This window comes from Amycolatopsis sp. NPDC051758, assembly GCF_044453095.1.
Lineage (GTDB): Bacteria > Actinomycetota > Actinomycetes > Mycobacteriales > Pseudonocardiaceae > Amycolatopsis.
In genome coordinates, this window is sequence record NZ_JBITCJ010000001.1 from 1,416,935 (window position 1) to 1,471,732 (window position 54,798).

A 54,798-nucleotide genomic window follows, 5' to 3' on the forward strand; every position below is an offset into this window, starting at 1 on the left:
CTTGTCGAGCTTCAGGGAGAAGAGCCCGGCGAAACCGCCGACGCCGCCCAGGACCTCGGGGCGCGTCGCCCGCGCGGCGTGCGGCTTGAGCAGCTCGACGGCTTGGTCACCGGCGTCGATGCTGACGCCGGCGGCGGCGTACGTGGCGCTCGTGGACTCGCTCACGGTGGAAGGACTCCCTACTGGAAGGACTGCTTAGGGACGCCGGACGGCGTCCTCGGCACCGTACCCGGCGGGGCTGACCGGGCTCGCCGCGCCATTGACGGCGTCGAGGCTTTCGAGCAGGTGCTTCCCGATCAGCGCGTCCTCCGGCAGCGCGATCGGGTACTCACCGGAGAAGCACGCCGTGCACAGCCGCGACTTCGGCTGCTCCGTGGCCGCGACCAGGCCGTCGAGGGAAATGTAGCCCAGGGAGTCGGCCCCGATCGAGCGCCGGATGCCGTCGAGGTCGACGCCGTTCGCGACCAGTTCGGCCCGCGACGCGAAGTCGATGCCGTAGAAGCACGGCCAGCGCACCGGCGGTGACGCGATCCGGACGTGCACCTCGAGCGCGCCGGCCTCCCGCAGCATCCGGACGAGCGCGCGCTGGGTGTTGCCGCGGACGATCGAGTCGTCCACCACCACCAGGCGCTTGCCGCGGATGACGTCGCGCAGCGGGTTCAGCTTCAGCCGGATGCCCAGCTGGCGGATGGTCTGCGACGGCTGGATGAAGGTGCGCCCGACGTAGGCGTTCTTCACCAGGCCGGTGCCGTAGGGGATGCCGGAGCCCTGCGCGTAGCCGATCGCGGCGGGGGTGCCCGACTCCGGCACCGGCATCACCAGGTCGGCCTCGACCGGCTGCTCACCGGCGAGCCGGCGGCCGATCTCGACGCGGGTGGCGTGCACCCCGCGGCCGGCGATCGTGGTGTCGGGGCGGGCGAGGTAGACGTACTCGAAGACGCAGCCCTTGGGGTCCGGGTTCGCGAACCGGGACGAACGCAGGCCCGCCGCGTCGATCGCGATGAGCTCACCCGGCTCGACCTCGCGGACGAAGGACGCGCCGACGATGTCGAGGCCCGCCGTCTCGCTCGAAACGACCCAGCCGCGCTCGAGCCGGCCGAGCACCAGCGGGTGCACCCCGTGCGGGTCACGCGCCGCATAAAGGGTGTTTTCGTCGGCGAAGACCAGGCAGAAGGCGCCCTTGAGGGTGGGCAGCAGCTCCATCGCGGCGGCTTCGATGCCCTTGTCGGCGGCGTTCGCGGCGAGCAGGCCGCAGACCAGGTCCGAGTCGCTGGACGAGCCGGTCAGGCCCGCGTGCGGCTTGAGCCCGGCGGCGATGGTGCGCTCGCGCAGCTCCGCCGTGTTGACGAGGTTGCCGTTGTGCGCGAAGGAAAGGCCGCTGCCGGTGTCGGTGGTGCGGAAGATCGGCTGGGCGTTTTCCCAGATGGTCGCGCCGGTGGTCGAGTACCGGCAGTGCCCGACGGCGATGTGCCCCTGCAGCGACTGCAGGATCTGCTCGTCGAACACCTGGCTGACCAGGCCGAGGTCCTTGAAGACCACGATCTGCGAGCCGTCGGAGACGGAGATGCCGGCGGCCTCCTGGCCCCGGTGCTGCAGGGCGTAGAGGCCGTAGTAGGTCAGCTTGGCGACTTCTTCCCCGGGAGCCCAGACGCCGAAGACGCCACACTCCTCACGGGGTTCCGGGTCGGGCTGGTCGGACACGAGCTGCGGGTCGGAAACCACCGAGGTGCTCCCAGGAAGACGTGATCAGGCCAAACTCAGTGTAAACGGTGCGGACACGAGTCAGGCCCCGCCCGACGTGGTTCTGACCACTTCGGACAGGGCCTGCAAGCTTTTGCACCTAACACGCATCCGGCAGCGAGAGGATCTCCGCGAGGACCTGCGTGCCATCACCGCGGCGGCGCCAGAGCCACCGCTCCGGCTCGAAGATGTTCTCTTCGGTGCCGGGCATCCGGGTCGCCACCACGTCGTCCTCGGCGTTGAGCCGGACCACGTCCACAACGTCGTCGTGCACCCGCACACCGACAACGGCGAGGACCTCACCGCGCTCGTCGGCGGGGTGGACGAACTGGTAACCGCGAGCCACCAGTTGCTGCAGTCCGGTTTCGATGTCGATGACGGGAGCGACGGCCTCAGCCGAGGACATCGTCGAACTCACCGTCCTTGGCGCCCGCCAGGAAGGCCGCCATCTCCGCGCGCGTGTACACGAGCGCCGGCCCGGTCGGGAAGCGCGAGTTGCGCATCGCGATCTCGCCGGAGGACAAGGGGGCGACCTCGACGCAGTTGCCGACCGAGCCGCTGTAGCTCGCCTTGCGCCACTGAGCACCCGCAAGCCGGTCAGCCGGGATGCCGTTCTCAAAACGCTCAGCCATGGTCCCACCTCTCCTTGCGGAAGTCTTTGGAGGCGATGCATCTGCATGTGCATTTGCCCGCGTAAAGGACGCTAGCACGTGTTCTTGCAGCGGTAAATGCACGTGCAGAATTTTGTGCATAGTTACTCTATAGAGTGACCATGACCGGTTCAAGCAGCAGTGAAAACTACGCCGCGTGACCGGCTTCCGGACCGCCTGACCTTCTAGATCTCCTGGCGACGCTTCGAGATCCACTCACGACTGCGCTCGGGAGTCGCCGCGTCGACGGCCAGCATGTCCAGCCGCCGGCTGTACTTTTCGATCTCTTCGCGCTTCTCGACGTAGTGCGCGCCGGTGAGGTACTCGATGTAAGCGATGTTGGGCAATTCCGGCTCGCCGAACCGCAGCAGCGAAAACGCGTGCTCCGCGGACAGCCCGCTGCGCTCGTACGGCAGGATCTGCACGGACACGTTCGGCAGCGCGCTCATCTCGAGCAGGTACTCGAGCTGCGCCTTGAGCACGCGCGTTCCGCCGATGGGCCGGTGCAGCACGGACTCGTCGAGCACCATCCAGATGCGCGGGGCGTCCGGCCTGGTGAACATCTTCTGGCGTCGCATCCGCAACGCGACCAGCTGGTCGACGCTCTCGTTCGCCATCTCCGAGCGGCCGTGGCTGAAGATCGCCCGCGCGTACGGCTCGATCTGCAGCAGTCCCGAGACGTACAGCGGCTCCCAGATCTGGATCCGGGCAGCTGCCTCTTCCAGGCCGACCAGATCGGTGAACCAGTTCGGCATCGTGTCGCCGAACCGCCGCCACCAGCCGGGCTCGTTCGACTGCTTCACCATGTCGAGGAAGCTCTGGCGCTCGCCTTCGTCCACGACGCCGTACATCGTCAGCAGGTCGGTGACGTCGCGTTCCTTGAACCCGACCCGGCCCAGCTCGAGGCGGCTGATCTTCGACTCGGACCCGCGGATGTTGTACCCGGCCTGCTGCCGGGTGATGCCGGCTTCTTCACGCAGCCGCCGCAGCTGGGAGCCCAAGATCATCCGGCGCGCCGTGGGGCCGATGTTCTGTTCGCCTGCGGACGCGTTCACCGCGTTCATTCCCGGACCTTCCGCGCGTCAGTCACCAGGGGGCTCTAGCCCGACTACCGAAAGTACACGTTGGGCCGTCCTGCGCAAAGAGGTGACCCGGTTTACCGCATGCGTGTGTAGTCCTACTCTACGTAGAGTACGAGACTTTCGACACAGAACTTGCGAGGTTCAAGATGCCCGACGCCGCGACCCGGACCGAACGAGTTCCTGTGGGGGTCGACCCGACCCGAGCCAGCATCGCGCGGGTGTACGACGCCTTCCTGCTGGGGAAGGACAACTACGAGATCGACCGGGAGGTCCTGCACAAGGTGCAGAAGGCCGCGCCGGAGGCTCAGGACCTCGCGTTCGAAAACCGCGGTTTCCTCATCCGCGCCTGCCGCTTCCTCGCCAGCCAGACCGGCATCACCCAGTTCCTCGACCTCGGCTCCGGCCTCCCGACGGCGGAGAACACCCACCAGGTCGTCCAGCGGATCAACCCGGAGACCAAGGTCGTCTACGTCGACAACGACCCGGTCGTGCTCGCACACGGCCGGGCGCTGCTCGAAGAGAACGAGCACACCCACTTCGTCGCCGAAGACATCTTCGAGCCGGAGCGGATCCTCGAGAACGAGATCGTCCGCGAGCACATCGACTTCACCCAGCCGCTGGTCATGCTGCAGATGGGCACGCTCCACCACTTCAAGGGCGACCACGCCCGGCCGGCCGAGATCATGCGGCAGTACGTCGACGCGCTGCCGTCCGGCTCCTTCGTCGGGCTCAGCCACTTCTTCGACCCCGAGAACGAGGACTCCGCGACCGCGCGCCGCATGGAGGACTTCTTCGTGCACAGCCCGATGGGCTCCGGCACGTTCCGGACGCAGAAGGAGATCGAGGAACTGTTCCCCGGCCTCGAAATGGTCGAACCCGGCGTGACCCTGTGCGCCGACTGGTGGCCGGACGGCCCGCGCCTCAAGGACCTCAACGTCGCGCAGCGGACCATCGCCGGCGGCGTCGGCCGCAAGCCGTAGCTAGACGCGGACCAGCGGGAGCCACTGCGAAAGGTCGGCCCGGGAGCCCGAAGCGGACACCCGGCCACCGGCCACCGCAGTGGTCCAGTCCAGCCGGCCGGTGGCCAGTTCGAGCCAGGTGCGCGGATCGGTCTCGATCACGTTCGGCGGGTTGCCGCGGGTGTGCCGCGGCCCTTCCACGCACTGCACCGCGGCGAACGGCGGCACGCGCACCTCGACCGTGCGCCCGGGCGCGTCCGCCGCGAGCGCGCGGAGGCTGAGCCGGACCGCGGCGGCCAGCTCGGCCCGCGCCGGGTCGGGCGCGTCGCCCTGCAGCCACGGGGAAATCGCCAGCACCGCCGCACGTAACTGTCCGGGGTCGACCGAACGCGAAGAGGCCATGGGCAAACAGTAGAGTGGCGCACCAAGAGTTTTCAGGCACACCCGAGAACGTGGGGATGAGATGGCGCAGCGGGACGAGGCAGAACGGATGGTTTCGCAGCAGCCCACCGGAAGCGGGGCCGAACGCCCCGGCAGGCACAGCAAGCCCAACCGCGCCGCACGGCGCGGCGGCCAGCAGGCCCGGCGCTCCGGCAAGCACGGCACACCCGAGATCACCGCGGAAATGCGCGCGAACGCCCGCGCCAACCCGAACAGCTGGCTGTACGTCATCGACGAGGCCTTCGACCCGAACGGCCCGGTCCCGTCGTGGGCCGTCGTCGGCGCCTACCCGGTGAACGGCGCGGGTGACGTCGTCGCCGACTTCCACCCCAACGACCGCTACCGGCCTTCGCCCAAGGCGCTCGGCTTCCCCGAGCCGACGAACGACCTCGAGCAGCTGCTGCAGCTCGTGCGCACCGAGCACCGGCCGCCGTCGGACCTGCCGAAGGTCGTCCTCGACTCGACGCTGTTCGTCTACGCGATGTCGCCGGTGCAGCGGACCGTCATCGGCTTCCACAACACCGACGGCCGGGTCATGGTGCCCGCGTACACGCGCAAGGCGCTCGTGCCGCGCGAGTGGCCGCACGCCCGCGCCGTCCTCGGCCGCGACATGGTCGGCCTGCTCGGCGGGCACCCGGTCGCGGTCAACCCGCACGACCTGATCACGGCCGTCGTGCCGGCGGAACACCTCGTGAAGGCGCTCGCCGACGAACAGCGCTGACCTGCGGGCTCCACTCCATCGGGTGACACCCGAGTCGCCGATCCGGCGGCTCGGGTGCATCGTGAGGCTGAGGAAGACTCACGAGACCGGTGGGGAGCATGAGGGTGAAACGTCGTTCGCTGCTTCCCGTCGCCGCCGCCGTGCTGCTCGTGGCCGGCCAGGCGCCGGCGAGCGCCGCCGACGTCTACGCGGGGGCTGAAGACCACTACGCCGGTTCGCAGATCGCCAAGGTCGAAGGTGTCGGTGCGGCGCCCGGCGTCCTGTACGCGACCGACGACCAGCAGCTCGGCCACGACGTCAGCGGGCACCAGGGACCGGTCGACTGGTCCGGCGCGACGCGGTCGGGCGCCAAGTTCGTCTACGTCAAGGCGACCGAAGGCACCGGGTTCGTCAATCCGCAGTTCGCCCAGCAGTACAACGGTTCCTACAGCGCCGGCCTGATCCGCGGGGCCTACCACTTCGCCCGGCCGGACGTCTCCGACGGCGCTTCGCAAGCGCGATACTTCCTGGCCCACGGCGGCGGCTGGTCCGCGGACGGCAAGACACTGCCGGGTGCGCTCGACGCGGAGTACAACCCGTACGGCGAAACCTGTTACGGCAAGGACGCCGGCGGAATGGTGCGCTGGATCAGCGACTTTTCGGAGACTTACCGCGCCGCCACCGGGCGGTACCCGACGATCTACACGTCGACGAGCTGGTGGAAGCGGTGCACCGCGAACAACGGCGGCTTCGGCGGCAATCCCCTCTGGATCGCCCGCTACAACACCGCCGTCGGCGAGCTCCCGGCCGGCTGGGGCGTGCACACGATCTGGCAGTTCGCCGACCGCGGCTCGCTGCCCGGCGACCAGAACTGGTTCAACGGCTCGGCCGACCGATTGCTCGCTCTCGCGCTGGGCTGAACGGACCAATGTTCCGGTAATAAGTGTTAACCGATCACGAATTGATGATCGACTTCCCGGGAAAATCACCCACGCGTATACCCAATTTCACGGAACTGAGTGACAAACCCCTGGTTCGTCCTCAACAATCGTGCGCGGGCGGCTACCTGCAGTAAGCCGCCCTCAGCGAGGGTATCTGTGAAGGGATTCAACGATGTCCACTTCCCGAAGAGGGCGGCTGTTCGCCGCCCTGGTCGTCCCGGCCACGCTGCTCCTGCTCGGCAGCACGGCCCAGGCGACCCCTTTCTCCCCCGAAGTCGACCCGGTGGCCGCGATCAACGCGGACATCGCCGAGCACAACCACGAGCTCGGGTCGCAGATCCGGCGTGTCGAAGGCGACAAGTCGACACCGGAGTCGCAGCAGGTCGCGCAGCAGCCGCAGCCCGGCCAGGCCATCCCCGGCCAGGTGCTGGCCACCGTGGCCGGCATGGACGTCGCCAGTTACCAGGGCAACGTCGACTGGGCGAACTGGTGGAACCAAGGCAAGCGGTTCGTCTGGACCAAGGCCACGGAGAGCACCAGCTACACGAACCCGTACTTCGCGCAGCAGTACAACGGCTCCTACAACCAGGGCTTCATCCGCGGCGCCTACCACTTCGCCACCCCGAACACCGCGAGCGGCGCGGCCCAGGCCACCTACTTCGTCGCCCACGGCGGCGGCTGGTCGAAGGACGGCAAGACGCTGCCCGGGGCCCTGGACATGGAGTACAACCCGTACGGCGCGACCTGCTACGGGCTGAGCAAGGCGGCGATGACGTCGTGGATCCTCGACTTCCACGACACCTACCACGCCAAGACCGGCCGGTACCCGGTGATCTACACCTCGACGAGCTGGTGGAGCCAGTGCGTCAGCGGTGACTTCTCCAGCACGGCCCCGCTGTGGGTCGCGCGGTACTCGTCCTCGGTCGGCACACTGCCCTACAACTGGGGCTTCTACACCGTGTGGCAGTACACCTCGAGCCCGCTCGACCAGGACACCTTCAACGGTGCCTACGACCGGCTCCAGGCACTCGCCAACGGCTGACCAGCACCACCCGGCTCCCGGATCGTGACGACTTCGCGTCGGCTCGGCCGGGAGCCGGTTTCATGCCGTACCGTCCGAGCTTGCAGAATGCTGCTCAGCACGTCCTGGGGGAACCACACGGGGCTACCGGACGTCGGAAGCGCACGAACACCCAGCGCCCGGAAGGCATGAAAGATGACGTACCCGCCTCAGCCGGGCCAGCCCGGCCAGCCCGATCCGTACGGCCAGCAGCCGCAGTCCGGCGGCTTCCAGCAGCAGCCGTACCCGCAGCAGGGTGGGTGGGACCCCAACCAGCAGCAGCAGCCGTATCCGACACAGCAGTACCCGCAGCAGGGTGGGTGGGACCCCAACCAGCAACAGCAGGGGTACCCGTCGGGCGGTTTCCCGGCGAGCCAGCAGCCGCAGTGGGGCGACCCGAACGCCCAGCAGCAGTCGGCGTGGGCGGACCCGAACGCGCAGCAGTACGGCCAGCAGGCCTGGGACCCGAACGCGGGCGGCCAGATGTCGGGCTGGGACCCGGCGACCGGGGGTTACTCGCAGGGCTTCGGCGGGCCGCCGGCGCCGCCGAAGAAGAGCAAGACCGGGATGTGGATCGCGGTCGGCGCCACCGTGGTGGTCGTGCTGGCGGTCCTGGGTGTCACCGGCTTCGTCGCGCCGGGGTTCTTCCTGTCGAAGGACGACAACAACGTCGCGGCGCCGCCGTCGTCGAGCACGTCGGCCAAGCCGTCGACGCCCAAGACGACCCCGAAGAAGACCACGCCGACCACAAAGCCGTCGTCGCCGAGCGGTTCGGGCGGCGCGGACGCCAAGGGCGTGCTGCAGGGCTTCATCGACAAGCTGAACGCGGGCGACACCCCCGGCGCGCTGGCGCTGGGCTGCTCCGACTCGAAGGACCTGCTCGACTCGTGGCTCAAGACGTTCCTCAAGCCGCCGCTGCAGCTGCAGCTCGGCGAGGTTCCGGACGACGAGTTCCTGGTCGAGGGCCAGGTCACCGGGACGTCCGCGGGCAAGAACGTCAAGGGCACGCTGAGCGCGACGAACTTCGACGACAAGGGTTTCTGCGTCAGCACCATGCTGGTGTCCTGAACTGGTGAAGCTGTGGCGATCACCGCTGGCGTGGACGTTCGCCGCGTCGCTGGTGCTGCTGCTCGGGGTCGGCGGCTGGTTGCTGACCGACCCCGCCACCAGCCGCAGTGACGCGCTGAAGACCGGCGGCCTGGCGGGCGGCGCGATCGTGGCGCTGTACGCACTGTGGCTGAACGACCGCCGGCGCCGGGTCGAGGAGCGGCGCCAAGACATCGAGCGGCAACGGCACGAGCTCGAGTCGCAGCGCGCGGAGCAGGATCGCGAACGGGTTGCCGACGAGCGGTTCGCGAAGGCCGTCGAGCTGCTCGGGCACGCGGCCGACCAGGTGCGGGTGGGGGCGCTGCACGCGTTGGCGGGCTTGGCGCGCAGCCGGCCGGAGTACACGCAGACGGTGCTGGACGTGCTGTGTTCCTACCTGCGGCGGCCGTTTCGGCGCCCGCCGAAGTCCGGATCGGACGCTTCCCCCGATCCGGAGCTGGAACGCGAGCTCACGGTCCGGCTCACGGCGCAGCGGCTGATCACCGACCTGCTGCCCGGCCGGGACGAAGAGGGTCCGGTGTACGACCTGGACCTCACGGGGGCGACGCTCGAATATTTCGACCTCTCGGGCAAGCTGATCGGCGGCCTGCTGCTGCGCTACACGTCATTGCACAGCACCACGAACTTCAGCGGCTGCCGCTTCAAGCGCCGGGTGTACCTCACCGCGGCGGGCACCGAAACGGCCCGGCTGGTGGGCCACTTCCGGTGCCGTGGCGCGGTTTTCGAGAGCCACGCGTGGTTCAGCGGGACGAGTTTCGCCGAGAAGGCGGACTTCACGGACACGACGTTCGCCGGGAAGACGACGTTCAAGGACGCGAACTTCGCGCAGGAGGCACTGTTCGGCGGAGCGGTTGCTTCTTTCGAGCTCGACCTGCGGCGGACCCGGTTCGAGGGGCAGACCGACCTGCGGTTCGCGTCGCTGACCGCGTCGATTTCGCTGTACAACACGAGGGTGCTGGCCGAGAAGGAGGTCCAGCTGCCGGAAGTTTGGGAGCTGGAGGAGCTGCGGGACGGGGACTCGCGGATCGTCGCCAAGGCTGGTTGAGCAGCCTCGCCCGTTAATGCAGTGAACGACTCTTTCATGGCGTCGGAGGACATGAAAGAGTCGTTCACCGCATTCAAGCGAGCCGTCGGATGTCGCGGTGGCCGGTCGCTCGAGGTCACCGGCGCGTAAGTCGCGGTTGACCGCGCGACTCCTGCCGTTGACCGAACTCCACGCCGGGCGCGCAGACCACGACTCGAGGCGTGATGCACCCAATGTGGGTGCATCACCCTGCTACCGCCAAGGACTGGCATCTCGGGTGCCGGAGCAGGCCCATCGCGGGCCGCCTGCCGCCCTTGCCGGAGCCCCCGCCCTTCCCTTGGGGGGCGTCCCCAAGTCCAGTTTACCGGCCCAGTAGGACAAACCCGCCGAGATCACCGGTCGTTCCCCGATCTGTCCACAACCAACGCAGGCTGTGGACAGATCGGAGAAGCAGTCAGTTGAACAGCGCCGGGAGCGTCTTCTCCCACGCCTCGCGCAGCTCGTCGAGCGTGAACTCCGTGATGCCCTGCAGCTCCAGCGTGCCCGACTCCGGGTCCACCACACCGGTCTTCCGCCACGGCAACCCACGCGCCGTGCACATCTCGGTGAACCGCAGCTCCTCCGTGCGCGGGACCGCCACCAGCACACGCCCCGACGACTCGGAAAACAGCTGCACGAACGGGTCCTGGCCGTCGTCGAGGAACACCCGGGCGCCGCACTGTCCGATGAGGACGGTCTCGACGAACGCCTGGATCAGGCCGCCGTCCGCGAGGTCGTGGGCCGCGGAGATCATGCCGTCGCGGGAACCCGCCACCAGGACGTCCGCCAGGAGCTTCTCGCGGGCGAGGTCCACGCGCGGGGGGACGCCGCCGAGGTGGCCGTGGAGCTCGCGGGCCCACGCCGAGCCGTCCAGCTCGTCGTGCGTTTCGCCCAGCAGCAGCAGGGTTTCGCCGGCCTCCGCGCCGATGCCGGTCGGGATGCGGCGGGTGACATCGTCGATCACGCCGAGGACGCCGATCACCGGCGTCGGCAGGATCGCCGTCGAACCGGTCTGGTTGAAGAAGCTCACGTTGCCGCCCGTCACCGGGATGCCGAGCTCGACGCAGCCGTCCGCGAGACCGTGCACGGCCTGCTCGAACTGCCACATCACCCCCGGGTCGGTCGGCGCGCCGAAGTTCAGGCAGTCCGACACCGCCACCGGCGTCGCGCCGCCCGTCGCCACGTTGCGGTACGCCTCCGCCAGCGCCAGCTGCGCGCCGCGGTACGGGTCGAGGTAGACGAACTTGCTGTTGCAGTCCGTCGCCACCGAAACACCGCGGCCGCTCGACTCGTCGATCCGGATCATGCCCGAGTCCGACGGCTGCGACAGCACAGAATTGCCGCGCACGTAACGGTCGTACTGCGACGTCACCCATTCCTTGGACGCCTGGTTGGGCGAGGAGATGAGACGCAACACGTCCGCGCGCAGTTCGTCCGGAGTGGACGGACGCGGCAGCGAAGCCGACGTGTCCGCGATCAGTGCGTCCTGAAAGGACGGACGTTCGATCGGCCGGTCGTACACCGGGCCCTGGTGCGCCACCGTGTGCGCCGGGACGTCGACGACCACCTCGTCGTTCCAGGTGATCACCAGGTGCTCGCCGTCGGTGACCTCGCCGATGTCGGTGGCGATGACGTCCCACTTGCGGCAGACCGCCATGAACGCCTCGACGTTCTCCGGCGAGACGACCGCGCACATGCGCTCCTGCGACTCGCTGGAGAGCACCTCCGCGGGCGTCATCCCGGTGGCGCGCAACGGAACCCGGTCGAGGTAGATGTGCATGCCGCCGTCGCCGGCCGCGGCCAGCTCCGACGTCGCGCAGGACAGCCCGGCGCCGCCGAGGTCCTGGATGCCGACCACGAGATCCGCCGCGAACAGCTCGAGGCAGCACTCGATGAGCACCTTCTCGGTGAACGGGTCGCCGACCTGGACGCTCGGCAGCTTCTTGCGGCCACCCGACGACTCGTCACCCGAAAAGGTGTCACTCGCCAGGACGGAAACGCCGCCGATGCCGTCGAGGCCGGTGCGCGCGCCGAACAGGATGATCTTGTTGCCGGTGCCGGACGCGAACGCCAGGTGCAGGTCCTCGACGCGCATCGCGCCGACGCACAGCGCGTTCACCAGCGGGTTGCCCGAGTAGGACGGGTCGAACACCAGCTCGCCGCCGATGTTCGGCAGGCCGAGGCAGTTGCCGTAACCGCCGACGCCGGCGACGACACCGGGCAGCACCCGCTTGGTGTCGGGGGCGTCGGCCGGGCCGAAGCGCAGCGCGTCGGCCACCGCGAGGGGACGCGCGCCCATCGCCATGATGTCGCGCACGATGCCGCCGACGCCGGTCGCGGCGCCCTGGTACGGCTCCACATAGGACGGGTGGTTGTGGCTCTCCACCTTGAAGGTGACCGCCCAGCCCTCGCCGATGTCGACGACGCCCGCGTTCTCCCCGATGCCGGCCAGCATCTTGGACTTCATCTCGTCGGTGGCGGTCTCCCCGAAGTACCGCAGGTGCTTCTTCGACGACTTGTAGGAGCAGTGCTCGCTCCACATCACCGAGTACATGGCCAGCTCGGCGTCGGTGGGCCGGCGGCCGAGGATTTCCCGGATGCGAGCGTACTCGTCGTCGGCGAGCCCGAGCTCGCGATAGGGCTGGGTGTGGTCCGGGGTCGCCCCGGCCCGCTCGGTGGTGTCAACGGTGCTGGTCACGGTGTCCGTGTCAGGGTTCGCCACGGCCGCCAGGATACGTGCCACCCGGCAGCGCCCCGGACGGTGGGCCACCAAAATCGGACGCGCCGCGACCGGTGTGAGCGAGGCGACAGCGCGGGGGCCGGCCAGGGCGCTCCGCCGAAAATCGGTCGCCTTCGGGTGGTCATCGGCTTACCGTCGGGAATCGTGCTTTCCGCCACATATCCCTTTCCGCCGCTGCGGCTGCCCGCACGGCCGACCGCGAGCCGCTTCCTGCTCGCCGTGTTCCGGGCCCGGCTGGGCTCGGTGCTCGGCGCGGCCGCGATCGGTGTCGTCTGGGCGCTCCCGGGCGCGCTGCTGCCGCTGGTCGTCGGCCAGGGCATCGGCGCGATCGTCGCGCACGACGGCCAGGCGATCTGGCGCTGGGCGCTGGCCGCCGCCGCGCTCGGCGTCGTCCAGACCCTGTCCGGGACCTGGCTGCACTTCCTCAACTACGGCCTGTGGCTGCACGGCGCGGGCTCGACGCAGCGGGCGGTGTCGGCGCACACCACGCGCGTCGGCGCCGGCCTGCGGGAGAACACGACCACCGGCAACCTCGTCGCGATCTCGACCACCGACATCAACCACATCGGCAACACCGTCGAGATGACCGGGCGGGCGTTCGGCTCGCTGCTGGCGTTCGTCGTGGTGGCGGTGTGGCTGATCTCGACGTCACCGCTGCTCGGCGTGGTCGCGCTGGTCGGCGTGCCGGTCGCGGTGCTGGGCATCGGCCCGCTGCTGGCGCCGCTGCAGAAGCGCAAGGCCAGCCAGCGCGAGAAGCGCGGCGACGTCAACGCGCTCGGCGCGGACATCGTGTCCGGCCTGCGGATCCTGCGCGGCATCGGCGGTGAGCGGCGGTTCTTCGCCCGCTTCCGCGAGACGAGCCAGCGAGTGCGGCTGGCCGGCATCGAGGTCGGCAAGGCCGAGGCCTGGCTGGCCGCGGCCGAGATCGCGCTGCCCGGCCTGGTCACCGTGGTGATCACCTGGCTGGGCGCGCGGCTGGCCGTCGCCGGCTCGATCGACGTCGGCCAGCTGGTGGCGTTCTACGGCATTTCGGCGTTCCTCATCTGGCCGGTCTCCGCCGCGACGGAGGCGGTCGGGTCGATCACGTCGGGCCTGGTCGCGTCGCGGAAGGTGGTCGCGCTGCTGGCGCTGCGCCCGAAGCTGGCGGACCCGGAGACGCCGGTGCCGCTGCCCGAGGGGCCGCTGGAGCTGGTGGACACCGAGTCCGGGATCCGCGTTGCGGCCGGGCGGCTGACCGTTGTCGACCTCGGCGCCGACGGTGAGGCGGTGGCCGACCGGCTGGCCCGGTTCGCCGACCCGGCCGAGGGCGAAGAGGTGCTGGTCAACGGCATCCGCGCGGACCACGTCGCGCTCGCGGAGCTGCGGCAGCGGGTCGTGTACGCGCACAACCAGGACATCTGGTTCTCCGGCGTGCTGCGCGAGCAGCTGGCGCCGGCGCGGCCGAGCGACGTCAGCATCACCGAAGCGCTGTACGCGGCCGACGCCGACGACATCGTCGAGGCGCTGCCCGACGGCGTCGACGAGGTGATCGGCGAGCGCGGGCGTGAGGTGTCCGGCGGCCAGCGGCAACGGCTGAACCTGGCCCGCGCGCTGGCGGTCGACGCCGACGTGCTGGTGCTGGACGAGCCGACGTCGGCGGTCGACGCGCACACGGAGGCACGCATCACCGAACGCGTCACCGCGCTGCGCCGTGGCCGCACGACGGTGGTGTTCAGCCAGAGTCCACTGTGGACACATGTGGCCGACGAGGTCTTCACGGCGAGGGGGGTGACGGTGTGAAGCGGCTTCCCACGGCGTCCCGGCGGGACGTCCGCCGCTGGGCGCGCAAAACGGCGCTGACCCACAAGCGCGAGTTCGGGCTGCTGCTCGGCGCGCTCTCCGTCGCGACGCTGATCGGGCTGGCCGGCCCGCAGCTGCTCGGCACGCTGGTCGACGACGTTGCCGGCGGCACCACGACGGGGCGCGTCGACCTGCTGGCGGCCGTCTTCGTGGTGATCCTGGTGCTGCAGGCGCTGGCGCGGAAGGTCGCGCGGATGCGCGGCGCGGTGTTCGGCGAGCTGGTGCTGGCCGAGACCCGCGAGGAGTTCGTCGGGACCGCGTTGCAGCTGCCGCTGGGCACGGTCGAGGCAGCCGGCACTGGCGACCTGCTCAGCCGCGCCACCACCGACCTCGGCCGGATCGATCACGCGGCGCGGTTCGCGGCGCCGGAGATCCTGGTCGCGGCGGTGACCGTGGTGTTCACGGTCGTCGCCATGGTGCTGACGTCGCCGCTGCTGTCGCTGGGCCTGCTGGTCGCGCTGCCGTTGCTGGTCAGCGTCAACGTCTGGTACCAGCGGCGGATCCCGACGGTCATGCAGTGGATGCTCGACCGCTGGGCCGACCTGACGACGAGCGTCCACGAGACGGCGGAAGGCGCACGCACGGTCGAGGCGCTCGGGCTCACCGACCGGCGGATCGACGCGGCACACGGCGCGCTGGACCAGAGCATCTACGGCGAGCGCCGGATGCGGGCGCTGCAGCTGCGCTGGCTGCCCTCGCTGGAGATCAGCTACGTGCTGCCGCTGGCGGTCATGCTGCCGCTCGGGCTGCTCGCGTACTCGCGCGGCTGGGCCGGGCTCGGCGAGATCACCACGGTGCTGCTGTACGCGCAGGCAATGGCGAGCCCGCTCAACGAGGCGCTGTTCTGGCTGGAGGACCTGCAGGTCGCGGCGGCCGCGGCGCGCCGGATCCTCGGCGTCCGCGAAGTCGCGACCGAGGACGTGCCGAAGATGACGGAGGTGCCGCGCGGGCGCGACATCGACGTGCACGGCGTCCGGTTCGCCTACACCGCCGACCGCGAGGTCCTGCACGGCATCGACCTGCGGGTGCCGCGCGGCGAGCGGCTGGCGATCGTCGGGCCGTCCGGCGCGGGCAAGTCGACACTCGGGCGGCTGCTGGCCGGCATCGCGGCGCCGTCGTCGGGCTCGGTGCGCATCGGCGGCCAGGACGTCTCGGCGCTGGCCGACGACGTCCTGCGCGGCGAGGTCCTGCTGCTGACCCAGGAGCACCACGTGTTCTCGGGGACGCTGCGGCAGAACCTGGCACTGCCGGCGCGTCGCGCGGGTGGCGACTGGACGGACGACGAGCTGACCGCGGCGCTGGCGTCGGCGGGCGCGTCGGACTGGGTCGCGACCCTGCCGGACGGGCTCGACACGAAGCTCGGTTCGGGCGCGTATCCGGTGCCGGCGGCGATCGCGCAGCAGCTGGCACTGGCCCGCGTGGTGCTGGCGGACCCGCACACGCTGGTGCTCGACGAAGCGACGTCGCTGCTCGACACCGGTTCGGCGCGCGACCTGGAGCGTTCGCTGAACAGCGTGCTGGAAGGGCGCACGGTGATCGCGATCGCCCACCGCCTCCACACGGCCGCGGCGGCCGACCGGGTCGCGGTGGTCGAAGGCGGCCGCATCACGGAGCTGGGCCCGCACGACTCGCTCCTGGCGGCCGGCGGCTCGTACGCGCGTCTCGTGGCGGCGGCGAGTTAGTCCGGAATGTCCGGAGTCATCGACGTGTTGCTCCCCGGTAGAGGATCTTCTACCTGGGGAGCGACATGTCTTTCGTGATGACCGCGGCCGAACGCGAATCGTTCTTGAGCGGGGTGCACGTCGGGGTGCTGGCGGTGGAGCGCGCCGGCCGGGCCCCGCTGGCGGTCCCGGTCTGGTACGACTACGAACCCGGCGGCGAGCTGCTGATCTGGATGGAACGCGAGACGGTCAAGGACCGCGCGATCACGGCGGCGGGCCGGCTGAGCCTGGCCGTCCAGGACGAGAACCCGCCGTACAAGTACGTGACGGTGGAGGGCCCGGTGATCGCGAACGACAAGCCGCCGACGCGCGAACAGGCGTTGCGGATCGCCGGCCGTTACTGGCCCACGGACCAGGCGACGGCGTACGTCGACTCGGCGCTGGGCGAACGGTCGGTCCTGGTGCGGGTGAAGCCGGAGAAGTGGCTGTCGAACGACCAGAGCAAGAGCTGAGCCCGGGCCTGTGGACAACTCGCGTCTACGGGCCCGGAACTGTCGGTGCCCCTCGGTAGAATGGATTACCGGGGGGGGCGCCGCCCAGCCTCAAGCCTTGATCAGCGCGTCCACCGCGCTGTAGAACATGCCCAGCCCGTCGTCCGACGGCCCGGTCAGCGCGTCGATCGCGTGCTCCGGGTGCGGCATCAGCCCGACCACCCGGCCGTTCTCGCTCCGGATCCCGGCGATGTCGTTGCGTGACCCGTTCGGGTTCCCGCCCACATAACGGAACACGACGCGCCCCTCGGCCTCCAGCTCGTCCAAAGTGGACTGCTCGGCCACGTAGCACCCGTCGATGTTCTTCATCGGGATGAGGATCTCGGCGCCCTGCTCGTACCGCGTCGTCCAAGCGGTTTCGGTGTTCTCCACCCGCAGCCACTGGTCGCGGCAGATGAAGTGCAGGCCCTGGTTGCGGATCATCGCGCCCGGCAGGAGACCCGCTTCGCACAGGATCTGGAAGCCGTTGCAGATGCCGAGCACCGGCATGCCCGCGCGCGCCGCCTCGATCACCGAGTTCATCACCGGCGCGAACCGGGCGATGACACCCGCGCGCAGGTAGTCACCGTACGAGAAGCCACCCGGGACGACGACCGCGTCGACGTCGTGGAGGTTCTCGTCCGCGTGCCACAGGGGCACCGCCTCGGCGTCGGCGTAGCGGACCGCGCGGGCCGCGTCGCCGTCGTCGAGCGTGCCGGGGAAGGTGATGACGCCGATGCGCGCGCTCACGCGTCCACCCGCGTGATCGTCCACTGCTCGATCACCGGGTTCGCGAGGAAGCCTTCGGCGATCTTCTCCAGCGTCGCGTCGTCGACCGTGTCGTCGACCTCGATCTCGAAGTGCTTGCCCTGGCGGATCTCCTTGATCCCGGTGAAGCCGAGGCGGCCGGCGGCGCCGAGCGCGGCCTGTCCCTGCGGGTCGAGGATTTCGGGCTTCGGCATGACGTCGACGACGACTCGGGCCACGGCAGGCTGCTCCTTATTCACGCAGGTCGTGGGTACCCGGCGAGCATAGTTCACCCAGTTCGGCAGGCCGCGGGGGCCGCCGGGAAAACTAGACTGGCCGACGGCGCGCCGCTGCGCCATGATGAGTCGTTGACATCGCGCCAACAGCTGTGGAGGCACCGTGGACTCCTACGACTACGTGATCGTCGGCGCCGGGAGCGCGGGCTGCGTCCTGGCCAACCGGCTGACCGAGGATCCGTCGGCCCAGGTCCTGCTGCTCGAAGCGGGCGGCGAGGACACCGCGGACGAAATCCACATCCCGGCCGCCTTCCCCTCGCTGTTCAAGACCAAGTGGGACTGGAACTACGAGACCGTCGAGCAGAAGCACACCGGCAAGCCGTCGTACTGGCCGCGCGGGAAGATGCTGGGCGGCTGCTCGTCGATCAACGCGATGATCTACATCCGCGGCAACCGCGCCGACTACGACGGCTGGCGCGATTCTCACGGCGCCGAGGGCTGGGGCTGGGACGACGTCCTCCCGTACTTCAAGCGCGCCGAGGGCAACCAGCGGCTCGACGGCCCGCTGCACGGCACCGACGGCCCGCTGAACGTCGAGGACCGCCGGTTCACCCACGAGCTGTCACACGCCTGGGTCGACTCGGCCGTCACCTGGGGCCTCAAGCGCACCGACGACTTCAACGGCGAGAGCCAGGAAGGCGCCGGCGTCTACCAGGTGACCTGCAAAAAGGGCCGCCGCTGGTCCACCGCGGACGCCTACCTGCGTCCCGCGCTCGACCGGCCGAACCTCACGGTGAAGACGTCTTCGCCGGCCACCCGGATCGTCTTCGAGGGCACCCGCGCGGTCGGCGTGTCCTATTTGGACAACGGCGTCGAGCACACCGCGCGCGCGTCGGCCGAGGTGATCTTGAGTGGCGGCGCGGTCAACTCGCCGCAGCTGCTGATGGTCTCCGGCGTCGGCCCGGCCGAGCACCTGCGTGAGCACGGTGTCGACGTCGTCGCCGCGCTGCCCGGCGTCGGCGAGAACCTGCACGACCACCCAGCTTGCGGGATCATCTGGTCCACCCGCGGCACCACCGACCTGGTCGACGCCGCCACGCCGGCCGGTCTCGTCCGCTACCAGCTGACGAAGCGCGGCCCGCTGGCGTCGAACATCGGTGAAGCCGGCGCGTTCTTCCCGACCGGCGACGGCCTGCCCGCGCCGGACATGCAGATCCACGTCGCGCCGACGTTGTTCTACGACAACGGCATGCGCGAGCCGACCGTCCCCGGCTTCACGTCGGCGGCGACGCTGGTGGACGTCGCGAGCCGCGGCCGGCTGCGGCTGAAGTCCGCGAACCCGTTGTGGAAGCCGGAAATCGATCCGGCGTACTACTCGGAGTCCAAGGACATGGACACGATGATCGCCGGGCTGCGGGCGCTGATCGAGATCGGCCGCGGCGGACCGCTGAAGCGGTTCCTCGACAAGCCGTTCCTGCCGGCGCGGCACGATCTGACCGACGCCGAGCTGGCCGAGCACATCCGGGAGAACACGCAGACGCTGTACCACCCGGTCGGCACGTGCTCGATGGGCACCGGTGAGCAGGCGGTCGTCGATCCGCAGCTGCGGGTGCGCGGGGTCGAGGGGCTTCGGGTGGTGGACGCGTCGGTGATGCCGGTTGTGCCGCGTGGGAACACGAATGCGCCGACGATCATGGTGGCGGAGAAGGCCGCGGATCTGATTCGGGGGCGTTGAGGGCGGGCCCCGGCCCCCCGGTATCCAGTTTACCGAGGGGTACCGACAGTTCCGGGGTTGTGGCGGTGAGTCATCCACAACCCCGGCTCCGGTCAGCGCTTGCCGTGGAGGATGGTCACCAGCTTGACGACCAGGGCGTCCGTGGATTCCTTGCGGGTGAACGACGTCAGCGTGAGCGGCGCCGTGAAGCGCTGGCGGGCGATCGCCTTCGAACGGGCGAACTCGCGCAGCCCCTCCGGGCCGTGGATGCGGCCGAAGCCGGAGTCGCCCACGCCGCCGAACGGCAGGGAAGCGATGCCCGCGAACGACAACGGCGCGTTGATCGACGTCATGCCCGTGCGCAGCTTCTCCGCGAGCTCCACGCCGCGGGACTTCGAAAAGACCGTCGAGCCCAGGCCGTACTTCGTGTTGTTCGCCTTCTCGACCGCTTCGTCCATGTCGCGGACCTTCGCGATGGTCACGGTCGGGCCGAATGTCTCCTCGGTGACCGCCTCGGAGTCCTCGGGGACGTCGATCAGCACGGTCGGCTGCGCATAGCGGTCTCCGACGGACTCCTCACCACCGAGGACGGCCTTGCCGCCGCGGGCCAGCGCGTCCTGGATGTGCCGCTTGATCACACCCAGCTGCGACGGCATCGTCACCGGGCCGTACTGCGCGGCCTCGTCCGATCCCGCGCGCACGTCCTTCGTCTTCTCGACGACCTTCGCGACGAACTCGTCGTGCACCTTCTCGTGGACGTACACCCGCTCGACGCCGATGCAGGTCTGGCCGGAGTTGGAGAACGCGCCCCAGACCGTCGCATCGGCGGCGGCGTCGAGGTCGGCGTCCGCGTCGACCAGCACCGGGTCCTTGCCGCCCGCCTCGATGACGACGGGAGTGAGCGTCTCGGCGGCCGCGGCCATGATGCGCTTGCCGGTGGCGGTCGAGCCGGTGAAGGCGATCTTGTCGACGCCCGAGCCGACCAGCGCCGCGCCCGTCTCGCCGAAACCGGTGATCAGCTGCAGCACCGGGTGCTCCGGCACGATCTCGGCAAACGCGTCGACCAGCCACTTCCCGACACCCGGGGTGTACTCGCTGGGCTTGAAGACAACGGCGTTGCCCGCCGCGAGCGCGTACGCGATGGAGCCGAGCGGCGTGAACACCGGGTAGTTCCACGGTCCGATCACGCCGACCACGCCCAGCGGCTGGTACTCGACGGTCGCCGCCTGGTTCGACATCAGCAGCCCGGCCGAGCGCTTCTGCTTGCCGAGGATCTTCTTCGCGTGCTTGCCCGCCCACGCGATGTGCTCGATGGCCAGGACGCTCTCGAGCTGCGCGTCGGCGATCGGCTTGCCGGTCTCGTCGCGCACCACCTGGCACAGCTGCGGCAGTCGCCGGGTCAGTACGCCCTTCCAGCTCTTCAGCCGTTCCGCGCGCCCGGCGAAGCCGAGGTCCGCCCACCACTTCGCGGCGACGCGTGCCCGCGCCACAGCTGCGTTGACGTCCCCCGCCGTGTGGATCGGGTAGGTTCCGACCACCTCGTCGGTCGCCGGGCTCAGCGAGTCGAAGGTCTCGCCGACCGACGTCGGCTTCGGCTGGACGGCAGTCATCGGCGTCTCCCTGGAGGTAGCGGGTCAGCCCAGGTTACGACGTTACTGACATCGTGCCAATAGGTCGCGCGGGCTTCACCACCAGCATTCCACCGGCGATCGCCGCGGCAAAGACACCGAACAAAGGCGCGAGCCACAACGGCAGCACGCCGACGGCCAGCGAGCCGAGCCCGAAGCCCGCCGCCTGCACCGTGAAGCTCAGGGAGAACCCCGCCGACCTGCGGTTCTTCGGCAGCATCCGCTGCAGGTTGACCGACGTCGCGGCGACCAGCGGCCCGGTGCACGCCCCGATCACGGCCACCGACACGATCAGCCCCGGCCAGCCGAGGTCGGCCGCGAGCGCGAGCCCGCCGACGATGAACCCGCCGAGGAACAGCCTCGAGTCGCCGGTCTTGCCGCGCCACGCGTAGAGCGCGCTGCCCACGATGCTGGCTCCGCTCAGCACGGCGATCACCACCGGCGCGGCGGTGTCCGGCGCACCGAGCCGCTGGACCAGCGGCAACGGCGCGACCTCGATCGTCGACAGCAGCAGCCCGACGGTGAACGCGCAGCCCAGCCACGGCAGGTACGCGCTCAACGGCACCCGCACGTTCTCCGTGCCGGATTCCCCCCGATCGGGCTCACCCGTGCGGCGCGGGACGAGCACGGCAGCAGCCACGCAGGCCGCGGTCATGGCCGCGAGCGGGACGAACGTGCCGGCCAGGTCGAGCAACGCGACCAGCGCCGGACCGCCGATGAGCACACCTTCGAGGATCATCGCGTCGACGGAGATCGCCCGCGGCAGCATCGTGTCGTCGACGGTGTCGGCGAGCAGCGTCCGGAAGCCGCCCGACAACGCGCCCGCCGTGGCACCGGGCAGCAGGACGAGCCCGAGCAGCACGGCGTTCGGCGCGTCCGCCGCCGCGGCCAGGGCCAGCACGCCGAAGCCGGCCGCGGTCAGGACGAGCAGCGCCGGCAGGCCGCGAGCCGGCCCGACGCGGTCGATCAGCCGCCCGACCGGCACCGCGCCGGCCATCTCGGCCACGACGTAGACCGACATCAGCACGCCGCCGAGCCGGTACGACCCGGTTGTGGCGGTGGTTAGCAGCGTGAACGCGAGCGGCGCCATGGTCGCCGGGAGCCGCGCGAACTGGACGCCCGCCGACCAGCGCCAGTAGGCGCGATGGGTGAACAACGACATGTGAACACGGTCTCTGGGCCGCGGTTTGCGGCACACTGATTCGGGCACGGACGAATGCGGGAGGCTGCGGTGATCGAGCTGGTCCTGACCGCGGCCGGCACGCAACGCGTCCGGTTCGCGATCTCGCCGTTGGAAGAGGTGCTGGGCGCCGTCCAGACGCTGCTCGGCGTCCGCGGGCACCCGGCGCACCTGCCGTGGGTGTCCGGCGCGCCCGCTCTCGACGTCCCGGAGCTGGCTGCCGTCCTGAGCGCGCGGCACTACATCACCGAGTTCCTGAGCCCGCCGCCCGCCGGCCCGGAAACGACGGCCGAGGCGCAGCTGCGGGCGGTCCGGGCGACACCGCCGCACCAGGTCGCGCTGGAGCTGGCGATGGTCGACGCCGACCTGAGCGGCCTGCCCGCCGACCCGGCCGCCGCGCGCGACCTGCTCGCCGACCAGCTCGAGACGGTCTGGCACACGTTGCTCGCACCGCAGTGGCCTCGCCTGCGCGAGTTGCTGGCCGCCGACATCGCCCACCGGACACGAGTGCTCGGCGAAGGCGGTGTCGCAACGATGCTCTCCGAGCTTCACCCACGCGTCCGGCTGACCGGGACGTCCCTCCTGGTGGACGTCCGGTCCCGCGAACGGCTGGAGATCGACTCGCGCGGGCTGCTGCTGATCCCGGCCGTGTTCGCCTGGCCGAACGTCGGCGTCGTGACGGTCCCGCCGTGGCAGATCTCCCTTCTCTATCCCGCTCGCGGTGTCGCCTCGCTATGGACCTCGGTTCAGGACGCACCCGAGCCGCTGACCGAAGTGCTCGGCCGGACCCGCGCGCTGCTGCTCACCACGCTCGACCAACCGACCGCGACGACCGACCTGGCCCGCCGGCACGGGCTGGCCCCGGCGACGGTTTCGGCCCACCTCACGGCGTTGCGCGGGGCCGGGCTGCTGGCGTCGGAACGCCGCGGCCACCGGGTGCTGTACCGGCGGACGGACCTCGGCGACGCGCTGCTCGTCGGCAAGCTCTGACTGATCGGGACTAGGCTGGAAACGACCACCCCTTAAGGAGAATCATCGATGCGTATCGTCCATTTCGGACATGCCTGCGTGCTGCTGGAAACCGGTTCCGAGCGGATCCTCATCGATCCCGGCGCGTTCTCCACGGACTTCGAGCGTGAGCGGGAGCTCTCCGCTGTGCTCGTCACCCACCAGCACTTCGACCACCTGGACGTCGAGCGGCTGCCGAAGGTCCTTGAAGCCAACCCCGGCGCGAAACTGATCGTGGACCCGGGCTCGGCTCCCGAAATCGAAAAACTGGGCCTCCCTTTCGACGTTGCCAACGTGGGTGACGCGTTCGCCGTCGGTGACACCTCGATCAAGGCCGTCGGCGGTGAGCACGCCGTCATCCACGCCGACATCCCGGTGATCCCGAACATCGGCTACGTGTTCGGCGACGGCGCCTTCTACCACCCCGGCGACTCGTTCTTCGTGCCCGAGCAGAAGATCGACGTGCTCGGGCTCCCCACCGGGGCGCCGTGGCTCAAGGCCGGCGAAGCCGTCGACTACCTGCGGGCGGTGGCGCCGCGGATCGCCGTGCCGATCCACGAAGCCGTGCTCGCCAACCCGGCCATGCACTACGGACTGTTCGGCAACCTCGCGCCCGAGGGAACCGAGGTCAAGGTGCTCGACCGGGCGGAGCCGGTGAAGCTCTGAGCCGCGCTCGTGCGGCGTGCCCGTTCAGGCCCTCGGCCGCGGGTCCGCCGGCACGCCGCACAGTTCGGCCGCGTCACGCCACAATTCCTCCTCCCGCGCTTCGTCGTACGACTCCTTCGACGACGGCACGACCTGACCGCGGTCGATGTACGCCCCCGACTCTCCGGGCCTCGGCACGCTCATGACGGCCGCGAGCTTCGTCCCCGCGACCTGGGGGCTCGACGCGATCGGCGTTGCCCACAGCAACGGCATGAGCCACCGGAAGCCGAGGCGCTGGATCGCGCTCGCGTCCCGGGCCAGGCCCGTGCCGGGCACCAGCCCCGGGGTGTAGGCGTAGATGTCGAGTTCCGGCTGCCGCCTCGCAAACGCGTGCACCAGGTACTGCACACCGAGCTTGCTGGTCGAGTACGCCCGGCGGCCCGCGGTGACGGTCTCCGCCTCCTTGCCGCTCTCCGGCCGGACGAGGCTGCGCACGTCGGTCCAGCGGGGCGCCGGAACCAGGCCGAGGTTGTGCCGGAAGTCGCCGAAGTGCGACTCGCTGCCGGTCACGACGATCCGCGCGCCCGGTTCGAACCGGGCGGCCAGCAGGCGGAGCAGCAAGTAGTTCGCCAGGACATTGATCCCGAACGTGGCCTCGAAACCGTCCACGGTGGCCTTCGTGGTCGACGCCATCTGCACACCCGCGTTGGCCAGGAAGCCTTTCAGTGGCGGGATTTCGCCCGCGTCCAGCAGCTGGCCCACGGTTTCCGCCGTCGCCCGCACCTCCTCGAGGGAAGCAAGGTCGCAGGACAGCGCCTGGACGTTCGGATTCCCCGTGCGCGCAGCCAGTTCCCGCGCTACCCGCTGGCCGGCGCCGCCCCGCACCAAGATCAGCAGCAGCTGGTCCGGGTGGTCCTGGAGCAGCTTCTCGGCCGCGGCCAGCCCCAGACCCCGGCTGGCACCGGTCATCAGCAGCGTCCTCGTCGGTTCAGTCATGTCCCCTCCGTCATCCGTTCGGGTACTCGATTCGAACTGGTACTCGGTACCGTAGCGCACTCGGTACCGGGTCCGCTAGTGTGAGGGCATGGAACAACGCCCCTCGCTGCGGGAACGAAAACAGAAACAAGCTCGCGAGCAGATCGTGGAAGCGGCCTTCGCGTTGTTCGCGGAGCGCGGCTTCACCGAGGTCACGGTCTCGGACATCGCGGAGCGCGCAGAGGTGGGGCGCACGACGTTTTTCCGGTATTTCGGCGACAAGCAGGAGGTGGTGTTCTCGGACGAACAGCAGCTGCTGGATCACCTGGCGGAGCGGCAGCGGGCGTTGCCGGGCGAAGCACCGCAGGACCTCTCGACGGCACTCGCACAGATCCGCGGGCTCGTGCTCGACGTGTGCGCAGAGGCCACCGCGGACGCCGCGCACTACGAAATGCACCAGCGGCTGGTGGAGCAGAATCCGGAGCTCAAGGATCGCAGTGCGCGGAAGATGCAGCGGTTCGCCGAGGTGGGCGAAGCGATCTTGCTGGAGCGCGGCACACCCCGGGATGTCGCGGTCCTGGCAGCACAGATCGCGTGTGCCTGCTACCAGACCGGTAGCCGCCTCGCCGGCGCCGACGCGCCCGCACTCGCCCCGGCGGTCGACGTGGCCTTCACCCGGCTCGACGTTCTCCTGGACGGAGAGCCGGCCCACGGCCGGAAATGACGATCAGGGGGTGCCTCGACCCGCTGTCGACGCTGATTGAAAACTCCATAAAGAAGCGGCGAAACGCTAGGCCGCGACTGCCCGCAAGGAGCCGTAAGTGGTGCCGAACGCGCGGTTCTCCAGCGCGACGTCGACGGCGTCGAGCAGGGCCTGGCGGAGACCAGGACGGGTGAGATCGGTGGCGTCGACGCCGAGCCGGACCAACCCACCTCGGCGAGCTGCCCGCGCGGAGGCGAGCACGAGCGCGAAGCAGCGCACGGTCTCGGTGCGGTGCGACTGACTGGTGAACTCCTGGACGCGGGCGCGGCGCACCTCGCCCGTGACGAGGTCCCGCACCGCGCCTAGGTCCGCGCACAGCCGGAACCCGTGCTCGGCCAGCGCCTGCAGCGTGCCCTGCGAGGCGATCCACCGCGGCGGAGCGAAGCCGTCGACAGTGAGACCGGCACTGTCGAGGGCGGCCTTCGCGGCGATCAGCCGGAGCCGGGCCTCGTGCGCCGGCAGCGTTGCGAACTCCGCCTTCTTGCCCAGGTACACCGTGCGGTGCGTGGGCGCGACGGAGTGGTCGTAGCCGTGCAGCAGCACGGAATCACCACCGCGGGCGCGGGTGCGCACCCACTCCGTCACCGGGCCTTCGCCGGTCCGGGCGACGTGCAGCACCGAGAGCGGCACTTTGCGGCGGTCGAGCTCGGCCGCGAGGTCGGCGCACCGGTGCAGCGTGCGCGGGGTGATTCCCGACAGCGAAACCAGCAAGCGAGCATCCACGCCACCATTGGGACCCACCGGTCTGACGTCGGCGTGAACTGCGCAGAACGGGCGAGCGACCGTTGCCGGAAGGCTCAGACGCCCTCACGCAGGCGCTGCACCGCGACCGCGATCCGGCCCCGCAGGTCGGGATCGGTGACCTCACCGTCGGCGACGACCGCACGCGAGACCGGGAGCCGCACGCACGCCTCCTCGACGATCTTCGCGCCCGCGTACGTTAGAACCTTGCGGAGCGAGTCGTGCGCGTCGCGGCCGCCGGTCGGGGCCGCGACCGAGGACGCGTTGATCCACGCCACCGGCTTGCCGTAGATCTCGCCGCCGCCGACCGTCCAGTCGAGCAGGTTCTTGAACGAGCCCGGCAGCCCGCCTGCGTACTCCGGCGTGCAGATCAGGACGGCGTCGGCCGTTTTGATCGCTGCGCGCAGTTCCGCGACGGCGGGATGCAGCGGGTCGCGGTCGTCATCCGGGTTGAAGTGCGGCAGATCGCCCAGTCCGGCATAGGTCGTGCTCGAGGTGAGGGTCGCGACGGTCCCCAGCACCGCCGCGTTGCCCGAGCCCGCACGCAGGCTGCCGCAGATCAGCAGGATCACGCAGCCAGTCTGCCAGGGAAAGCCCGGTGATGCGGTGGTACGCCTGGCGATACCGGTCGCGCGTGGCGGTCACCACTTCCGGCGGCAACGGCGGCAGCGCGGACACGCAGTCCCAGCCGGACGCCGGGCCGACCAGCCAGTCGCGCACCTGCTGCTTGTCGAACGACGGCCGCGGGCGGCCGGGCCGGTGGGCGCCGGCCAGCCAGTAGCGCGCCGAATCCGGGGTGAGCAGCTCGTCCGCGAGCACGAGCCCGCCGTCCGCCCCGATGCCGAACTCGAACTTCGTGTCGGCCAGCAACAAGCCCTGCTCCGCGGCTCGCGCGGCGCCCCGGCGGTACAGCTCCAGGGACGCCTCCCGGACCTCCTCGGCCAGCGCGCGGCCGAGGATCGTGGCGAACGTCTCGAAGTCGATGTTCACGTCGGGTTCGCCGGGGCGGGTCTTCGTGGACGGCGTGAAGATCGGCTCGGGCAGCCGGGCCGACTCGGCCAGCCCGGCCGGCAGCGGGACCCCGCACACCGCGCCGCACCGGCGGTAGTCCGCGTATCCGCGGCCGGTGAGGTGGCCGCGGACGACGGCCTCGACCGGCAGCATGTCGAGCCGTTCGACCAGCAGCGCGCGGCCGCGGACCGCTGCCGGGATCCGGGGGCCGTCGAAGGCCACCAGGTGGTTCGGGAGGACGTCGGCCAGCTGGTCGAACCAGAACACGCTCATCGCGGTGAGCACGCGGCCCTTGTCCGGGACCGGGGTGGGAAAGACCTGTTCGAAGGCGGAAATGCGGTCGGAGGCGACGATCAGCAGGAGGTCGTCGCCGACTTCGTACAGGTCACGAACCTTGCCGGGGGTAATTCTCCGGCATCCGGGGAGGGGGATCACGCGCTGAACCCTAACGGGCACGCTCCGCCACCATGGATGATGCTGGCATGGCGTACGACTGGGTCTCGATGACCACCGACTACGGCCTCCGCGACGGCTTCGTGGCGGCCTGCCACGGCGTGATCGCACGGCTCGCGCCCGCCGTGCGGGTGATCGACGTGACGCACGAAGTGCCGCCCCAGGAGATCCGGCACGGGGCCATGGCGCTGGCCCAGACCGTCCTGTTCCTGCCCGAGGCGGTGCACGTCGCCGTCGTCGACCCGGGTGTGGGCACCGACCGGCTGGGGGTGGTCGTCGTCACGGATGGCGGACTGCTGGTCGGGCCGGACAACGGCCTCCTGCTGCCGGCCGCACAGGCGCTCGGCGGGGTGCAGGCGGCGTACGAGCTGGCGGAGCCGTCGCTGCGACTGGCGGCCACGTCGGCGACGTTCCACGGCCGGGACGTCTTCGCGCCCGCGGCCGCGCACCTCGCACTGGGTGTTGCGCCGTCGGACTTCGGCGATCCGGTGGCCGACCTGGTCGTGATGCCGGAGCCCTTCGTGGCGGCGTTCCCCGGCAAGCTGGTGTCGGAAGTGCTGACGGTCGACCACTTCGGCAACGTCCAGCTGGCCGCGACGCCGGCGGACCTCGAGCTGTCCGGCCTGTCCGGCGCGGTTTCCGTGCACAGCGAGCGGGTCGCGGTGACCACGGTCCTCGGCCGGACCTTCGCGGACGTCCCGGCCGGGGCGAGCGTGCTCTACACCGACTCAGCGGGACGGCTGGCCGTCGCGGTCAACGGCGGCTCCGCGGCCGCCGTGCTCGGGCTCGGCCCTGCCCAGGAGTGCACGATCACGTCGTCGCCCACCGCGACCTGACCGGATCGCAGCACCGCGGCCTTCATCCCGAAGACCACCCCGCCGTCGGGGTGACGCCGGTAGCCGGCGAGTGTGCGGATCGGTTCGGGGCCGGCCTTTCGGCCGGTCTCCTGGTCGACCATCGGCACCGTGCAGCGCACGCACTGCTTGGCGTAGCCGAACATTGCGGTGCCCGCGGACATCGTGCGGACTTCGTCCTCGGTGTGCGGTTCGATCCAGCCGGAGACGATCACGTTGGGCCGGAAGCGGTCCATCGGCACCGGCTCGCCGCCCCGTTCGAGGATGCGTGCGTTCAGACCGTCCAAAGAGGACTCGGATGCGACGAGCAGCGCGTGCCCGTCGGCGAAGGCGGCCGTGCCCGGTGTCTCGCCGCTGGTCACACGCTCGTGGTCCGGTGCTACTCCGATCAGCACCGACGGCAGGCCGAGGAGGTCCGAGAACCACTCCGCGGCTTCGGCGCCCTGGTGGACTCCGGTGCCGTGCCAGGAGAACGTCGAGCCCGGGTGCCTCGGGCCGTCGGGCCGGACGTCGAGGACGAGGTCGTCGAAGCCCGGCGCGGACAGCGTCAGCCTGTGACCGGACAGTCGCGGGCGGACCGACGCCAGGACCGGGTGGCGCCGCTGGCTGCGGAAGTCGCCGTCCGGGGCGACAACCTGGAACACGCGGTCGTGCGCCAGCCCGGCCGGGCCGACCTCGGCGACCGGGACCGAAGTGCCGGCACAGCCCTTGACCGGGTAATACGTCAGCCGCGTGATCCTCGCCATGCCCGCAGGCTACCCGGGGCCCGGGCGCCGAAGCGCGCCGTTTTCACAGCACCTGGGAGAGGAACCGCTGCAGTCGTGGGCTCTGCGGTTCGTCGAAGATCCGGGCCGGCGAGCCCTGCTCGACGATCCGTCCGGCGTCCATGAAGGCCACCTCGTCGGCCACGCTGCGCGCGAAGCCCATTTCGTGCGTGACGACGACGAGCGTCAGCCCGCGTTCGGCCAGGCCCGCCATCAGGTTCAGGACACCCTTGACCAGCTCGGGGTCGAGGGCGCTGGTGGCCTCGTCGAAGAGCATCACCTCGGGGTCCATCGCCAGCGCCCTGGCGATCGCGACGCGCTGCTGCTGACCGCCGGAAAGCGCGCTCGGCCGGTACGGCGCCTTGTCCGCGAGGCCGACCTCGGCGAGGCGGGCGCGGGCGATTTCCGTTGCTTCCTCCCTGCCGAGCTTCTTCACGCTCCGCAGCGGCAGCACGATGTTGTCCAGCACGCTGCGGTGGCCGAACAGGTTGAAGTGCTGGAACACCATGCCGACACGCTGGCGCAGCGCGTCCGGATCGGACCGGATCACCGACTCGCCGTCGAGCAGGAGGTCGCCGGAATCGGGCTCCTGCAGGCGGTTCACGCAGCGTAGGAGGGTCGACTTGCCCGAGCCGGACGGGCCGATCACGCACGTCGTCTTCCCGCTCGCCACCTTCAGGTCGACCCCGCGCAGGACCTCCAGCGTGCCGAAGCGCACGTGGATGTCCTTGAGTTCGACACTGGACGAACGCACCGCCGTCACCACGCGCTCACCCTCCCTCCGGCGCCGAGCTCCACCGGATCGGTCTCGTCCGGCTCGTCGGCGCGCACCTTGCGGCCGGTCCGGAGCTTCTTGTCGATGTAGTTGACCAGGTGCGTCAGCGGCACGGTGATCACCAGGTAGACGAACCCGGCGGCGACCAGCGGTGACAGGTTGCCGGTGTTGGCCGCGAGGTCCTGCCCGATCCGGAACAGCTCGCGCTGCTCGGACAGCAGGCCGAGGAAGTAGACCAGGCTGGAGTCCTTGATCAGCGCGATGAACTGGTTCACCAGCGCGGGCAGCACGCGTCGCACACCCTGCGGGATGACGACCAGCAGCATCGCCTTGCTGTAACTCATCCCCAGCGCGCGGCTGGCTTCCAGCTGTCCTTTTTCGACACTCTGGATGCCGGACCGGAAGATCTCGCCGATGTAGGCGGCGGCGATCAGGCTCAGCGCCAGGATGCCCAGCGGGTACGGGTTGGTGCCGACGACGTCGCGCGCGAGTGTGCCGAGGCCCTGGCCGATCACGAGGATCGTCAGGATCGCCGGGAGCCCGCGGAAGACGTCGGTGTACACGCGGGCCGGCCAGCGCAGCCACGCCTTGGTGGACAGGCCCATCACCGCGACGACCATGCCGAGCACCGTGCCGATCAGCGCGGAGGTGAGCGCGAGGATCAGCGTGTTGAGCAGGCCGGTCTTCAGCAGGTCCGGGAAGACCTGCCAGATGTACTCCCAGTTGAGGAAGGTCTCGAGGAACTGGTCCATCTACGGCCCCGGCTTGAAATCGGCGGGAACGGGTGCGGTGGGCTCGAACCGGTCGTGCACCTTGAGCCAGGTGCCGTCCGCGACGACCTTCTTGATGCCGTTGTTGATCTTGCCGATCAGCTCGGTGTTGTCCTTCTTGACCGCAAACCCGTGCGGGATGGTCGTGGTGATCGCCTTGGTCACCTTGAGCCCGGCGTTGTTCTTCGCGTAGTCCTCGGCGGTGGCCTGGTCGAACACGGCACCGTTGAGGGCGCCGGACTTGAGCGCGCTCAGGACGGCGGCGTCGTTCGGGAACCGGACGGCCTGTGCGGTGGGTGCGTTCGACGCCAGCCAGGTGTCCGAGACGGTGCCCTGGACAACGCCGATCCGCTTGCCGGCCAGGGAGTTCTCGTCGGTGATGCCGGCCGTTCCGTTGGCCGCGATGCCGAGGGCCTGGTAGTTGTACGGCGCCGAGAAGCCGACGGTCTTCCGGCGTGCGTCCGTCTGCGCGATGGCCGAGCTGCCGATGTCGAAGGTGCCGTTCGCGACCTGGCCGAGCAGCGAGGAGAAGTCCGTCGCGACGAACTCGACCTTGAGGCCTTCCTGCTGCGCGATGGCCTTCAGCAGTTCGTTGTCGAACCCGGTGAAGGTGCCGTTCTCCTGGTAGGCGTTCGGTTTCGAGTCGCTCAGCGTGCCGACGCGGAGGGTGTCCGACCCGCTGTCGGAACCACCGCACGCGGTGAGCGCGGCCAGCAGCGTCGCGGTGAGCGCCGTGACGATGGTCTTCCTCACGCCCCGCCTCCCGAGAACCCGGCCGGCACCGGGGCGGCCGGGAGGAACTCCTGGTGCAGCTTGAGCCAGGTCCCGTCGGCGATGACCTGCTTGAGCCCATCGTCGATCTTGCCGAGCAGCTCGGTGTTGCCCTTCTTCACCGCGAAACCGTGCGGCACGTCGGTGACGAAGCTCTTCACCACAACGAGCTTGGCCTCCGGGTTGTCGGTCACGTTCTTCTCGGCGATGCTCTGGTCGAGGATGTAGGCGTCGACGGCGCCGCTCTTCAACGCGGTCAGCGCGGCCGCGTAGTCGGGGAAGCGCACGGCCTGCGCGGTGGGGACCGTGCTGGTCAGCCAGTGGTCGCCGACGGTCGCCTGGATGACGGCGACCCGCTTGCCGGCCAGGCCCTTCTCGTCGGTGACCGGCGTGCCCTGCTTCGCCTGGATGCTCATGGTTTCGAAGTCGTAGGCGGCGGAGAAGTCGACGGTCTTCTTGCGCTCGTCGGTCTGGGCGATCGCCGAGCTGGCGATGTCGTAGCGGCCGGACGCGACCTGCCCGAGCAGCGCGGAGAAGTCAGTCGCGGCGAACTCCAGCTTCAGGTTCTGCTTGGCCGCGATGGCCTTGAGCAGCTCGTTGTCGAAGCCGGTGTAGTTGCCGTCCTTGAGGAAGATGTTCGGCGGCGCGTCGCTGAGGGTGCCGACGCGCAGGGTCGAGGAAGCGGTGTCCGAGCCGCCGCACGCGGTGAGCGTGGCGACGAGGGCGGCGGCCAGGCCGGCGAGTGCGAGCTTCTTCACGTCAGACCCCCGGGTTCGTGACGAGCAGGCCGGGCCCGCCCTGCTGGAGTTCCTTGGACAGCGGCGTGTTCTTGTAGAACTGCGCGTAGATGCGCGCGACCGTCCCGTCGGCGATCGCCTTGGCGAGGCCGTCGTTGAGCTTCTTCAGCAGGTCCGTGTTCTTCTTGGCGACGGCGAACGCGGACGGCGTGTCCTTGTCCTCGACCGTGTAGCCGAGCTCCAGCGGGACCGCCGGGTTCTGGTCCAGGTACTTCTGGCCGATGTCCTGCGGCACGACCCAGCCGTCCAGCGTGCCGTTCTTCAGCTGCGCAAAACCCGCGTTGTAGTCCGGGAAGCGGACGACCTGGGCACCCGCCACCTTGCCCGCGAACTCGTCCTGCACCGAGCCCTGGACGACGCCGAGGCGCTTGCCCGACAGCGTCGCGACGTCCTTGAGGTTCGCGCCCTTCGCGGTCACGACCGTGGTGAAGCCGGTGTTGTAGCCGTTGGAGAAGGCGACGGTCTTCTTGCGCGCTTCGGTGCTGGAGATCGTCGAGCTGCCGATGTCGAACTTGCCGGTCGCGACGCCGGCCAGCAGGCCGGAGAACTCGGTGCCGACGAACTCGACCTCGAAGCCTTCACGCTTCGCGATGTCGCGCAGCAACTCGTTGTCGTAACCGGTGAACCGGCCGTTCTCCAGGTAGATCGACGGCGGGGCGTCGCCCAGGGTCCCGACGCGCAGGGTCTGGCCGGCGGCGGAGGTGTCCGAGCCGCCGCACGCGGCCAGGGTCAGCGTCAGCGCGCCGGCGGTGACGACGGCGGCGATTTTCGACAGCGTGGATCTCATCGCTTCTTCCATGGTTGATCGCGCACGAGGCACGATGAATGCGCGCCAGGCCGCGGGATGGGCGGCCCGGCGCTCCGGGTTCAGCGATCGAGATTAGGGATTTGGCCCGTTCGTGTGGATTCGTTCCAGTCCGTGGACGGGTGCGTCAGCTCACAGGATCGGCTGCGGCGCGTAACCCGCGGCCTCGGGGAACCGCTCGAGCACCTGCGCGACGCGCTCGGCGACCTGCGCCACCTGGCGCCCGGCCGTGCCGGTGAACGAAATCCGGTCGGCGAGCAGCTTGTCCAGCTCACCGCGGTCGAGCGGGATGCGGCTGTCGGCCGCGAACCGGTCGAGCAGGTCGTTCTCGGCGCGACCTTCCCGCATCTCCAGCGCGACGGCGACGGAGTGCTCCTTGATCGCCTCGTGGGCCGTCTCACGTCCGACACCGGCGCGGACCGACGCCATGAGCACCTTCGTGGTGGTGAGGAACGGCAGATAGCGATCCAGCTCACGCTCGATCACCGCCGGGAAGGCGCCGAACTCGGCGAGCACCGTGAGGAACGTCTCCAGCAGGCCGTCGAGCGCGAAGAACGCGTCCGGCAGCGCGACGCGACGGACGACGGAGTCGGAGACGTCACCCTCGTTCCACTGGTCGCCGGCCAGCTCGCCGATCATCGACAGGTAGCCGCGCAGCACGACGGCGAGGCCGTTCACGCGCTCGCACGAGCGGGTGTTCATCTTGTGCGGCATGGCGGACGAGCCGACCTGGCCGGGCTTGAAACCCTCGGTGACCAGCTCGTGGCCGGCCATCAGCCGGATCGTCTTGGCCAGGCTGGACGGCGCGGCGGCGACCTGGACCACGGTGGAGAGCACGTCGAAGTCGAGCGAGCGCGGGTACACCTGGCCGACGCTGACGAACCGCCGGTTGAAGCCGAGGTGCTGCACCACGCGGTCCTCAAGCTCGTCCAAAGTGGACTCGTCGCCGAGCAGGTCGAGCATGTCCTGCGCGGTGCCCACCGGGCCCTTGATGCCGCGCAACGGGTAGCGGCCGATGAGGTTTTCGAGCCGCTCGAAAGCGACGAGCAGCTCGTCGGCGGCCGTGGCGAACCGCTTGCCGAGGGTGGTGGCCTGCGCGGCGACGTTGTGCGAGCGGCCGGCCATCACGGTGTCGGTGTGCTCGACGGCGAGGGTGGCCAGCCGCGCCAGCACGGCGGCGACGCGGGTCCGCATGAGCTCCAGCGAACGGAGCTGCTGCAGCTGCTCGACGTTCTCGGTGAGGTCACGCGAGGTCATGCCCTTGTGGATGTGCTCGTGGCCGGCGAGCGCGCTGAACTCTTCGATCCGCGCCTTGACGTCGTGCCGCGTGACGCGCTCGCGGGCGGCGATCGACTCGAGGTCAACGTCCTCGAGGACACGCTCGTAGGCCTCGACCACACCGTCGGGCACCTCGACCCCGAGGTCCTTCTGCGCCTTGAGGACGGCGAGCCAGAGCTGACGCTCCAGCACGACCTTCTGCTCCGGCGACCAGAGGGAGACCAGCTCCGCCGAGGCGTAGCGGGTGGCGAGCACGTTCGGAATGCGGGGCTTGTCCGTCACGGCTTCACGATACCTGTGCAGGTCAGGCCACCGTGGCGCGGATGGTCAGGCCGGTCGAGGTGCCCGGCGCCAGGGTTGTCAGCGGGCCGAGGACCTCCAGCTCCACGATTCGCGCGGGCGGGTCGAGGTCGCCCAGCGAGGCCAGCGGGGCCGGCAGCGGGTGCTCCAGCCAGATCTCCAGCGGCGAGCCTTCGTCCGGGTACTCGCCGGCGGGGTCGACGTCGAAGGACAGGGTCAGCGGGCCGTACGTGACCCAGCCCGCGGTGCCCGGCACTCCGAGCTTGCCGACGACGTCCTGGGGCGGGACCACCAGCCGGTCACCGTCCACTGTGTACTCCGGGGTGCCGGTCCCGGCGACCAGCGCCACCACGTCGGGCCGGGTGAGCCCGGCCGTCACCGGGCTGCCGCCGGGGAGCTGCGTGACGTTCCACAGGGCCCACCGCACCGGTCGCGAGGTGGTGTTCTTCGCGGTCAGCCGCAGCTCGTAACCGTCGTCGGTGAGGGCCACCGTGCGGCTGAACTTCAGGCCGGTGCGCGGGTCCGCGCCGCTGACCATGGTGACCAGGTCGTCGCTGACGTAGGCCAGGTACGGGCCCGAATCCAGCACCGGGTCGGGCGGGCCGGGCCACTGGTCCGGGCCATCCCAGCCCTGCGGCGCGGGCCACGTCTTGTCCCCGCCGTAGTTGACCCAGTCGCCCATGCGCCCGGAGTTGGGCCGGAACACACCGCCGTCGCGCAGGTGCAGCGAGTCGTCGAGCAGGTCGGTGTTGCGCCAGAGCAGCTCGACGCCGCGATACTGCACCGACAGCAGCCGGCCGCCCAGTTCCGGCACCAGGCCGAGCCGCAGGTCGCCGCGCTCCAGCCAGGTCACCATTCGGCGAGGCCCCCGTCGTCGTGGCGCCACACCGGCGAGCGCCACGCGTGGCCGACCTCGTCGGCGCGGCGGACAGCGGCCTCGTCGACCTCGATGCCGAGGCCGGGCCCGAGCGGGCGGGCCGCGTAACCGTCTTGGAAGGCGAAGATCGACGGATCGGTGAGGTAGGCGTGCTCGTGGCCCTCGTGGTAGTGCATGCCGACGCTCTGCTCCTGGATCAGGAAGTTCGGCGTCGCGAACGCGACCTGCAGTGACGCGGCGAGCGAGATCGGGCCGAGGGGGCAGTGCGGTGCGAGCGAGGCGCCGTACATCTCGGCGAGCGCGCCGATCCGCCGCAGCTCGGAGATGCCGCCTGCGTGGGACGGGTCCGGCTGGAGGACCGCGACGCCGGCGTCGAGCACCGGCTTGAACTCCCAGCGCGAGTAGAGCCGCTCACCGACCGCGATCGGCACGGTGGACGCCTCGACAACCTTGCGCAGCGCGTCGCCCTGCGTCTCCGGCAGGATCGGCTCTTCGACGAACAGCGGCTGGACGTCTTCCAGGAGCTTGACCAGCCGCCGGGCCATCGCGGGCGAGACGCGGCCGTGGAAGTCGATCGCGAGGTCGCGGTGCGGGCCGAGCACCTCCCGCGCTTCCCAGGCGCGGGCCACCGCCGCGTCCGCCTCGGCGGGTGACGCGATCGCGGTCAGCGGGCCGGCGACGTTCATCTTCACCGCGGTGAAACCAGCCTCGACCTGCGCGGACACGGCTTCACGGATGCCGGCGGGCCGGTCACCGCCGACCCAGCTGTAGACCCGGACGCGGTCGCGGACCGGGCCGCCGAGCAGCTCGTGCACCGGCGCGTTGCGGACCTTCCCGGCGATGTCCCACAGCGCGTGGTCGAACCCGGACAGCGCGCTGGAGAGCACCGGGCCGCCGCGGTAGAAGCCGCCGCGGCGCAGCACCTGCCAGTGGTCCTCGATGCGCAGCGGATCCTGGCCGATCAGCAGCTCGGACATTTCGTGCACCGCCGCACGCACGGTCTCCGCGCGGCCCTCGACCACGGGCTCGCCCCAGCCGCTGATGCCCTCGTCCGTGCTGACCTTGAGGAACAGCCAGCGCGGGGCGACCAGAAACGTTTCAATGCCGGTGATCTTCACCCATGTCCCCCATCTACGCGGAATCCTTGGCGGCGGACCAGCCGCCGTCGACGGTCAGCTCGGCCCCGGTGACGAACGACGCGGCGTCCGAGAGCAGGAAGGCGATCACGTTCGCCACTTCGCCCGGCTCGCCGAGGCGGCCGGCCGGTGTCGCCTGCGCGCTGCGTTCGCGGTCCGCCGGCGAGATCCGGTTCCAGGCCTCGGTCAGCACCGGCCCCGGCAGCACGGAGTTGACCCGCACGTCGGGGGCGTATTCCACGGCCAGCTGCCGGGCCAGCGCAACCAGCGCGCCCTTGCTCGCGGCGTACGCGGGGTGGCCCGGCAGGCCGAAGTGCGCGTGCACCGACGAGACGAGCACCACCGCGCCGCGCCGGGCCCGCAGCGAGGGCAGGCAGGCCCGGACGGCGAGGTACGTGCCGGTCAGGTTGACCTCGAGCTGGCGCCGCCACCCGGCGAGGTCGAGTTCGTGCAGCGGGCCGGTGCTGGGCACGTAGGCGTTGCTGACCAGGGCGTCGACCTCGCCGATGCCGGCCCAGGTCGCCTCGTCGGTGACGTCGCCCCGGATCGGGACAACACCGCCGGGGAGTTCGGCGATGTCCACGCCGAGCACGCGGTAGCCGTCGTCGAGCAGCTTCAGGGCCGTTGCCGCCCCGATTCCGGACGCCGCTCCGGTCACCACCGCCGTACGCGCAGACATCGCCTCTCCCGTTCCTAGAACTTCGCTACGTGCACATGGTCGTCCGGCCCGCGGGCGGCGAACCACAGCGACGCGCCGTCGGACGCCGCGCCGAGGGTTCCCACGATGCTCCCGCTCGGGTACTCCGGCCGCTTGAACCAGCCCGCCCAGGAGCCGGACCAGTCGTTGGCCCACAGGGAGTAGTCGCTCGCGGACGCGGTGAGCGCAACCCTCGCGCCGACCGCGACCAACGTGGGGCTGCTGCTGACCGTGCCGCCGATGCCCGTCCAGTCCGACCAGCCCTCGCCGGTCTTCGTGCGGACCCAGACGCTGTCGTCGGCGGTCCGGACGGCGACCACCGTGCCGCTCGTGGACGTCGCCGCGCCGGGCCGGCCGTAGATCGGCTTGCCGCCGGGCGCGCCGAGACCGGACCACTGACCGGCGCTGGTCCGCTGCCAGACCTGGCCGTCGGCGCCGCGTGCGAACAGCGTGCCGTCGCTGGTCACGGACGGCGAATCGGTGAGTGTGCCGCCGAGCCGCTTCCAGTCTCCCCAGTGGCCGTACCGGTAAGTGCGCTGGTAGGCGGCGTTGTCGAGACCACGGACGTAGACGTCGATGCCGGTGGACGTGGCCACCGCGGCGGGCTGGCCGAGGAACTTACCGCCCACCTGACGCGGCCCGTCGAGGCCCTTGACCTGGAGGGAGCCACTCTGGTCGCGGAAGAACGCCACGGTCTTGCCACCGGTGCGGACCACGGCCGGGCTGGCCGACGCGGTGCCGCCGAGGTCGTCACCCGGGACGAGGTCGGTGCCGTGCAGCCGCAGGAACGCCGTGCCGTGCGCGGGCACGGTGACCGTGTACGAGCCGGTTGCGCTGCCGCGGTCGGCTCGAGCGCGGAGGTCGCGAATGGACACCCGGCCCTTGAGGCCCGCGTCCGCGAAGTTCAGCGTCATCTGCGCCGGTGTCTCACCGCGGTTGAGCAGGACCACCGAGCGGTCGCCGTCGGGAGAAAGGACCTTGCTGTAGGTGTCGGTGGTCCCGCTCGTCGCGACACGAACACCCTGGGTGCCGAGGCGGTCCTGGTTGACGCCGATGATCTCCGGGTTCTTCAACGTCTTCAGCATCGACGCGGGCAGCGTGCGCGGGTCGGAGCCGAGGATCAGCGGGGAAGCCATCTCCGCCCACATGACGAACTGGGTGGTCGACTCCTCCTCGTTCAGCTCGTAGGTGCCCTGCTCGGTCTTGCGCATCGGGATCAGGTAGTCCGGGTCGTTGTAGTGGCCCGGCCCGTTCGCCTCGGGGTGCGCGGCGTTGGCGTCCATGTTGCGCAGGACGTCCTTCCAGATCCCCTCGTACGGGGTGCCGAAGGCGATGTCCGTGCTGGTGCGCCAGGAGTCGGCGACGAGCGGGCCGTAGGTGTAGGCGATGCCGGCGACCTGGTCGGGCCCGTGCGGGGTGCCCCACTCGTCGGTGACCGGGTTGCAGACGTTCAGCACCATCGGGCGGCCCGCCTTGGCCAGGGCCTGGCTGAACTGCGTGAACGCCTCGGCGGGCTTGAGGTTCTGGGCGATGCCGCAGAGAAAGTCGACCTTGACGGCGTCGAACTTCCAGTTCGCGAACCGCTTGGTGTCCTGCTCGTAGTGACCGCCGGAGCCGGCTGCGCAGTTCTTGCCGTCGGAGGCGCCCGCGTCGGTGTAGATGCCGGCCAGCAGGTGGCGGTCGTGCAAGTACTTGACCAAAGTGGACAGTCCACTCGGGAACTTCGCGCTGTCCGCAAGGAGGTTACCCTGGGCGTCACGCGGGTCCGGGGCGGTCCAGCCGCCGTCGATCCAGACGTAGCGGTAGCCGGCGTCGCGCAGGCCGCTGGAGACGAGGAAGTCCGCGACGGACTTCACCGACGCCTCACTGGGCGCGCCGAGGCCGTAGTAGGTGTTCCAGCCCATGTACGGGGTCTTCGCGACACCGCTGTCGTAATAGTCGGGCGCGCCTTGGTCCACGGCCGGCGTTGCTTGCGCGGGGATCGCGATCGCGGTGAGCGCGGCCGCGGCCGCTGCTACGACCGCTAGGGATCTCTTCAGGAGCATGTTGCTGGACACCCTTCTCCGATGAAACAGCGTCGAGCTAGCCGGGGAGCAGCATGCCGGGGCGCGTGATCCTCCGTCAAGAATAAATCCTAAATTAAGATTTCACGCGCTATGCTGTCGGTGATGAACACCGAAGTCGTCACTCTCGGCGAGGCGATGCGGCTGCTGCTCGCCGAGCCCGGCGTCGCCCTGCGACGTGCGCACACCTTCACCTCGTCGGTCGCCGGCGCCGAGACGAACGTCGCGGTCGGCCTGGCCCGGCTCGGGCACCGCGTCCGCTGGCTGAGCCGGGTCGGCGACGATCCTTCCGGCGCCTCGATCCTCGCGACGCTGCGCGCGGACGACGTCGACGTCTCGCGGGTCGAGGTGGATCCCGGGGGCTTCATCGGCTTCCTGATCCGGGACACCGAGACCGTCGAATACCACCGAAGCGGCTCCGCGGCTTCGCACCTCTCAGCCGCGTACGTGCGCGAAGCAGGCCTCGACGGCGCGAGGCTCGTCCATGTCTCCGGCATCACGGCGATGCTGTCGCCTGACGCACGCGAAGCCGTCGAAGCGCTCTTCACGCTGGCGCGCGCTTCGGGCGCCTGGGTGTCCTTCGACCCGAACGTCCGGCTGAAGCTCGGCAGCGCGGACCGCTGGCGCGAGACCGTCGGGCCGCTGCTGACCAGGGCGGACCTCGTCTTCGCCGGGGAAGACGAACTCGAGCTGCTCGGGCAGGCGCCGGACACGCTGCTCGCGGGCCGGGCGCAAACAGTGGTCGTCAAACAGCGGGACAAGATCGCGCGGGCAGTGACCGCGGACGGGTCGTGGGCGCAGCCGAGCCTGGTCACGCGGGTCGTCGATCCGGTCGGCGCGGGTGACGCGCTGACGGCCGGGTACCTCTCGGCGTGGCTGCGCGGCGCAAAACCGGCCGAGGCGCTGCTTGCGGGCGCGGCCTGCGCGGCACTGGTCGTCGGCACCCGAACCGACCTCGAAGGCCTGCCCGACCAGGGCGAACTCACCAAAGCACTGATCGGCACGGAGGTGGACCGATGAGCTACCGCTGGGAAATCACGGCGGACGCGCTGCGCCAGGGCGTCGTCGGGATCGTGCGCACGCACGACGCGGAGTCCGCTGTGGAGGCAGCTCGCGCGGTCTTGGAGGCCGGCCTGCACTCGGTCGAGCTGCCGCTGACCAACCCCGGCGCGCTGGACGCGATCTCCGGGCTCACCGCGGCCTACCCGGACGCGACGATCGGAGCCGGCACCGTGCTCGACGAGGCATCGGCGGTGCTGGCCATCCGGGCGGGCGCGCGGTTCCTCGTGTCACCGTCGGTGGACAGCGCGGTGATCCGTACCGCTCACCGGTACGGCGCGGCCGCGTTCCCCGGCGCCGGCTCAGTGACGGAAATCGTTCGGGCGCTGGAGGAAGGCGCCGACGCGGTGAAGGTGTTCCCGGCTTCGGCACTGAGCCCGTCCTGGGTGAAGGATGTACGCGCGGCGCTACCGCAGGCGCCGTTGGTACCCACCGGCGGCATCGGCCCGGACGACGTGCCACGCTGGCTGGCGGCGGGCGCGGTGGCTTGCGGAGTCGGCTCGGCGCTGACCCGCGGCACCACCGCGGAGATCTCCGCCCGGGTCGACACGCTGTTGAGGAGCGCGCATGGCTGAACTGGTCTTCGTCGGCAGCTACACCGGTGATGCGGGGAACGGCACCGGGATCACGACGTTCTCGCGGTCGGCCACCGGCGAGCTGACGGAAGTCGCGAACCTGCCGATGACGTCGCCGTCGTGGCTGACGCGGCACCCGTCGCTGCCGGTGCTCTACGCGGCGAACGAGACAGAGACCGGCGGTGTGACGGCGCTGGCTCTTTCGGACGCCGGAGCGTTGTCGGTCCTGGGCGAGGCGGAGACCGGCGGCGCGCACCCGTGCCACCTGGCGGTGACGCCGGACGGCCGGTTCCTGTTGTGCGCCAACTACACCGGCGGCAGCCTGGCGGTGTTCTCGCTGTCCGCTTCGGGCGCCATCGAGGCCCGGACGGCCTTGGTCCAGCACACCGGCAGCGGCCCGGACGCCGATCGCCAAGAGGCGGCGCACGTCCACATGGCCGTGCCTTCGCCCGACAGCACGGTGGTGAGCGCGGTCGATCTCGGCACCGACGAGATCCGCAGCTACACGCTGTCTTCCGACGGCTCACTGGAGCCGCTGGCGGTCTCCGCGCTCCCGCCGGGCACCGGCCCGCGCCAGCTGGTCCGGCGACCGGGCACCGACCTGGCCTACGTGGTCGGTGAGCTGGCCGGGACGCTGGTCACGGTCCGCGAGACGTCACCGGGCGCGTTCGACGTGGTGGCCTCGACGCCGTCGACGTTGTCTTCGGTGACCCCGAACCTGGTGGCCCACCTGGAGCTGACCGGCTCGCGGCTGTACGTCTCGAACCGCGGCCCGGACTGCATCACAGAGTTCGCCCTCGACGACGCGGCCGCGGTGACGGACCAGCCGTGCGGCGCGAACCCGCGGCACTTCGCCCTGGTGGACGGGACTTGTTACGTCGCGGCTCAGTCGGCGGACGCGGTCACGGCGTTCACCCTGACCGCGTCCGGCGACGCGGAACTGCGGCACTACCCGACCGGCTCACCGACCTTCGTGCTGCCGGTCTCGCTGCCCTGACGTCGCAGGATCACGACGTCCGCGTCGTGGTCCGCGGTCCAGTCGAACGGGAGGCCCGCGTACTTCAGGTGCGCGCCTGAATAGCGGGCTCCCGACTCGTCCACATAGGACGCGTGGGCGCCGACTGAGAGGCGGACGCGCGAGGAGCGGCCCGGGACCAACGGCGCTCCGGTCAGCGAACCTGTGCTCCAGGCCAGCACGACCACCGTGTCGCCGTCCTCGGACGTGTACTGCGTGGCCGCGGTGGGAGCCGAAGGACCGTGCAGAACGCGGGCCACGCCGTGGTGGATCACCGAGCGGATCGACTTGTAGAGAGAAACCAGCGAAGCCGCCTCCGCGTGCTGCTCCGGAGACCACCGGGACAGGTCCGCGCCGATCCCGAGTACGCCCGCCATCGCCGTGACGAAGCGGAACCGCAACGAGCGAGGACGCGGGTCGAAGACGCCCGGCGAGTCAGTCACCCACGAGCTCATCAGGTGCGGCGCGTGCATCAGCAGGAAGCCGTCCTGGATCGCCAGCCGGTCCACCGGCCCGGTGTTGTCACTCGGCCAGACGACGTCGGTGCGCGCGACCGTCGCCAGGTCCGTGCGGCCGCCGCCACCCGCGCACGCCTCGATCGTCACGTGCGGGTGCGTCGCACGCAGGTGGTCCAGCACCGACAGGTAACCCGCGACGTGCTCGGCGTCCAGGTCCGCGAGCGGTGCGCCCGGCCGGCCGCGCTCGGTCGGCGGGCGGTTCATGTCCCACTTCAGGTACGAGATCGGGTACGTGTACAGCAGGACGTCCAAAGTGGACTTGATGAACGAGACCACCGCAGGGAGGCCCAGGTCCAGCAGCAGCTGGTTGCGGACCAGCGTCGCGGGCCGCCCGTCGATCCGATACACCCAATCCGGATGCGACGCGTACAGCTCTGACTTCGGGCTGACGGCCTCCGGCTCGACCCACAGCCCGAACTCCAGACCCAGCTCTCGCACCGAAGAGACGAACGCGCCGAAATCGCCGTCGAACGAAGCTTCCGACGGGGTCCAGTCGCCGAGGCCACCGGTGTCGTCGTCGCGGCCGGTGAACCAGCCGTCGTCGACCACGAACAGCTCCACACCGAGGTCGGCCGCCCGTTTCGCCAGCTCCAGCTGCGCAGCACCTTGGACGTCGAAACCGGTTGCTTCCCACGAGTTGTAGAGCACCGGACGCGGCCGCTGCCAGCGGGCACCGGCCAGCACCCGGTCGTAGTCGTGCCACACGGAAGCCAGTCCGGACAGACCGTCCACACTGGATGCCAGCGCGACGGCCGGAGTCACCAGCGAGCCGCCGGGTTCCAGCAGCACCGGCCCCGGTGACGGCAGCCGCCCGGCCCGGACGCGGGTCAACCCGGACGGCTCGACATCGGCGGAGATCTCCCACGAACCCGGCCACTCCAAGGAGACGCCCCAGGCCGGGCCACCGGAAGCGTCCTGCACGGCCAGCCACGGCACGTGCGCGTGACCCGGCACGCCGAACCGGCTCTCCATCCGGAACCCGCCGGCGGGCAGCAGCACCGACCGGCGGGTGAACTCCTGCGACCACTGCCCGGTCAGGTACGTCAACCGGGCGCCGGACACCGTCGGGACGCACACACCCGCCGAGCCGAGCCGGTCGAACTCCAGTGTCGACGCGCCAGAGTTGGTGAACTCGACCCACCGGGTCAGGACGTCGGTCTCGGGCACCGGGCGGTAGCACAGCACCGCGCGCAACCTCGCGACCTCGTCCACAAAGGTCAACCGCAGGTCGCCGTCGTGGGAGGCCGAGTCGAAGCGCCACCACGAGCCGCCGCGGACCGAAACGTCCGCCCCGGAGAACGGGCGCAGGCCCAGCGGCGCGTACTCGGCCGGCGCCGCGTCGGCCTCGGTGATGAAGTGCACCGAGCCCGCGTTGGAGAACACCGACGGCCCGTCCTCGATCCCGGACGGCCCCCATGCGACGAGTTCGGCCCATCGAGAAGAGGGATCCAGCGCCACGGTGTACGAAGTGGACTTCATGGACACGGTCCACGTCACTTGATCGCCCCGATCGCCAGACCCGAAATGAAGTGCTTCTGGAACCGCAGGAACACCGCAACCGTCGGCACGGCCGCGATGACCGAGCCCGCCGCGATCACGTTCCAGTTGGACACGTACTGCCCCTGCAGGCCGAGCAGCGCCGGCGTCACCGGCATCACCGTGCCGGTGCGCAGCACGGTGATCGACCACAGCAGGTCGTTGAACGTCCAGGTGAACGCCAGCGCGCCGAGCGCGGCCAGCGCCGGGCGGGTCATCGGCAGGATGATCCGCGCGAAGATCTGCACCACACCGGCGCCGTCGATCAGCGCCGCCTGCTGGATCTCGTCCGGGATGGACCGCATGAACCCCTGCAGCACAAACGTGTAGAAGCCGAGCCCGAACCCGACCTGCACGACGATCAGCGCGGTCAGCGTGTCGTAGATCCCCAAAAGTTCCGACAGCTTCGCCACCGGCACCAGCAGGATCTGCGGCGGCAGCAGGTTGCCGGACAGCATCACCAGGATGATCGTGCGGCGCAACGGGATCTGGTACCGGCTGAGCGCGAACGCGGCCGCCGAGGCGAGCAGCAAGGACAGCAGCACGGTCGGGATCGTCACGATCAGGCTGTTGAGCATCGCGTGCCCGCCGCCGCCCTCACCCCACGCCTGGTCGAAGCCGTCGAGCGAGAACGAGGCCGGCAGCGCACCGAGACCGTTCGACGCGATGTCCGAGAACGTCCGGACGCTCGTCGTCAGCACGAGCACGATCGGCAGCAGCCACAGCACCGAGAGCCCACCCGCGAGCAGGTGGAACCCGGCTGTCCGTGTCCTCCTCACGAGTCCTCCCGGAAAGCGCGCACGAGGTAGGTCACGATCACGCCGAACGCCAGCACGAAGATCACCACGGCCAGCGCGGACGCGTAACCGAGCCGCAGCGACTGGAACGCCGTTGCGTACATGTACGTGCTGAGCACCTCGGACGAGTGGTACGGCCCGCCCTTCGTCATCGACCAGATGACGTCGAACGACCGCAGCGAGTCGATGATGATCACCGAGAGGACCACCGAGTTGACGCTGCGCAGCTGCGGCCAGGTGACGTTGCGGAACTGCTGCCACGCCGTCGCGCCGTCCAATTTGGCCGCTTCGTACAGCGCCGGGTCGATCCCCTTGAGCCCGGCCAGGTACAGCACCATGACGTAGCCGAGCTGCCGCCACAGCGCCGGAATGAGCACCGCGTACAGCGCGGTCTTCGGGTCGGCGAGCCAGGCGTGCTGCCAGCTGCCGAGCCCGATCGCGCCGAGCACCTTGTTGAAAACGCCGTCCGGCTGGTAGATCACCTGCCAGATCAGCGACGTCGCGACCAGCGAAAACACCACCGGCGTGAACATCGCGGCCCGGTAGAACCCGACACCGCGCCGTTCCTTCTGCAGCAGCGTGGCCAGCGCGAGCCCGCCGACGGCCGAGAGGCCGCCGAAGAGCACGAGCCAGAGCACCGTGTCGAACGCCGCCGTCTTGAAGATGTCGTCCGAGAACATCTCGGCGAAGTTCCCGAAGCCGGCGAACTCGGGCGCCGAGACGCCGTCCCAGTTCGTCAGCGACAGGTAGAACCCCTGCAGCGCCGGCCAAAACACCCAGAACCCCTCGACCACGAGGGGCACCAGGACGAACGCCAGCAGCACGGGCGAGACCCGGCGACGACGGCGTTTCGCAGCCAGGAAAGCCGTATCGGGCCGCTTGGCGGTCAGCACCGCCATCTCAGGACTGCCAGACCTTCTGCGCGGCGGTCTGCCAGTCGCTCAGGATCGAGTCGAGCTCGTTCGGCTTCTGGATGAACCGGATCAGCGCCGCGTCGGCGGTCGGCTGCAGCGCGTCGGAGGAGTCGCGGTTGAAGAACTGCGTGATCTCCTTGGCGTCGGCGAGCAGCTTCCGTCCCTTTTGGACCAGCGGCGTGCCGTTGTCCTTGGCGTCCGGGTTGGTCGGGAGCACCGTGCCGGAGGAGTTCTTGATGTAGAGCTCCTGCGCCTCGGCCGTCGCGGCGTACTTGAACCACTCCTTGACCTCGGCGACGTGCGGGGTGCGCGCACTGGCGAAGAAGCCGTCGGTCGGGCCCTCCTCGGCCACCGGCACCGCCGGGTCGAGGATCGGGAACTGGAAGAAGTCGAGGTCGTCCAGGGCGTCCTTCGGGGCGGCGTCGGCGAAGAACGTGCCGGTCAGGATCATCCCGGTGCGGCCCTGGAGCAGCACGGTCGTGGCGTCCTGGAACGCGATCGCGGTGCCGTTCGGGTCGGTGTAGGGCAGCGCCTGGCGCCACGGGTCGAAGATCTTCTTGACACGCGGGTCGTCGAAGTGCTGCTTGCCGGCCAGCAGTTCGCGGTGGAACGGCGCGCCGTTGATCCGGATGTTCAGGTAGTCGAACCAGGCCGACGCGGTCCACGGCGTGGTGCCGCCGGCGCCCATGCCGATCGGCGCGATGCCCTTACCCTTCAACGTTTCGCACAGCGCGAGGAACTCGCTCCAGTTCGTCGGCGGCTGCACGCCCCACTTCGCGAAGTTCGACTTCCGGTAGAAGAAACCCCACCAGTAGTACGACGTCGGGACGAAGACCTGGTGCCCGGCGCCGTCGCCGGACAACGACCGGAAGGCCGCGCTGTAGTTGCCCATGGTTTGCCAGACGTCGCCGACGTCGAGCAGCAGGCCCTTGCGCGCGTAGCCGGACAGCAGCGAACCCGGGTACCAGGTGAAGGTGTCCGGCGGGTTGGCCGCGGTGAGGTAGCTGGGCAGCTGGGTCCGGAAGGTCTCCGACGCCACGGTGTTCACCGTCGCCGTCGCGCCGCCCTTCTCGCCGAACGCCTTGGCCAGCGCCTCGATCGCCTTCTTGGCCTCGGGCGAGGACAGGTTCGACTGGACGGTGACCGCGCCGGCGGCCTGCTTCACCGGGCCGTTGGACGCGGAAGTGGCGCAGGCGGCGAGGAAGCTGCTGGACCCGATCGCGCCCAGTCCGGCGAGGCTCGCGTTGCGCAGGAAACGACGGCGGGACAGGCCGGCACTCGTCATGTCGTGACCCCTTTGTCTTGGCGCCCGCACGGGCGTGACTGCTGCCAAAGAGTGCAACCGGCCGACGCCGCTGTCAAGATGTATTCATAATTTATGATGACTACGCGGGCAGCGTAGGATGACCTTCCGCCACCCCGCCAGCTGAGAGGGCCCTCCATTGACCGAACACCGGCCACGTGGGTTGCACGGCCAGACCGTGGAGGCACTGGCCAGCCGGATCCTCTCCGACGAGTGGGGCGAGGGCACCGTTCTCGATCTGCCCGCGCTGCGTGAAGAGCTCGACATCAGCCTGACCGCGCTGCGCGAAGCGCTCAAAGTGCTGGCCGCGAAGGGCATGATCGACGCCCGGCAGAAGCGCGGCACGTTCGTCCAGCCGCGCGAGGCGTGGAACATGCTCGACGCCGACGTCATGCGGTGGCAGACCGCGGCCGCCGACGACCCGGGCCTGCTCGACGAGCTCACCGAGGTCCGCACGGTCGTCGAGCCCGCCGCGGCACGCATCGCCGCCGAACGGGCGTCGGACGAAGACCTCGAATCCCTGCGCGAGGCACTGGCCGACATGGCCGCGGCCGGCGACGCCGAGGCGAGCGTCCAGGCCGACCTGGCGTTCCACCGGCGGCTGATGACCGCCACCCACAACAACTTCCTGATGCGGATGGAACGGATCATCGCGATCGGGCTGGCCGAGCGCGACAAGCTGGTGCACGGCGCGTCGGCGGCCGAGGATCCGGTGCCGAGTCACCGGAAGGTGTTCGACGCGATCGTCGCGGGTGACCCGGCCGCGGCCGAGCAGGCGATGCTCGCCCTCGTCACGAAGTCACGCGACGACCTGGCGAAGGCTCAGCGCACGCGGTCCTGACCGGCCGGCTCGAGGGCGGTCTGCAGCATCCGGGCCGCGGCCGCGCGGGGCTCCGGGTCGACCGCGATCAGCGCGTTGACCACCGCGCCGTCGACCAGGGCCACCAGCCGCTCCAGCTCGGCGTCGCTCACCGGCGTGCCCGAGCGCGCGAAGATCTCCGTCAGCAGCTCGTTGAGCTGGACCGACAGCGTCCGCATCAACGGCCGCAGGTACGCCCGGCGCCCGGTCGCGACCAGCCGCTCGTACCGCAGGAGCACCGCCTCGGCGTCGGCCTCCGGGTCACCGCTCTCCGGCCCGAGCAGCATCTCCAGCACCAGCTCGACGGTCGCCTGGACCCCGCGGTTGCGGGTCGCCAGCTCCTCCAGCCGCGCGCGCCCGGCCGCCAGCTCGGCGTTCGAGTGGTGCTCGACGGCCGCCGTGACCAGGTCGTCCAGCGAGTCGAAGTAGTACGTCGTGGACGCGAGCGGCAGGCCCGCGCGCTCGGCCACCGCCCGGTGCCGCACCGCGTCGAACCCGCCCTCGACGAGCAGCTTCGCGGCGGCCTCGACGAGCGCGGCGCGCCGTCGCTCCCCCTTGGGAGTGGTCGCAGCGGTCATGGCCGGTCATTCTGCCAACCGGGCGGACCCGGGCTCAGAAGCGGGGCGCGAGAGCGTGCGCAATCTGGTCGACCTGGCCCGCGTACGGCGCCGTCGCTCCGGCGGAAGGAACGCTGACCAGCAGCAACGAGCCGCCGGAAGCGGTGGCCACCTGCGCGGTCACGGTGCCGGCCGGCTGGGACTTGAAGACCACCGGAATGCCCTTGGGGTACACCGCCGCGGCCACTTCGCCGCCCGGGACCGGGAACCCCGCGGACCGCGACGCCGTCGAACAGGCGCCGCCCGGGGCAGCCCGGGAAACGGCGACGGGGACGGGGAGCTCGCCAGCGAGGGCAATGGCGAGCTCCCCGTCCACCTGTTCGCACCCGGAGGCGCCTTCGGCCAGCTGGCCGGTCTTCCCGTCTCCGCTGCCCCCCTGCTGGGGCGGCGAAGAAGAGAAGTTCGGTGACTCCCCACCGACTTGAGGACGTGCCGGGTCCACCCCGGGTTGCCCCGAGCCCCGCCCGGATTGCGCCGGCGCGGCGTTGTCCTGGGCCGACGTCAACGACTGAGGGGTACCCCCGGACAGCACTCCGTATGCACCGAAGCCGACGACGACGAGCGCCGCGGCGCTCACCCCCGCCGTGATCCGGTTGCGGCGCCGCACGGTCTGGCGGCGGGATTCGCGGACGACGTCGTCCTGGCTGAAGGTCGGCGACGGCGCGTCCCCGGGCGCGGCGGAGAACAACGAGCGCAGCTCCTGCTCATCCATTCGTCTCCACCTCCCGTTCCAGCACCTGCTTGAGATTGGCCAGCCCGCGGGCGGTCTGGCTCTTCACGTTGCCTTCGCTGCAGCCCAGCGCCTTCGCCGCGCTGGTCACGTCCAGTCCTTCGAAGAACCGCATGACCAGCACCGCGCGCTGCTTGGGCGGCACTTCCTTCAGCGCCGCCAGCAGGTCTTCCCTGGTCGCGACGAGCTCGTCGAGGCCGGGTGTGTCGTCGGCCGGCTCCGGCAACGTCTCGGTCTGCCACTCACGCCGCCACGGACGCCGCGATTCGTCGATCGACGCCCGGACGAGCGTCGTGCGGACGTACGCGTCGGTCGCCGCGCGATCCCTGATCTTCTTCCACCTCCGGTGCAACGCGACGAACGCCGTCTGCGCGAGGTCGTCCGCCCGGTGCCAGTCGCCGCAGAGCATGTACGCGGTCCGGCGCACGGCGTCCCGCCTGGCGGCGAAGTACTCCGCGAACTCCTGCTCGTCGCGCTGGTCCACGCGCAGTCGTGCTCCGCTCTGTTGTCGTCGGTGGGTAGGACGGAATCAGGGGCGTCCACGGTTGCACGGACCGAGTGGGTTCGACCACTCCGGGGCTCATTGATCCCCAGGAGGTGGGTGTGATGTGATCACTCCGTGACCTTCACGCCCGCGCCGCTGGACTTCCGCTCCGACACCGTCACCCGTCCGGATGACACGATGCGCGCGGCGATGGCGTCCGCGGAGGTCGGGGACAACGTCCTCGAACGCGACCCGACGGTCGCGGCGCTGGAGGAGCGGGCCGCGCACGTGCTGGGCATGCCGGCGGCGCTGTGGGTGCCGAGCGGCACGATGGCCAACCTCATCGCGCTGAGCCTGCACCTGCAGCGCGGCGACCGGTTCCTCGCCACGCGCGGCGCGCACGTGCTGGCCAACGAGCTGGGCTCGGCGGCGTGGCTGGCCGGCGGTATGCCGGATCCGCTGGAGCACGACGGGGGCCCGGGCCGCCCATCGCCGGACGCCCTCGCAGCCGCGATCGGGCAACCCGGGCCATACTTCACTTTACGGACATCTCTGTTGTGCCTGGAGAACACGCACAACGCCGCCGGGGGCGCGGTGACACCGCCCGACGAGCACGCCCAGCTGCTGTCCGTCGCCAAGGAAGCCGGCCTGACCGTGCACCTCGACGGCGCCCGGCTCTGGCAGGCCGCGGTCGCGCTGGAAGTGCCGCCGGCCGCGCTGACCGTCGGCGTCGACAGCGTGTCGGCCTGCTTCAGCAAGGGTCTCGGCGCGCCGGTCGGCTCGGTCGTCGCGGGCAGCAAGGAGTTCGTCGAGCGGGCCCGCCGGATGCGGCAGATGCTCGGCGGCGGCGTCCGGCAGGGCGGGGTCCTGGCCGCGGCCTGCCTGGTCGCGCTGGACCGGATCCCCGACCTGGCCGACTCGCACGAAAACGCCCAGCGCCTCGCCGAAGGCCTGCGTGAGCACGGCTGGCCGACCAACAACCCCGACACCAACATCGTGCTCGCCCAGGTGCCCGACGTCCCGACCGCGCTGACCTGGCTCGACTCGCTGGGCATCCGGACCGGGCCGATGGCGGGCCGGGTCCGGTTCGTCACCCACCGGGACCTGAGCGCGGCCGACATCGAAGAAACCCTGCGCCGGATCAAGTCCGGCGCGTGAAGCGCCCTGGGGGCACTGTGAACTGGATCGTGTTCGACTACGGCGACGTGCTCAGCAAGCCGAGCGCGGCCCTGCCGGGCATGGCCGCCCGGCTGGGTGCGCCGCTGCCGGAGTTCAAGCAGGCGTACTGGGACTACCGGCTCGCCTACGACGCCGGCAGCACTCCGCTCGAGTACTGGCAGACGGTCGGCGACGCGCTGGGCGTATCGGTCGACGAAGCGCTGTCGGCCGAGCTGACCCGCGTCGACGTCGAAGGCTGGGGGCACCTGGAGCCGTCGTCGGAGGCGCTGCTCGAAGCCCTTTCCGAGGCGGGCGCGTCGCTGGCGCTGCTCTCGAACGCGCCGTCGGTGTTCGGCGAATGGGTCCGCGAGCAGGAGTGGGTGCGCCACTTCCGCGTGACGCTGTTCTCGGGTGACGTCCGGTGTGTGAAGCCGGACGCGAAGATCTTCCGGCTCCTGCTCGACGAGCTGGGCGCCGAGCCGGCCGACTGCCTGTTCTTCGATGACCGGCAGTCCAATGTGGACGGCGCCCGCGCCGTCGGGCTCAAGGCGCAGGTGTGGAACGGCGCCGACGCGGCCCGCGCCTGGCTGGACTGAGCTCACCCGCACCGCACGTCCGTCGGCCCGTGTCGACTTCGACCGGCCGAGCAGCGCCCGCGTCTTCGACGCGCTGATGGGCGGGCAGGACAACTACGAGGTCGACCGCGTGGTGCTGCGGGAGATCCTGGAGATCGCGCCGGCCGCCCGGCGATGACCGGGCTCGACACGCTCTACCGCACGACGGGCCGCGCCTGGCGCCGCTGACGCCGGTGAACTGGACGTCACTGTGCGGCGTGGCGCGGATCCCGTGATGACTCAGTAGCGATTGATGCGCCGGGGGTCCTTCTTGCCACCGCTGATCGCCCGGTAGCCGGCCGCGCCGAGGAAGACGATGCCACCGATGATGGCGATCCACAGGACGGCCTTGAACACGAAGCCGATCACGGCGCCCAGCACCATGAACGCCACCCAGGCGACGATCAGGCCGCCGACGATCTTCCAGAACATGGCTTCCTCCGAGAAAGTTGCTGGTGGCCGTGGCCTCACCGGCCCGGTGACTCCACTGTGTCAGCTCCGGCGGTGAAACTCCCCTCGCCAGAGCAACGTTCAGGGATGAATCAGGGTTCCCCCTGGCGGAGCCACCCACCGAGCCGGCGGACGCCTTCGTTGATGTCCGCCGCGCTGCCGGCGAAGGAGAACCGGACGTACTTGCCGCCGTCGACCGGGTCGAAGTCGACTCCGGGGGTGATCGCGAGCCCGGTGTCGGCGAGCAGCCGCTGGCACCAGCTCAGGCTGTCCTCGGTGTACGCGCTGACGTCGGCGTAGGCGTAGAAGGCGCCGTCGGCGGGTGCGAGCTTGTCGAGGCCGATGCGCTTCAGGCCGGCGAAGAGCCGGTCGCGGTTGGCGCGGTAGTGCTCGACGTGCGCGTCGGCCTCCGCGTACGCCTCCGGGGTGAAGGCCGCGAGCGCCGCGTACTGCGAAACCGCGGGTGGGCAGATGGTGAAGTTGCCGGTCAGGACGTCGACGGCGCGGTGGAGGCGCTGCGGCACGAGCATCCAGCCGAGCCGCCAGCCGGTCATCGCGAAGTACTTCGAGAAGCTGCCCAGCACGATCGGCTCACGGCCGTACTGCCACGCGCAGTCGAGCTCGGCGCCGTAGGAGATGCCGTGGTAGATCTCGTCGCTGATCAGCTGCACCCCGTGCGACGAGCACCAGCCGGTGATGGCGGCCAGCTCCCCGGGCGGCAGCACGGTGCCGGTGGGGTTGCTGGGGCTGGCGACGATCAGGCCGTCGATCGGGCCCAGCGCGTCGAGCAGGCCGACGGTGGGCTGGAAGTTCGTGTCGGCGTTCGTGGGGAACTCGACAACTTCGCAGCCGAGGACGGAGAGCAGGTTGCGGTAGGCCGGGTAGCCGGGCCGGGCCATCGCGACCTTCGCGCCGGGGTCAAAGGCGCTGAGGAAGGCGAGCAGGAAACCGCCGGAGGAACCGGTGGTCATGACGACGTCCTGCGCGCTGACGTCGACCTCGTACCGGCTCCGGTAGTGCCCGGCGACGGCTTCACGCAGCTCGGGGATGCCGAGCTGCTCGGTGTAGCCGAGGGTGCTTTTACCCAGCGCTTCGCGGGCCGCCTCGAGCACGGCCTTCGGCGCCGGCGCGGACGGTTGCCCGGCGGCGAGCGACACGAGGTCACCGTGGCTGCGCTGCCGCGCGCCGGCCGCGGAAAGGACGTCCATGACGTGGAAGGGCGGCACACCGGCCCGCAGCGCGGGCCCGGCGAAGGCTCCGAGGTCGACCATGCGGCCAGGCTAGTGCCTGGCCGCCGGGCCGCTCAGTAACCGCGGTACGCACCGCCGTGGGCCATGGCCTTGATGCCGGGCACGTTGTCGAGGCTGCCGTACCGGTCGAACGAGTACTGCACCCCGGCGATGATGTTGTCGACCGGGTTGTAGATGTTGTCGTGGCCGGGCAGCTTGTGCGCGTTGAACGTCGAGTCGATGCACTGCATGAGCCCCTTGGACGGGTGCCCCGCGGCCGCGTTCGAGTCCCAGTTGTTGATGGCGTTGGGATTGCCGCCGGACTCGTGCTGGATGATCGCCCAGATCTTGGGGATGTCCGCGTCGGTCACCGGGATGCCCGCGGCCTGGAGGGCCTTCATGGCTTCCTGGATCCACTGCTGGACGTTCCCCGGGGGCGGCGAGGAGGGCGGGCCGCCGCTGGGGCCGAGGCCGCCACCACCGCCACCGCCTCCGCCACCGCCGCCTCCTCCGCCACCGCCGCCGTGGTGGGAGGCGCCGTTGCTGTGGATGCCGCCGGTGCTCTGCGGAACCGTGCCGTCGCTGGTGGGCAGGGGCACCTTCGAGTAGCCGCCCTCGATCTGCGTCTTCATCAGCGTCTGGGACTGCTTGACGAGGTCGTCGGCCGTTTTCATCAAGGGGTCGATCTTGCCCAGCGCGGTGGTCGCCTGCTGCTGGTTGAACTTGTTGGCCTCGTCCACGATCGCCTTCGAAGAAGGCGGCGGCGGGCCCGACCGGTCACCGCGCGCGTATTCCGCTTCGGCGTTCATCGCGGCTTGAGCCTTCGGCGTGTCGGTGTCGATCCTCGCCTGGATCGCCGTCCGGGCGCTCTCGAACGCGTCGTGCACATTGCGCTTGATGTCACCGAGCTGTGAAGAAAGCCGGCTGAGGTCGTTGCCGACGTCGGTGAGGTGCGTCTGCACCTTGTCGCCCGCGGTGGTGATCTGCTTGACGTAGCCGACGAACGCGTCCGCGGCCGGGCCCTTCCACACACCGGCGGACAGCGAGTCGGTGGCCGACTTCATCGCCGCGCTGTGGTCACCGGCCTGTGTCGCGGCGGTCTTGAACTGCTGGGCCGCCTTTTCGATCGACTCGGGCTTGATCCCGTCGACCTGCTTCTGCTTGGCCTCGATGTCCGGCCAGTTCGGTGGGAAGTCGATCAGCCCCGCCACGATTCCGCCCCCTTGTCATCCCGGCCCGCGGAGGCCGTCCGGTGCACGCTCACTGGTTCCCGGGCTCGTGCAGCTTGAGGTCGCTCGCGCCGACCTGGTCGGTTTCGGCGATCAGGCCGGCGGCTTTCCGCAACACGAAGCCGGTCGCCTCCATCAGCTTTCCGGCCGCGTCGAATTCGGTGTGCACGCCCTGCTTGAACTCGCCGACCGCGCCGTGCACGTCCTGCG

The 54,798-nt window shown here is 70.3% G+C and carries 58 protein-coding genes (2 of these 58 only partly in view); 21 read left to right on the forward strand and 37 right to left on the reverse strand.

The window, feature by feature from the left end; translation table 11 throughout:
* The 5 genes from purM to ACIA5G_RS07425 all read right to left on the reverse strand — a co-directional run.
* On the reverse strand, positions 1-165 hold the 5' end (the start) of the coding sequence (gene purM / locus ACIA5G_RS07405) for a phosphoribosylformylglycinamidine cyclo-ligase (RefSeq protein WP_395921324.1). It extends 906 nt beyond the left edge of the window; the window shows 165 of its 1,071 coding nt (coding positions 1-165); the start codon lies at positions 163-165; the stop codon falls past the left edge of the window.
* Positions 166-195: 30 nt separating this feature from the next.
* Positions 196-1,722, reverse strand: coding sequence for an amidophosphoribosyltransferase (gene purF / locus ACIA5G_RS07410; protein ID WP_395921325.1), 1,527 nt, complete (start codon positions 1,720-1,722; stop codon positions 196-198).
* 118 nt (positions 1,723-1,840) lie between these two features.
* Positions 1,841-2,146, reverse strand: coding sequence for a hypothetical protein (locus ACIA5G_RS07415; protein WP_395921326.1), 306 nt, complete (start codon positions 2,144-2,146; stop codon positions 1,841-1,843).
* Positions 2,133-2,372 (reverse strand): DUF397 domain-containing protein, encoded by a 240-nt coding sequence (locus tag ACIA5G_RS07420; RefSeq protein WP_395921327.1) that lies wholly within the window; start codon positions 2,370-2,372, stop codon positions 2,133-2,135. Before ACIA5G_RS07420 ends, ACIA5G_RS07415 begins: the two co-directional genes overlap by 14 nt.
* A 203-nt stretch (positions 2,373-2,575) precedes the next feature.
* The gene (locus ACIA5G_RS07425; protein ID WP_395921328.1) at positions 2,576-3,454 is read right to left on the reverse strand and encodes a helix-turn-helix domain-containing protein; all 879 of its coding nucleotides are present in this window, start codon (positions 3,452-3,454) and stop codon (positions 2,576-2,578) included.
* A 200-nt stretch (positions 3,455-3,654) separates the two neighbouring features.
* Between ACIA5G_RS07425 and ACIA5G_RS07430 the strand changes: the two genes are divergently transcribed.
* Positions 3,655-4,452 carry an SAM-dependent methyltransferase gene (locus tag ACIA5G_RS07430; protein ID WP_395921935.1) on the forward strand — a complete coding sequence of 266 codons (798 nt, stop codon included), beginning with the start codon at positions 3,655-3,657 and terminating at the stop codon, positions 4,450-4,452.
* Here ACIA5G_RS07430 and ACIA5G_RS07435 read toward each other — a convergent pair whose 3' ends face one another.
* Complete coding sequence (locus tag ACIA5G_RS07435; protein ID WP_395921329.1) at positions 4,453-4,833, reverse strand: sterol carrier family protein; 381 nt, start codon at positions 4,831-4,833, stop codon at positions 4,453-4,455.
* A gap of 61 nt (positions 4,834-4,894) precedes the next feature.
* Here ACIA5G_RS07435 and ACIA5G_RS07440 point away from each other — a divergent pair, with 61 nt between their 5' ends.
* The 5 genes from ACIA5G_RS07440 to ACIA5G_RS07460 all read left to right on the forward strand — a co-directional run bounded on the left by ACIA5G_RS07440 (position 4,895) and on the right by ACIA5G_RS07460 (position 9,725).
* Entirely contained in the window at positions 4,895-5,593 is a 699-nt protein-coding gene (locus tag ACIA5G_RS07440) for a type VII secretion system-associated protein (RefSeq protein ID WP_395921330.1), read from the forward strand.
* A gap of 98 nt (positions 5,594-5,691) precedes the next feature.
* A complete protein-coding gene (locus ACIA5G_RS07445; protein WP_395921331.1) occupies positions 5,692-6,492 on the forward strand; it encodes a lysozyme in 801 nt (266 codons plus the stop codon).
* Positions 6,493-6,685: 193 nt separating this feature from the next.
* The gene (locus ACIA5G_RS07450) at positions 6,686-7,555 is read left to right on the forward strand and encodes a lysozyme (protein WP_395921332.1); all 870 of its coding nucleotides are present in this window, start codon (positions 6,686-6,688) and stop codon (positions 7,553-7,555) included.
* A gap of 174 nt (positions 7,556-7,729) precedes the next feature.
* Positions 7,730-8,641, forward strand: coding sequence for a hypothetical protein (locus ACIA5G_RS07455; protein ID WP_395921333.1), 912 nt, complete (start codon positions 7,730-7,732; stop codon positions 8,639-8,641).
* Between the two features lies 1 nt (position 8,642).
* On the forward strand, positions 8,643-9,725 hold the full coding sequence (locus ACIA5G_RS07460; RefSeq protein ID WP_395921937.1) for a pentapeptide repeat-containing protein: 1,083 nt from the start codon (positions 8,643-8,645) through the stop codon (positions 9,723-9,725).
* Between the two features lie 433 nt (positions 9,726-10,158).
* Here ACIA5G_RS07460 and purL read toward each other — a convergent pair whose 3' ends face one another.
* Positions 10,159-12,465, reverse strand: a complete 2,307-nt coding sequence (purL, locus tag ACIA5G_RS07465) for a phosphoribosylformylglycinamidine synthase subunit PurL (protein WP_395921334.1) — start codon at positions 12,463-12,465, stop codon at positions 10,159-10,161.
* A gap of 162 nt (positions 12,466-12,627) precedes the next feature.
* Here purL and ACIA5G_RS07470 point away from each other — a divergent pair, with 162 nt between their 5' ends.
* The 3 genes from ACIA5G_RS07470 (at position 12,628) to ACIA5G_RS07480 (ending at position 16,495) form a co-directional block, all read left to right on the forward strand.
* Positions 12,628-14,262 carry an ABC transporter ATP-binding protein gene (locus ACIA5G_RS07470; RefSeq protein WP_395921335.1) on the forward strand — a complete coding sequence of 545 codons (1,635 nt, stop codon included), beginning with the start codon at positions 12,628-12,630 and terminating at the stop codon, positions 14,260-14,262.
* Positions 14,259-16,004, forward strand: a complete 1,746-nt coding sequence (locus tag ACIA5G_RS07475) for an ABC transporter ATP-binding protein (protein WP_395921336.1) — start codon at positions 14,259-14,261, stop codon at positions 16,002-16,004. Before ACIA5G_RS07470 ends, ACIA5G_RS07475 begins: the two co-directional genes overlap by 4 nt.
* A gap of 65 nt (positions 16,005-16,069) precedes the next feature.
* Positions 16,070-16,495: a pyridoxamine 5'-phosphate oxidase family protein gene (locus ACIA5G_RS07480; RefSeq protein WP_395921337.1), complete on the forward strand. Its 426-nt coding sequence runs from the start codon at positions 16,070-16,072 to the stop codon at positions 16,493-16,495.
* Between the two features lie 90 nt (positions 16,496-16,585).
* On the opposite strand, the gene purQ is transcribed toward ACIA5G_RS07480, so the two are convergent.
* Together purQ and purS are read right to left on the reverse strand one after the other, a co-directional pair.
* The gene (gene purQ, locus ACIA5G_RS07485; protein ID WP_395921338.1) at positions 16,586-17,263 is read right to left on the reverse strand and encodes a phosphoribosylformylglycinamidine synthase subunit PurQ; all 678 of its coding nucleotides are present in this window, start codon (positions 17,261-17,263) and stop codon (positions 16,586-16,588) included.
* Entirely contained in the window at positions 17,260-17,499 is a 240-nt protein-coding gene (gene purS / locus ACIA5G_RS07490; RefSeq protein WP_086675945.1) for a phosphoribosylformylglycinamidine synthase subunit PurS, read from the reverse strand. The genes purQ and purS overlap by 4 nt, the downstream gene beginning before the upstream one ends.
* 160 nt (positions 17,500-17,659) lie before the next feature.
* Between purS and ACIA5G_RS07495 the strand changes: the two genes are divergently transcribed.
* Entirely contained in the window at positions 17,660-19,231 is a 1,572-nt protein-coding gene (locus tag ACIA5G_RS07495; protein WP_395921339.1) for a GMC family oxidoreductase, read from the forward strand.
* Between the two features lie 92 nt (positions 19,232-19,323).
* Here the strand turns inward: ACIA5G_RS07495 and ACIA5G_RS07500 are convergent, their stop codons facing one another.
* Both ACIA5G_RS07500 and ACIA5G_RS07505 read right to left on the reverse strand, forming a co-directional pair.
* Positions 19,324-20,820: an aldehyde dehydrogenase family protein gene (locus ACIA5G_RS07500; RefSeq protein ID WP_395921340.1), complete on the reverse strand. Its 1,497-nt coding sequence runs from the start codon at positions 20,818-20,820 to the stop codon at positions 19,324-19,326.
* A 34-nt stretch (positions 20,821-20,854) separates the two neighbouring features.
* A complete protein-coding gene (locus ACIA5G_RS07505) occupies positions 20,855-22,000 on the reverse strand; it encodes an MFS transporter (protein WP_395921341.1) in 1,146 nt (381 codons plus the stop codon).
* Positions 22,001-22,069: 69 nt separating this feature from the next.
* Between ACIA5G_RS07505 and ACIA5G_RS07510 the strand changes: the two genes are divergently transcribed.
* A complete protein-coding gene (locus ACIA5G_RS07510; protein WP_395921342.1) occupies positions 22,070-23,008 on the forward strand; it encodes a DUF5937 family protein in 939 nt (312 codons plus the stop codon).
* A 48-nt stretch (positions 23,009-23,056) separates the two neighbouring features.
* A complete protein-coding gene (locus ACIA5G_RS07515) occupies positions 23,057-23,692 on the forward strand; it encodes an MBL fold metallo-hydrolase (RefSeq protein WP_395921343.1) in 636 nt (211 codons plus the stop codon).
* Between the two features lie 24 nt (positions 23,693-23,716).
* Here the strand turns inward: ACIA5G_RS07515 and ACIA5G_RS07520 are convergent, their stop codons facing one another.
* Positions 23,717-24,667: an SDR family NAD(P)-dependent oxidoreductase gene (locus ACIA5G_RS07520; protein WP_395921344.1), complete on the reverse strand. Its 951-nt coding sequence runs from the start codon at positions 24,665-24,667 to the stop codon at positions 23,717-23,719.
* An 88-nt stretch (positions 24,668-24,755) separates the two neighbouring features.
* Here ACIA5G_RS07520 and ACIA5G_RS07525 point away from each other — a divergent pair, with 88 nt between their 5' ends.
* Positions 24,756-25,370: a TetR/AcrR family transcriptional regulator gene (locus tag ACIA5G_RS07525; protein WP_395921345.1), complete on the forward strand. Its 615-nt coding sequence runs from the start codon at positions 24,756-24,758 to the stop codon at positions 25,368-25,370.
* Positions 25,371-25,436: 66 nt separating this feature from the next.
* Here ACIA5G_RS07525 and ACIA5G_RS07530 read toward each other — a convergent pair whose 3' ends face one another.
* The 3 genes from ACIA5G_RS07530 to ACIA5G_RS07540 all read right to left on the reverse strand — a co-directional run bounded on the left by ACIA5G_RS07530 (position 25,437) and on the right by ACIA5G_RS07540 (position 27,596).
* Positions 25,437-26,132 carry a DUF2334 domain-containing protein gene (locus ACIA5G_RS07530; protein WP_395921346.1) on the reverse strand — a complete coding sequence of 232 codons (696 nt, stop codon included), beginning with the start codon at positions 26,130-26,132 and terminating at the stop codon, positions 25,437-25,439.
* Positions 26,133-26,206: 74 nt separating this feature from the next.
* Positions 26,207-26,671, reverse strand: coding sequence for an NADPH-dependent FMN reductase (locus ACIA5G_RS07535; protein ID WP_395921939.1), 465 nt, complete (start codon positions 26,669-26,671; stop codon positions 26,207-26,209).
* The gene (locus tag ACIA5G_RS07540; RefSeq protein ID WP_395921347.1) at positions 26,592-27,596 is read right to left on the reverse strand and encodes a phosphoribosylaminoimidazolesuccinocarboxamide synthase; all 1,005 of its coding nucleotides are present in this window, start codon (positions 27,594-27,596) and stop codon (positions 26,592-26,594) included. Before ACIA5G_RS07540 ends, ACIA5G_RS07535 begins: the two co-directional genes overlap by 80 nt.
* A 47-nt stretch (positions 27,597-27,643) precedes the next feature.
* Between ACIA5G_RS07540 and ACIA5G_RS07545 the strand changes: the two genes are divergently transcribed.
* Positions 27,644-28,450: an S-adenosyl-l-methionine hydroxide adenosyltransferase family protein gene (locus tag ACIA5G_RS07545; protein WP_395921348.1), complete on the forward strand. Its 807-nt coding sequence runs from the start codon at positions 27,644-27,646 to the stop codon at positions 28,448-28,450.
* Here ACIA5G_RS07545 and ACIA5G_RS07550 read toward each other — a convergent pair.
* The 11 genes from ACIA5G_RS07550 to ACIA5G_RS07600 all read right to left on the reverse strand — a co-directional run bounded on the left by ACIA5G_RS07550 (position 28,333) and on the right by ACIA5G_RS07600 (position 39,483).
* Positions 28,333-29,214, reverse strand: a complete 882-nt coding sequence (locus tag ACIA5G_RS07550; RefSeq protein WP_395921349.1) for an MOSC domain-containing protein — start codon at positions 29,212-29,214, stop codon at positions 28,333-28,335. The genes ACIA5G_RS07545 and ACIA5G_RS07550 overlap by 118 nt on opposite strands.
* Positions 29,215-29,257: 43 nt before the next feature.
* Positions 29,258-29,998: an amino acid ABC transporter ATP-binding protein gene (locus ACIA5G_RS07555; protein ID WP_395921350.1), complete on the reverse strand. Its 741-nt coding sequence runs from the start codon at positions 29,996-29,998 to the stop codon at positions 29,258-29,260.
* Positions 29,992-30,759 (reverse strand): amino acid ABC transporter permease, encoded by a 768-nt coding sequence (locus ACIA5G_RS07560; RefSeq protein ID WP_395921351.1) that lies wholly within the window; start codon positions 30,757-30,759, stop codon positions 29,992-29,994. Before ACIA5G_RS07560 ends, ACIA5G_RS07555 begins: the two co-directional genes overlap by 7 nt.
* Positions 30,760-31,530 (reverse strand): ABC transporter substrate-binding protein, encoded by a 771-nt coding sequence (locus tag ACIA5G_RS07565; protein ID WP_395921352.1) that lies wholly within the window; start codon positions 31,528-31,530, stop codon positions 30,760-30,762.
* Entirely contained in the window at positions 31,527-32,306 is a 780-nt protein-coding gene (locus ACIA5G_RS07570) for an ABC transporter substrate-binding protein (RefSeq protein ID WP_395921353.1), read from the reverse strand. Before ACIA5G_RS07570 ends, ACIA5G_RS07565 begins: the two co-directional genes overlap by 4 nt.
* Position 32,307: 1 nt before the next feature.
* The gene (locus ACIA5G_RS07575; protein ID WP_395921354.1) at positions 32,308-33,132 is read right to left on the reverse strand and encodes a transporter substrate-binding domain-containing protein; all 825 of its coding nucleotides are present in this window, start codon (positions 33,130-33,132) and stop codon (positions 32,308-32,310) included.
* Between the two features lie 150 nt (positions 33,133-33,282).
* Positions 33,283-34,710, reverse strand: a complete 1,428-nt coding sequence (purB, locus tag ACIA5G_RS07580) for an adenylosuccinate lyase (RefSeq protein WP_395921355.1) — start codon at positions 34,708-34,710, stop codon at positions 33,283-33,285.
* A gap of 22 nt (positions 34,711-34,732) precedes the next feature.
* Positions 34,733-35,584, reverse strand: a complete 852-nt coding sequence (locus tag ACIA5G_RS07585) for a DUF4380 domain-containing protein (RefSeq protein ID WP_395921356.1) — start codon at positions 35,582-35,584, stop codon at positions 34,733-34,735.
* Entirely contained in the window at positions 35,578-36,723 is a 1,146-nt protein-coding gene (gene dgoD, locus ACIA5G_RS07590) for a galactonate dehydratase (protein WP_395921357.1), read from the reverse strand. Before dgoD ends, ACIA5G_RS07585 begins: the two co-directional genes overlap by 7 nt.
* Before the next feature lie 13 nt (positions 36,724-36,736).
* Positions 36,737-37,420: an SDR family NAD(P)-dependent oxidoreductase gene (locus tag ACIA5G_RS07595; RefSeq protein WP_395921358.1), complete on the reverse strand. Its 684-nt coding sequence runs from the start codon at positions 37,418-37,420 to the stop codon at positions 36,737-36,739.
* Positions 37,421-37,434: 14 nt separating this feature from the next.
* Complete coding sequence (locus ACIA5G_RS07600; protein ID WP_395921359.1) at positions 37,435-39,483, reverse strand: hypothetical protein; 2,049 nt, start codon at positions 39,481-39,483, stop codon at positions 37,435-37,437.
* Positions 39,484-39,606: 123 nt separating this feature from the next.
* Between ACIA5G_RS07600 and ACIA5G_RS07605 the strand changes: the two genes are divergently transcribed.
* The 3 genes from ACIA5G_RS07605 to ACIA5G_RS07615 are packed head-to-tail and all read left to right on the forward strand — an operon-like array spanning position 39,607 to position 42,132.
* Positions 39,607-40,521 (forward strand): sugar kinase, encoded by a 915-nt coding sequence (locus tag ACIA5G_RS07605; RefSeq protein ID WP_395921360.1) that lies wholly within the window; start codon positions 39,607-39,609, stop codon positions 40,519-40,521.
* On the forward strand, positions 40,518-41,135 hold the full coding sequence (locus ACIA5G_RS07610; RefSeq protein WP_395921361.1) for a bifunctional 4-hydroxy-2-oxoglutarate aldolase/2-dehydro-3-deoxy-phosphogluconate aldolase: 618 nt from the start codon (positions 40,518-40,520) through the stop codon (positions 41,133-41,135). The genes ACIA5G_RS07605 and ACIA5G_RS07610 overlap by 4 nt, the downstream gene beginning before the upstream one ends.
* On the forward strand, positions 41,128-42,132 hold the full coding sequence (locus ACIA5G_RS07615; protein WP_395921362.1) for a lactonase family protein: 1,005 nt from the start codon (positions 41,128-41,130) through the stop codon (positions 42,130-42,132). Before ACIA5G_RS07610 ends, ACIA5G_RS07615 begins: the two co-directional genes overlap by 8 nt.
* Here ACIA5G_RS07615 and ACIA5G_RS07620 read toward each other — a convergent pair.
* From ACIA5G_RS07620 to ACIA5G_RS07635, 4 genes are read right to left on the reverse strand one after another with little or no spacing between them, the layout of a single operon-like run.
* Positions 42,084-44,147, reverse strand: coding sequence for an alpha-galactosidase (locus ACIA5G_RS07620; protein ID WP_395921363.1), 2,064 nt, complete (start codon positions 44,145-44,147; stop codon positions 42,084-42,086). The genes ACIA5G_RS07615 and ACIA5G_RS07620 overlap by 49 nt on opposite strands.
* A 14-nt stretch (positions 44,148-44,161) precedes the next feature.
* Positions 44,162-44,983: a carbohydrate ABC transporter permease gene (locus ACIA5G_RS07625; RefSeq protein WP_395921364.1), complete on the reverse strand. Its 822-nt coding sequence runs from the start codon at positions 44,981-44,983 to the stop codon at positions 44,162-44,164.
* Complete coding sequence (locus ACIA5G_RS07630; RefSeq protein ID WP_395921365.1) at positions 44,980-45,900, reverse strand: carbohydrate ABC transporter permease; 921 nt, start codon at positions 45,898-45,900, stop codon at positions 44,980-44,982. The genes ACIA5G_RS07625 and ACIA5G_RS07630 overlap by 4 nt, the downstream gene beginning before the upstream one ends.
* Position 45,901: 1 nt before the next feature.
* Positions 45,902-47,200 carry an ABC transporter substrate-binding protein gene (locus ACIA5G_RS07635; RefSeq protein ID WP_395921366.1) on the reverse strand — a complete coding sequence of 433 codons (1,299 nt, stop codon included), beginning with the start codon at positions 47,198-47,200 and terminating at the stop codon, positions 45,902-45,904.
* A gap of 157 nt (positions 47,201-47,357) precedes the next feature.
* Between ACIA5G_RS07635 and ACIA5G_RS07640 the strand changes: the two genes are divergently transcribed.
* Positions 47,358-48,059: a FadR/GntR family transcriptional regulator gene (locus ACIA5G_RS07640; protein ID WP_395921367.1), complete on the forward strand. Its 702-nt coding sequence runs from the start codon at positions 47,358-47,360 to the stop codon at positions 48,057-48,059.
* Here the strand turns inward: ACIA5G_RS07640 and ACIA5G_RS07645 are convergent.
* The 3 genes from ACIA5G_RS07645 to ACIA5G_RS07655 are packed head-to-tail and all read right to left on the reverse strand — an operon-like array spanning position 48,041 to position 49,908.
* Positions 48,041-48,655 carry a TetR/AcrR family transcriptional regulator gene (locus tag ACIA5G_RS07645; protein ID WP_395921369.1) on the reverse strand — a complete coding sequence of 205 codons (615 nt, stop codon included), beginning with the start codon at positions 48,653-48,655 and terminating at the stop codon, positions 48,041-48,043. The two genes, ACIA5G_RS07640 and ACIA5G_RS07645, sit on opposite strands and share 19 nt — an antisense overlap.
* 34 nt (positions 48,656-48,689) lie before the next feature.
* Positions 48,690-49,406, reverse strand: a complete 717-nt coding sequence (locus ACIA5G_RS07650) for a hypothetical protein (protein ID WP_395921371.1) — start codon at positions 49,404-49,406, stop codon at positions 48,690-48,692.
* Complete coding sequence (locus ACIA5G_RS07655; RefSeq protein ID WP_395921372.1) at positions 49,399-49,908, reverse strand: SigE family RNA polymerase sigma factor; 510 nt, start codon at positions 49,906-49,908, stop codon at positions 49,399-49,401. The genes ACIA5G_RS07650 and ACIA5G_RS07655 overlap by 8 nt, the downstream gene beginning before the upstream one ends.
* Before the next feature lie 135 nt (positions 49,909-50,043).
* On the opposite strand from ACIA5G_RS07655, the gene ACIA5G_RS07660 reads away from it, so the two are divergent.
* The 3 genes from ACIA5G_RS07660 to ACIA5G_RS07670 are packed head-to-tail and all read left to right on the forward strand — an operon-like array spanning position 50,044 to position 51,819.
* Positions 50,044-51,066, forward strand: coding sequence for a threonine aldolase family protein (locus ACIA5G_RS07660; protein WP_395921373.1), 1,023 nt, complete (start codon positions 50,044-50,046; stop codon positions 51,064-51,066).
* Between the two features lie 17 nt (positions 51,067-51,083).
* Positions 51,084-51,662 (forward strand): HAD family hydrolase, encoded by a 579-nt coding sequence (locus ACIA5G_RS07665; protein ID WP_395921941.1) that lies wholly within the window; start codon positions 51,084-51,086, stop codon positions 51,660-51,662.
* The gene (locus ACIA5G_RS07670) at positions 51,583-51,819 is read left to right on the forward strand and encodes an SAM-dependent methyltransferase (RefSeq protein WP_395921375.1); all 237 of its coding nucleotides are present in this window, start codon (positions 51,583-51,585) and stop codon (positions 51,817-51,819) included. The genes ACIA5G_RS07665 and ACIA5G_RS07670 overlap by 80 nt, the downstream gene beginning before the upstream one ends.
* A gap of 101 nt (positions 51,820-51,920) precedes the next feature.
* Here ACIA5G_RS07670 and ACIA5G_RS07675 read toward each other — a convergent pair whose 3' ends face one another.
* The 4 genes from ACIA5G_RS07675 to ACIA5G_RS07690 form a co-directional block, all read right to left on the reverse strand.
* Positions 51,921-52,112 carry a hypothetical protein gene (locus ACIA5G_RS07675; protein ID WP_395921377.1) on the reverse strand — a complete coding sequence of 64 codons (192 nt, stop codon included), beginning with the start codon at positions 52,110-52,112 and terminating at the stop codon, positions 51,921-51,923.
* Between the two features lie 110 nt (positions 52,113-52,222).
* A complete protein-coding gene (locus tag ACIA5G_RS07680) occupies positions 52,223-53,401 on the reverse strand; it encodes a pyridoxal phosphate-dependent aminotransferase (RefSeq protein ID WP_395921379.1) in 1,179 nt (392 codons plus the stop codon).
* 32 nt (positions 53,402-53,433) lie between these two features.
* Positions 53,434-54,561 carry a transglycosylase SLT domain-containing protein gene (locus ACIA5G_RS07685; RefSeq protein WP_395921943.1) on the reverse strand — a complete coding sequence of 376 codons (1,128 nt, stop codon included), beginning with the start codon at positions 54,559-54,561 and terminating at the stop codon, positions 53,434-53,436.
* Between the two features lie 58 nt (positions 54,562-54,619).
* Positions 54,620-54,798, reverse strand: partial view of a hypothetical protein gene (locus ACIA5G_RS07690; RefSeq protein ID WP_395921381.1) — the 3' portion only. The gene runs 139 nt beyond the window's last position; the window shows 179 of its 318 coding nt (coding positions 140-318); its start codon lies off the right edge, out of view — the gene reads right to left on this strand; it ends in the stop codon at positions 54,620-54,622.

What these genes read in the sequence shown, in the direction of transcription:
- ACIA5G_RS07500 (WP_395921340.1), bottom strand. Translation starts at nt 20,820, where the DNA reads ATGACTGCCGTCCAGCCGAAGCCGACGTCGGTCGGCGAGACCTTCGAC.
- ACIA5G_RS07605 (WP_395921360.1), top strand. Translation starts at nt 39,607, where the DNA reads ATGAACACCGAAGTCGTCACTCTCGGCGAGGCGATGCGGCTGCTGCTC.
- ACIA5G_RS07675 (WP_395921377.1), bottom strand. Translation starts at nt 52,112, where the DNA reads ATGTTCTGGAAGATCGTCGGCGGCCTGATCGTCGCCTGGGTGGCGTTC.
- ACIA5G_RS07600 (WP_395921359.1), bottom strand. Translation starts at nt 39,483, where the DNA reads ATGCTCCTGAAGAGATCCCTAGCGGTCGTAGCAGCGGCCGCGGCCGCG.
- ACIA5G_RS07630 (WP_395921365.1), bottom strand. Translation starts at nt 45,900, where the DNA reads ATGGCGGTGCTGACCGCCAAGCGGCCCGATACGGCTTTCCTGGCTGCG.
- ACIA5G_RS07515 (WP_395921343.1), top strand. Translation starts at nt 23,057, where the DNA reads ATGCGTATCGTCCATTTCGGACATGCCTGCGTGCTGCTGGAAACCGGT.
- ACIA5G_RS07455 (WP_395921333.1), top strand. Translation starts at nt 7,730, where the DNA reads ATGACGTACCCGCCTCAGCCGGGCCAGCCCGGCCAGCCCGATCCGTAC.
- ACIA5G_RS07560 (WP_395921351.1), bottom strand. Translation starts at nt 30,759, where the DNA reads ATGGACCAGTTCCTCGAGACCTTCCTCAACTGGGAGTACATCTGGCAG.
- ACIA5G_RS07450 (WP_395921332.1), top strand. Translation starts at nt 6,686, where the DNA reads ATGTCCACTTCCCGAAGAGGGCGGCTGTTCGCCGCCCTGGTCGTCCCG.
- ACIA5G_RS07435 (WP_395921329.1), bottom strand. Translation starts at nt 4,833, where the DNA reads ATGGCCTCTTCGCGTTCGGTCGACCCCGGACAGTTACGTGCGGCGGTG.
- ACIA5G_RS07635 (WP_395921366.1), bottom strand. Translation starts at nt 47,200, where the DNA reads ATGACGAGTGCCGGCCTGTCCCGCCGTCGTTTCCTGCGCAACGCGAGC.
- ACIA5G_RS07480 (WP_395921337.1), top strand. Translation starts at nt 16,070, where the DNA reads ATGTCTTTCGTGATGACCGCGGCCGAACGCGAATCGTTCTTGAGCGGG.
- ACIA5G_RS07680 (WP_395921379.1), bottom strand. Translation starts at nt 53,401, where the DNA reads ATGGTCGACCTCGGAGCCTTCGCCGGGCCCGCGCTGCGGGCCGGTGTG.
- ACIA5G_RS07650 (WP_395921371.1), bottom strand. Translation starts at nt 49,406, where the DNA reads ATGGATGAGCAGGAGCTGCGCTCGTTGTTCTCCGCCGCGCCCGGGGAC.
- ACIA5G_RS07575 (WP_395921354.1), bottom strand. Translation starts at nt 33,132, where the DNA reads ATGAGATCCACGCTGTCGAAAATCGCCGCCGTCGTCACCGCCGGCGCG.
- ACIA5G_RS07610 (WP_395921361.1), top strand. Translation starts at nt 40,518, where the DNA reads ATGAGCTACCGCTGGGAAATCACGGCGGACGCGCTGCGCCAGGGCGTC.
- ACIA5G_RS07645 (WP_395921369.1), bottom strand. Translation starts at nt 48,655, where the DNA reads ATGACCGCTGCGACCACTCCCAAGGGGGAGCGACGGCGCGCCGCGCTC.
- ACIA5G_RS07620 (WP_395921363.1), bottom strand. Translation starts at nt 44,147, where the DNA reads ATGAAGTCCACTTCGTACACCGTGGCGCTGGATCCCTCTTCTCGATGG.
- ACIA5G_RS07545 (WP_395921348.1), top strand. Translation starts at nt 27,644, where the DNA reads ATGGCGTACGACTGGGTCTCGATGACCACCGACTACGGCCTCCGCGAC.
- ACIA5G_RS07520 (WP_395921344.1), bottom strand. Translation starts at nt 24,667, where the DNA reads ATGACTGAACCGACGAGGACGCTGCTGATGACCGGTGCCAGCCGGGGT.
- ACIA5G_RS07445 (WP_395921331.1), top strand. Translation starts at nt 5,692, where the DNA reads ATGAGGGTGAAACGTCGTTCGCTGCTTCCCGTCGCCGCCGCCGTGCTG.
- ACIA5G_RS07420 (WP_395921327.1), bottom strand. Translation starts at nt 2,372, where the DNA reads ATGGCTGAGCGTTTTGAGAACGGCATCCCGGCTGACCGGCTTGCGGGT.
- ACIA5G_RS07440 (WP_395921330.1), top strand. Translation starts at nt 4,895, where the DNA reads ATGGCGCAGCGGGACGAGGCAGAACGGATGGTTTCGCAGCAGCCCACC.
- ACIA5G_RS07525 (WP_395921345.1), top strand. Translation starts at nt 24,756, where the DNA reads ATGGAACAACGCCCCTCGCTGCGGGAACGAAAACAGAAACAAGCTCGC.
- ACIA5G_RS07670 (WP_395921375.1), top strand. Translation starts at nt 51,583, where the DNA reads ATGTGGACGGCGCCCGCGCCGTCGGGCTCAAGGCGCAGGTGTGGAACG.
- ACIA5G_RS07425 (WP_395921328.1), bottom strand. Translation starts at nt 3,454, where the DNA reads ATGAACGCGGTGAACGCGTCCGCAGGCGAACAGAACATCGGCCCCACG.
- ACIA5G_RS07415 (WP_395921326.1), bottom strand. Translation starts at nt 2,146, where the DNA reads ATGTCCTCGGCTGAGGCCGTCGCTCCCGTCATCGACATCGAAACCGGA.
- ACIA5G_RS07505 (WP_395921341.1), bottom strand. Translation starts at nt 22,000, where the DNA reads ATGTCGTTGTTCACCCATCGCGCCTACTGGCGCTGGTCGGCGGGCGTC.
- ACIA5G_RS07595 (WP_395921358.1), bottom strand. Translation starts at nt 37,420, where the DNA reads ATGTCTGCGCGTACGGCGGTGGTGACCGGAGCGGCGTCCGGAATCGGG.
- ACIA5G_RS07585 (WP_395921356.1), bottom strand. Translation starts at nt 35,584, where the DNA reads ATGGTGACCTGGCTGGAGCGCGGCGACCTGCGGCTCGGCCTGGTGCCG.
- ACIA5G_RS07550 (WP_395921349.1), bottom strand. Translation starts at nt 29,214, where the DNA reads ATGGCGAGGATCACGCGGCTGACGTATTACCCGGTCAAGGGCTGTGCC.
- ACIA5G_RS07615 (WP_395921362.1), top strand. Translation starts at nt 41,128, where the DNA reads ATGGCTGAACTGGTCTTCGTCGGCAGCTACACCGGTGATGCGGGGAAC.